The organism is Streptomyces sp. NPDC023157 (assembly GCF_055560575.1).
In genome coordinates, this window is record NZ_JBVHIL010000006.1 from 349,257 (window position 1) to 406,927 (window position 57,671).

Here is a 57,671-nt window from a genome sequence, read left to right on the forward strand (position 1 = left end):
CCAGAGTGGCGCCGTACCCGCTGCGCTTCACGCGCAGCACGCGAACGCCTCACCACAGGGGACGACATGGGAAGCAGCCGTACGATACGGCGCACGTCAATGGGCATCGCGGCGGCCCTGCCGCTGCTCGCCGGAGCACTCGCCGTCGGGATACCGGCCGCGCAGGCCACGACTCCGGTGCCCGGCGGCCGGGTGGCGCTGGAGGGGGCCCGGCCCGGCTGGGCCACCGACTCGGCGGACCGGGGCAGCACCGCGCGCTCCGCGCGGGTGGACGCCCGCGTCTACCTGGCAGGACGGGACCCGCAGGGCCTCACCGCGTACGCCGAGGCCGTCTCCGACCCGAAGTCGCCGAGCTACGGCGCCTACCTGACGCCCGACCAGGTGCGCACGCGCTTCGGCGCGACGCCGGAACAGGTCAAGGCCGTCACGCAGTGGCTCCAGGGAGCCGGTCTCACTGTGACTGCCACGAACGAGCACTACATAGCCGTCTCGGGTGATGTGGCCGCCGCCCAGAAGGCGTTCGCGACCCAGCTGCACGACTACCGCAAGGGCGCCGCCGTCTACCGCGCACCCACCACCACCCCCTCCGCGCCGGGCGCCCTCGCGCACGCGGTGCTGACGGTGACCGGCCTGGACAACGCCCCGCACCGTGCCACGCACAAGGACACGCTGCCCGGCCCCGGCGCCGGATTCCGCAACGCGGGCCCCTTCTCCACCTTCTACGGGTCGAACACCGCCACCTCCCTCCCGGACGCGTACGGTGCGAAGGTCCCGTACGCGGTGAAGGGCTACACCGGCAAGCAGCTGCGCGCCGCCTACGGCGCCGGCGGCTACACCGGCCGGGGCGTCACCGTGGCCATCACCGACGCCTACGCCAGCCCGACCATCGCGGCGGACGCGCGGAAGTACGCCGCACGCAACGGCGACAAGGCGTACCGCGCCGGCCAGCTCCGCCAGGTCACCCCGGCCGAGTACACGCACACCGAGGACTGCGACGCGTCCGGTTGGTACGGGGAGGAGACCCTCGACGTCGAGGCCGTCCACGCGGTCGCCCCGGACGCCGACGTGGTCTACGTCGCGGGAGCGTCCTGCAACGACCCCGACCTCCTGGACACCCTCAACAAGATCGTCGACAAGCGGCTCGCCGACATCGTCTCCAACTCGTGGGGCGACATCGAGGCCAACGAGACCCCGGAGATCGCGGCCGCCTACGACCGGACCTTCAAGCTCGGCGCGGTCGAGGGCATCGGCTTCTACTTCTCCTCCGGCGACAACGGCGACGAGGTCGCGAACACCGGCACGAAGCAGGTCGACACCCCGGCCAACTCGGCCTGGGTCACGGCGGTCGGCGGCACGTCGCTCGCCGTCGGCAAGAACGACCGCTACCAGTTCGAGACCGGCTGGGGCACCCTGAAGGCCCCCCTCGCCGCCGACGGCTCCGCCTGGACCGGCTTCCCCGGCGCGTACACCAGCGGAGCGGGCGGCGGCACCAGCGCGACCGTCCACCAGCCCGCCTACCAGCGCGGCGTCGTACCCGACACGCTCGCCCAGGCGAACGGCGCGCCCCGCATGCGCACGGTCCCGGACATCGCGGCCGTCGGCGACCCGAACACCGGCTTCCTCGTCGGCCAGACGCAGACCTGGCCCGACGGCTCGGTGTCGTACGACGAGTACCGCATCGGCGGCACCTCACTCGCCGCCCCGGTCGTCGCGGGCCTCCAGGCCCTGGCCCAGCAGGCCCGCCGCCTCCCGATCGGCTTCGCCAACCCCGGCATCTACGCCCGCTACGGCTCCCCGCTCCTCCACGACGTCACGGACCACCCGCTGGGCAAGGACCGCGACCTCGCCGTGGCCCGCAACGACTTCGCGAACGGCACGGATGCCTCCGAGGGCCTCGTCACCTCGGTCCGCAGCCTCGGCAAGGACAGCTCCCTGACCGCGGTACGCGGCTACGACACGGTCACGGGCGTCGGCACCCCGGCCCCCGGCTACGTGGACTCCTACCGCTTCCCGTTCCAGCACTAGCCGCCCGGCCCGGGGGCCGGTGCGCGCGATCGCGCCGAGTGCGACGTCCGTCGAGACCACGACGATCGTCGCGCTCGGCGTCAGCGATCCATCTCTCGCTGGCAGGGTGAATACGTGGAGGAATCTGAACACCCGCCTCCTCGTGTGCGTCCTGGTCATTCACCACGGTCGGCCCCTCTCGTTCCTGACGAGCGGCAGTACCCAGACCGGGAGGGCCCCTTCCGGCTGTTCAGCGCCTGGCCAGGCGGCGCTCGCCGCCGGCGCCGGGCTGGTACTCCAGGTTGTAGTGTGCGAAGACCTCGGGTTCTCGCTCCGCCGGCAGTACGCCGTCCGTGTCGATGGCCGGTGCGTCCTTCACCGAGGTCTTGGTGAACGGGACCTTCACATAGCCGGGACCGACCGTCGCTTCGCCGAGGGGTACGAAGACCAGCCGGTGCCGGGTAGGCAGACCGACGGTGACGGTCGCGAACGACGGTTCGTCGGTGGCGGTGTCCACGTAGACCGACTCGAGCGTGCCGATCTTCTTCCCGTCCGCGTCCACGACGTCGTGCTCGCGCCACTCCCGGATGTCGGCGATCTGGATCATGCATCGGCCTCCGTTCGATGTCCGGACTCCATCATGTGGCCGGATGTGACCATGCGCCCTGCGGGGCGGCCCGTAGGAACCAGCCCGCTGTCGGGTGGCACCTGGTAGGTGACCTCCGGCGCAGACCGCGCCCCCTGGCCGTTTCAGGCCGGGTCAGGGGCGCTCGTAGTGCTGGAGGATGCCGCCTGCGGAGAAGCAGAGGGCGCCGGTCAGGGTGCCCCAGTTGGCGATGTCGGTGTTGATCAGGCTGCCGGTGGCGGGGCGCGTGTAGGCGGCGAGGGCCGAGATCATGAAGAGGATCGAGCCCAGCTGGTTCACCGCGACGATCCACCAGCCGAGGTCGCGTTGCCGGACGCACGGCCTGCCGTGGCAGATCTCGACGAACGCGAGGTGACCGGAGATCAGGAAGAGGACGCAGCCGATGACGTCCGGGGCCCAGATCAGCCGGTTGGTCTGCTGGACGGTCAGGCCCTGGAGGAAGGAGTCGAGCAGGTCGACGGCGAACACCAGGGTGCCTGCGAACAGGACGAAAGCGCTCAGCCAGTCGACCCGCATCGGTTCGTAGCTCCACCAGCGCCACCCTCGGGCGACCAGCGTGCCTTCCTTTCCGGGCATGTGGCGTGGGGCGTTGACGACCTGGAGCAGGGACACGTAGCCGCCGGTGTTGAAGAACAGGCCTCCGGCGAAGTACACCGAGGCACAGGTGGTGGCGTCACCGGAGCCGAATTGGGCGATCGCGGCGCCGGCCGTGAAGAGACCTCCGCCGATGATGAAGGCGGTGGCCGCGATCGCGTTGAGTGTGCGCAGCCGGGCGAGGGCCGTGTCGTCGGCGGTGTCGTGACGGGCGCCGGTCGCCCCGGGCGGGTGGACGGTGATGCGCCCTCGGCGCCGGGCGGGCCTGGATTCCCAGGTGGCGGTCCCGCCGCCTGGCGGGTGCCAGGTGAGGCGGGTGGTGAACGGTCCCGCGCCTTCGGCGCGCTGGTCGGTCTGGTCCACAGGCAGACAGTAGGCGGCCCGCCCGTCGTCGGCCGGGTGCAACGCCGTCGGCACCGCACCGTCGGCTGGGGAGGGCCGTGCGCAGGCCCTGCCGATTCGGCGGGCCTGCGCGGGACGGTTGCTGGGGTGGGGCGGCCGGTGTTGCGCTCGCGGCGCCGATTCACCGGTGGTGTGGGGGAGCCGGCCGCCGGCCGTTGGCCCTTGCGGGCCCGAACGGGCTACTTGGGCATGAGGACGGTGTCGATGATGTAGACGTTGGCGTTGGCGGTCTTGACGTTGCCGCAGACCACCTCGGCCGTGCCGTTGACCTTGTAGGACTCGCCGGATCCGGTGGTGGTGAGCGTGCCCTTCTGGAGGGTCGTGAAGGTGCCGTTCTCGAGCTGCTTCGGGGTCAGCTTCTGGCCGACGACGTGGTAGGTCAGGATGTCAGTGAGAGCGGCCTTGTCGGCGAGGACCTTGTCGAGGTCGGCCTTCGGGATCTTCGCGAAGGCGTCGTTGGTCGGCGCGAAGACGGTGATGTCCTCGGCGTTGTTGAGGGTGTCGACGAGCCCGGCCTTCTCGACCGCGGCGACCAGCGTCGACAGGGCAGGGTTGTGGGAGGCGGCGGTGGCGACCGGGTCCTTGGCCATGCCGTCGAAGGAACCGGCACCCTCCTTGGGAACCCCGGCGCAGGCCGGGCCGAAGGGCTGGTCACCGGTCATCGCCTCTTCGGAGGGGGAACTCTCCTCCGTCTTCGCCTGGTCCCCGGCGGCCGCGGTGGCGGCGGCCTTGGTATCGCTGCCGGAGTCCGAGCAGGCGGCCAGGGAGAGGGGGAGCAGGGCTGCCGCGGCGACGGCGATCGCGGTGCGGCGGATCTTCATGCTGTTCATGATCTTTTACTCCTTGACGAGCTGTTCGTGTGAGTGATGAGGGTGTTGGTTGAGCTGCCGGGCCTGGCCTGAGGGGCCGGTCCGGTGGTCTGTGGGTTGGACGGGTGGTCTACGGGCCGGTCCGGTGGTCTACGGGACGGTGACGAAGACGCTGTGCCGGCCGCTCGCTCCGTCGGGGAGGGTGCGGGTGCGTTGTTCGGTCTGGACCTGGCCGGTGCCGTCGGTGGCGCGCACGGTGAGCGTGTGGCTGCCGGAGGTGGCGTCCCAGCGGTAGGACCATTGGCGCCACGTGTCGACGGTGTCCTGGACGGCGAGGTCGGCGTCCCGCCACGGCCCGTCGTCGATGCGGATCTCGACGCGGGTGATCCCGCGGTGCTGGGCCCAGGCGACGCCCGCGATGGTGACGGTGCCGGGGGCTGGGCGGGCGAAGGGTCTGGGGGTGTCGATACGTGCCTGCGTCTTGATCGGCGCCCGGCGGGCCCACTTTCGCTTGACCCAGTACGGGTCGTAGGCGTCGAAGGTGGTGAGCTCGATCGACTCGATCCACTTGCAGGCCGAGACGTATCCGTAGAGGCCGGGGACGAGCATGCGGACGGGAAAGCCGTGGTCGAAGGGCAGGGGTTCGCCGTTCATGCCCACGGCTAGCATCGCGTCGCGGCCGTCCATGACGTCCTCGACGGGGGAGCCGAGCGTCATGCCGTCCACCGACCGCGCCACGAGCTGATCGGCCGCGCCGCCGTGGGAGGGCGGCCGGACACCGGCTTCCCGGAGCAGGCCCGCGAGGGGGACGCCGAGCCAGCGGGCGTTGCCGACGTAGGGGCCGCCGACCTCGTTGGAGACGCAGGTGAGGGTGATGTCGCGTTCGATGAGCGGACGGGCCAGGAGCTCGTCCAGGGTGTACGTACGCGGGCGGGTGACGCTCTTGCCGTGGATCCGCAGCCGCCAGGTTCCGGCGTCGATCGTGGGCACGATCAGGGCGGTGTCGACGCGGTAGAAGTCGCGGGTGAGCGTGATGAAGGGGGAGATGCCGGGCACCTTCAGCCTCGCGCCGGGCGGTACGGGCGGGGCTGGCGAAGAGGGCTCGGGCAGCACCAGCCTCTCTCGGGAGGCGACCGCCCCCTGACCCTGCCGCCCGGACAGGAATCGCCCGAGCACGCCTGCCGACGTCGCCGTCGCGGCGGTCACTCCCGCCGCGACGAGGAAACCGCGCCGGTCCCACACGCCGGTCCCGCGCTCGCCCTCGCTGTCGGCCGGAGTCGTCACCACGGCTGCTTTCGAGGCCAGTACGTAGAGGGTGAAGCAGCCGGCCAGGCCTCCGATCAGGGAGGGGAGTGCGTCAGCGACGCCGGTGGAGTCGGGACGGCCCAGGGCCGCGACGGCTCCGACGACCCCGAACAGCAGGACGCCGGCGGCGCCGACGCGCCGATGACGCAGGCCGAGCACGCCCAGACCGATCGCGGCGAGGCCGAGCGCGGCGAGGATCCCGACCCGCAGGACGGCCTTGTCGTTCTCGCCGAACGTACGGATCGCGAAGTCCTTCACCGCGGCCGGAGTCCGGTCGATCAACGCACCGCCCACCACGGTCACCGGCCCCGCGGCCGGCCGCACCAGCCCGGCGACCAGCTCGGCCACGGCGAGCGCCGTGAAACCGGCCACGAGCCCGGCCGACGCGCCCAGCGCGACGCGGGAAAGAGTTCTGGGAAAGCTGCTCACACCCGTCATTCGGCGGCCCCCGCCCAGCGGATGGGCCCGACCCCCGAACGAGTGAACAGACCGGTCCGTGTTGCCTCCCGGCGCGTCCGTGGAACATGCGGGCAGGCAGTCAGTGCGGGTATCGCAGAGCCCCGCACAGCGTTTTCGAACCGGATGCCGGATGCCGGATGCCGGATGCCGGATGCCGGATGCCGGATGCCGCACGCCGCATCCGCCAGGCGCCCCGCGCCGAACTACCAGGTGAAGGCATCCGAACCCGCAGGCAGGACCCGATGCACGCTCATCGACGACCTGGAGGCGCTGAAGGCGATCGGCTCCCACCCATCGGCGTGAGAAACCGGCCTCCCATCCGCGCGCCCCACCGCTACGAAGTACCGCTGACACGCACGCCCACCCCTTGCGCGGTGGCCGGCCCGACCCGTGGGGCGGCCCGTCACCCCCTGAGCGACCAGTCGAGGACTGACATGCGATGGACCCCCCGCCCCCCGACCCCGCCCGACCGCCCCTCCGTCTCCTCCTCCCCACGTCCGGAGCCGCGCCGGTGAACCAACCGCTCCCCTTCACCGCCCGACCCTGCGGCGACCCCGCCCGCAGCGACCTGGCCGAGGTCATGGAGAAGGTCGCGCACGGTGACAAGCAGGCTTTCTCCGTCCTCTACGACGGCCTCGCGCCCCTGGTGTTCGGGATCGTGATCAAAGTCGTACGTGATCGGGCGCAGTCGGAGGAGGTCGCCCAGGAGGTGATGATCGACCTGTGGCGCCAGGCCGCGCGCTACCGCCCCGACGCCGGCTCGGTCACCAGCTGGGCGGCGACCATCGCCCACCGGCGGGCCGTGGACCGGGTCCGCTCCGCCCAGGCCGCGTCCGACCGCGAGCACGCCCAGGCCGCCCGCGAACACACCACCGCGTACGACGAGGTCGCCGAACAGGTCGAGACCCGGCTGGAGTCCGAGCAGGTCCGGCGCTGTGTGCGCGGCCTCACCGAACTCCAGCGGCAGGCGGTCACCCTCGCGTACTACCAGGGGCTGACCTACCGTGAAGTCGCCGAAGCCCTGCGCACGCCGCTTCCCACCATCAAGACACGCATGCGCGACGGGCTCATCCGGCTCCGCGACTGCATGGGGGTGACCGCATGAAGCACGACGTGACCGACCTCCACACCCTCGCCGCCCCCTACACCCTGAACGCGCTCGACCCCGGAGAGCGCGGCGCCTTCGAAGACCACCTGCGCACGTGCGCGGCCTGCCGGCAGGATGTGGCGGAGTTCGACGCGACCGCGGCACGCCTGGCGGCGGCCGTCTCCCTGGCACCGCCCGCCACAGCCAAGGCCCAGGTCATGGCCGCCATCGAGGGAGTGCGTCAACTCCCGCCACGTATCCCCACCCAGGCTTCCGCCCCCGCCTTCGGCAGCGCCCTGCGCCGCAAGGCCCCCGTGCTCGCCCTGGCCGCCGGCGTGGCCGCGGCCGTACTCGGCGGCGCCACGGTGTGGCAGACGCAGCACATCCAGGACCTCGAACGGCAGGCCCGCCAATCGCAGCGGCAACTCGACGCGGTCAGCGCCGTCCTCGCCGCACCCGACGCCCGTACCGCCCACGCGCGGGCCGCCAACGGAGCGCTGACCAGCGTCGTCACCTCCGACCGGCAGAACAAGGCCGTCTTCACCGCCGCCAACCTCCCCGCGCCGGGCACCGGCAAGACCTATCAGCTCTGGCTCGACCACAACGGCACGATGCTCCCCGCCGGTCTCATCGACCACGACGGCACCGTCATCCTCACCGGCAGCCCCACCGACGCGAGCGCCGTCGGCCTCACCCTCGAACCCACCGGAGGCTCCCCCCAGCCCACCACCACGCCCCTGCTTCTGATCGCCCTCCCAGCCTGACCTGCCGAAATCCGTGGGGGCGTCGTCCGTCAACGCTGGACGGCCCCCGGAAGGGTGGCGGTGCCGTTCAGGCAGTGGTCGAGGAGTGCGTGCATGGGCGGAACGGGGAGGGCCGAATTGGCCGCAGCGCCCTCGGCGGGAGTCGTCATCGTGCGCGAGCGTTTCGACGAGTTCCGCCGGCAGCCCCGGCCGGGTCGGTACGCGACTCGCTGAACGGCTCGATGAACGGGCAGGTGCAGTCTGCCGCGCAGCCACGGCTCACGCAGCCACGGCTCACGCGGAGAGTCGAACACCGTGTCAACCTGCCACCTCGCCTCCCGAACCCCGAGGTCCGGAAGCCAGCTGTGGATACTGGTGTGCGATTGTCGGTCGCCCGTGATAGTCACTATGCCACCGGGTGGGAAGATCGATGACCTGCCCGTTCGAACATGGCAAGGGGTGGGGACATGGCGTTGCTCCGTGACTGGGGGCTCACACTGGGGAGATGGGCCGGGCGGCCCGACGCGAAGCTGCAGAAGGACTCCGGCGACCCCGACGTGCCGCGTGTACGCGCGGCCGCCGAGGCCGCGGACTGGCCGACGGTACGCGCCGTACTGGAGGCCCGGCCCGAGAGCGCCGACCGGACGGAGCTCCTGTGGGCGGTCGCCGAGACCGCCGGGGTGGAGCAGTGGATCGCGCCCGTCCTCGAAGCCGAGCCGGACGCCCCGTTGCCACGCCTCGTCGCCGGCATCCGACACATCACCTGGGGCTGGGAGGCCCGGACCGACGCCCTCGCCAAGCACGTCTCGCGCGAGCAGTTCGAGGTGTTCCACGCGCGCCTGCGCCAGGCCGAACAGTGGCTGTACGAGGTCGCCGAGCGGGAGCCCGGATGGTCCTCGCCCTGGTACGGCCTGCAGATCACCGGCCGCGGCCTCCAGGTCGGCCAGGCCGTCGCGCGCCGCCGCTTCGAGGCGACCGTGCGGCGATCCCCGTACCACCTGGGCGCCCACCAGCAGCAGTTGCAGCAGGTGTGCGCGAAGTGGAGCGGATCGCACGAGGAGATGCACGCCTTCGCGCGGGCCGCGGCCTTCGGCGCACCCGGCGGCACGCTGCTCGGTCAGCTCGTCCCGTACGCGCACATCGAACACTGGGTCAGCCTCGACGAGGGGGCGGACGCCACGTACATCCGCGGGTCCGAGGTCGCGGCTTCGCTGAACGAGGCCGCCGACCACTCCTACCGGCACCCGGACTTCGCGCGCGGGCGCGGCTGGCTCCCGCTGGTCAACACCTTCGCCATGGCCTTCTCACTGGCCGGCGACAGAGCGGGAGCACGCGAGTGCTTCGAGGCCGCCGAGGGGCGGGTCACCGAGTCCCCCTGGTACTACCTCAACGGCTCCGACCCGGCCGCTGCCTACCGGAAGATGCGTTCCGCAGCCGGACGCTGACCGGTCAACGACCGGGGATCGGCGACCGTTGGCCGCTGACGCCTGACGCCTGACGCCTGACGCCTGACGCCTGACGCCTGACGCCTGACGCCTGACGCCTGACGCCTGACGCCTGACGCCTGACGCCTGACCGGCGGTCCGCAGCCGCCGGCCGTCGTCCGGCGCCGCGGCCGAGTCCCGGCCGCCCCCACCCGCCCCGACGGATCGACCAGCGGTCGCCGACAGGCCGCCCATCGGCCGCCTCCCCCCCCTCCCGCCCACAAGCCCGCCCGCCCCGCCCTCCGGCGCGGGCGCGCCCAGCGAAGGACCGACCCTTGTCCCCTTCCGGTTCCGAGACCGCGCACACCTTCCAGGTCGACCTGCGCGGCCTGGTCGACCTGCTCTCCCACCACCTCTACTCGAGCCCCCGCGTCTACCTGCGCGAGCTGCTCCAGAACGCCGTCGACGCCATCACCGCGCGCCAGGCGCTGGACCCCGCCGCGCCCGGCACCATCACCGTGCGCACCGGCGACACCCTCACCGTCACGGACACCGGCGTCGGTCTGTCCGAGGCCGACGTCCACCGCTTCCTGGCCACCATCGGGCGCAGCTCCAAGCGGACCCCGGACGGCGCTCTCGACGGGGCGGGGCTCGATGCCGCGCGCGGGGAGTTCATCGGCCAGTTCGGCATCGGTCTGCTCGCCTGCTTCGTGGTCGCCGACGAGATCACGGTGCTCACCAGGTCCGCGGCGGACCCGGCGGCGCCCGCCGTCGAATGGCGCGGCCACTCCGACGGGCGCTACACCATCCGTACGCTGCCCGCCTCGGCCGTGCCCGAGCCGGGCACGACCGTGCGGCTCGTTCCGCGGGTCGACAACGCGGAGTGGACGAGCCCCGAGCGGGTCGTCGAACTGGCCCGGCACTACGGCGGGTTGCTGCGGCACGAGGTCGCCGTCGTCGGACCGCGCGGTGAGGACCACCGCGTCAACGAGACGCCTCCGTGGGACCGTACCCACCGCTCCCCGCTGGCCCGCCGCGAGGCGTTCGCCGAGTACGGCCGTACCCTCTTCGGCTTCACCCCGCTCGACACCATCGAGCTCGACCTCCCGGCGGCCGGCCTGCGGGGCGCCGCGTACGTCCTGCCCACCCCCGTCAGCCCGGCCGAGCGCGCGGGCCACCGCGTCCACCTCAAGGGCATGCTGCTCACCGACCAGGCCCCGGAGCTGCTGCCGGACTGGGCGTTCTTCGTACGGTGCGTCGTCGACACCACGAGCCTGCGGCCGACCGCCTCCCGTGAGGCGCTGTACGAGGACGGCACGCTGTCCGCCGTACGCGACGCCCTCGGCGACCGGATCCGTGACTGGCTCACCGGGCTCGCCGCCAGCGATCCGGCCCTGTTGCACCGGTTCATCGACAGCCACCACCTCGCCGTCAAGGCGCTCGCCCGCTACGACGACGAACTGCTCCGCATCGTGCTGCCGTGGCTGCCGTTCGAGACCACCGACGGCAACGTCACCCTGGAGGAGTTCGCCCGGACCCACCCGGCCCTCCTGGTCACCCGGAGCGTCGAGGAGTTCCGGCAGGTCGCCCCGATCGCCTCGGCCGCCGGCCTCGGCGTCGTCAACGGCGGCTATACCTACGACCGCGACCTCGTGCTCCGGCTGCCGGAGATCCGGCCCGGCACGAGCGTCACCGACCTCGACCCGGCCACCGTCACCGCCCACCTCGACGCCGTCGACCCCACCGCCGAGCTGCGCGCGGCTGCCTTCCTCGCCATCGCCCGGGAGACCGTCGGCGTCCACGACTGCGACGTCGTCCTGCGCGACTTCCAGCCCGTGACCGCCCCCGCGCTGCTCCTCGACAACCGTGAGGCACGCCACGAGCGGACCCGGTCCCACCTCGCGGCCGACAGCGACGGCCTGTGGGCCGACATCCTCGGCTCCCTGCGCCACGAGACCCCCCGGGCGCAGCTCGTCCTGAACCACCTCAACCCGCTGGTCCGCCAGGCGATCACGATCGCCGAGCGCGGCCTCGCCGTCACGACCGCCGAAGCGCTCTACGGCCAGGCCCTGCTGCTCAGCCGCCGCCCCCTGAAGGCGAGCGAGAGCGCCCTGCTCAACCGGGCGTTCATCGGACTGCTCACCCACGCCATGCACCACCCCGGCACGGACGCCCCCGGCACCGAGCCCCGGAAGGAGATCTAGATGCTGGACACCCCCGAGGCCGTGCTGGAGGCGATGCGGGAGAACCACGACCGCCCGCACGGTCTCCACCGCACCGTCACCGCCGAGGAACTCGTCGAGGCGGCGGAGGCGTTCGACAAGCCCGACGTGCTCGTCACCGCCCTGCTGGAACTCATGACGGCCTATGAGTTCACCGGCGAACACCGCAAGTCGCCCGTCGTCTTCGCCCGGCTGCTCAAGCTCTGGGACACCGCGCCCGAGTCGTTCAGCCCCTGGGAGGCCCACCAGGTCTTCTGGCGCTTCAAGTGGGTCACCACGTCACTGCTCCAGGTCCCCGAGGTGCCGCTGGCCACCGTGCACGGCTGGATCGACCGGATGCGCTCTCGCTACGAGGCGGCCGAGCACGACATGCAGCCCGTCGCGGCCATGCGCTACCACGTCGCCGTCCACACGGGCGACGGCGTCGCCGACGCGTACGACCTGTGGGCGACCCGCGGGCGCACCGAGCTGAGCGACTGCGAGGCCTGCGAGACCCGCAACTTCGCCTGGCACCAGGTGCTGTCGGGCGACGACGAGGGAGCCCTCGACACCTGGGCGCCGGTCCTCGGCGGCGCGCAGGCGTGCAGCGAGGAGCCGCAGGCGAGCCAGGCCCGCGCCCTGCTGCCGATGCTGCGCACCGGACGCACGGACGAGGTCCGCTCCCACCACCTCACCGGATACCGCAAGGTCCGCGGCGGCAACGGTACGCAGCAGGAGGTCGGCCTCCACCTGGAGTTCTGCGCCCTGTCGCGCAACGAGGGCCGCGGCCTGGAGATCCTCGCCGAGAACCGCCCGCTGTTCGAGGCCGTCGGCGCCCCGCTGGCCCACCTGGAGTTCCTCACCGGCGTGGAGGTCCTGATCGCCCGCCTGGTCGAGGACGGGCACGCCGACACGCCGGTCGCCGGACCGCCCGGCCGGAACTGGACGGCCGGTGAACTCCTCGGCCACGTCCGCTCCGAGGCCGACGCGCTGGCCGCGGCCTTCGACGGGCGCAACGGCACCACCGCCGTCGGCGACCGGCGCGCCCTGCGGCTCGCCCGGCAGCCCCTGGTCGACGAGCCGCTGCCGCTGGGCCTGCGGTCGCCCGCCGCCCGCGGCCCCGTCGCGCCCGCCCCGGCCGCGAAGGCCCCGGTCGCCGCGCTCCCCGAGGACTTCGTCGCCCTCGTGGGCGAGGCACGCCGCCTCTCGCGCGAGGGGCACCCCACGGCAGAGCGCCTGTGGACCGCCGTCGACCAGCGCCTCGCCGACGGCGGCGCGGAGCACGACGCCGGACTCGGCCCGGAGGACCTGCTGCGCGCGGAGCTCGCCGAGCACCGTGCCGGCGGACTCGGATCGGCCGACCACGACGACGAGGCCGTCGTGGCGATGGAGGAAGCCGCCGATCTGTTCGAGCGGGTCGGGATGCCCTGGCACGCCCTGTCCGCCCGGGCCCGCGCCGCGTCCTGGGGGACCACCCCCGAGGAGGCCGAGGCGAACGGCGACGCCGTACGGGCCCGCCTCGACGGGTTCCTGCGCGACGCGGAGCGTCTGATGACCGAGGCCCCGCTGACGGGCGAGTCGCCCGGTGCGGGGGAGACGGCCTCCGGCGCGGACGTGGGCGGCCAGCGGGTCCGCGAGTACCTCATCGTGCTCAACGCCTGCGCCTACGCCGCCTACCGCGACGCCGAGCACCGGCTTCCGGAGCCGCCCGACGCCGCCATGGAACGGTTCGAGGAGCACGTCGGCCGCCTCGGTGCGGAGGCCGAACGCCTGTCCGTCCCCCACCAGCGCGCCAACGCCCGCCAGTACGTCGCGGACCTGCACGGGCGGCGCGGCGACCACGCCCGGGCCGAGACGGAACTGCGCGCCGCCCTGAAGGACCTGGAAGGTTCCGCGCGCCCCTGGCGAGGCTCACGCCCGCGGGCCCTGCTCGCGCAGTTCCTGATGGCCAAGGGCGAGCCGGCCGAGGCAAGGGAGCTGCTGCACCAGGCGATCGCCGACGCCGTACGGTACGACGACACCCGCTTCCCGCTGGCCCCGACCTACGCCCTGCTCGGGCACGCCCTCTCGCACCTCGGCGACCCGGCCGGCGCGGTGCGCCACCTCTCGGAGGCCGCCGCGCGCTTCGACCAGGCGGAGGAGCACACCGAGGCCACCGAGACCCGGCTCCAGCTCGCCGACGTCCTGTCCGGCAGCGGCAGGCAGGCCGACGCCGTCGCCGTACTGGAGTCCGTCCTGTCCGACCCGACGGCCGCCTCCCTCGACGAGCGCGTCCTCGCCCAGGCCCGCCTCAACCTGGCGCGCGGGCTGCGGGAGCTGGAGGAGCACCTGCCCGCGGCCACCGAGTTCCTGCGCCTGGCGGACACCGTCGCGGCATGGGAGGAGGACCGGTACATCCACACGCTGGTCGCCGCCGAGACCGCCACCACCCTGGCCCTCGCCGACCGCTGGGACCAGGCGGCCACGGCGTACCAGCGGGCCCTGGCGGCGCACGCCGAGGCCCCGAACCCGCCGCTGATCACCGAAATGATGCGCGAGTTCGCCCGCCTGACCATGGTGGCCAGGGAATCCGAGGGCGTGGACGCCGCCCTCGACCACCTGGCCCAGGCCGACGCCGTCATCGCCGCCGCCGTGGCGGACGCGGCCGAGGACTACCCGGACTGGTACGAGAGGGGCTCCGTCCACTACCGGCGCGCCCGCGTCCTCGCCGAGGCAGACCGCTTCCCCGAGGCGCTGGCCGAGGCGGAAGCCGCGATCTCCGCCCACGAACAGGGCGGCGAACGAGGCGAGGTGCCGCGCGCCGAGGCCGTCCGCATGGCCGCGCTGATCGAGGGCAACGGCCTGGACCGGCGCAACGACGCCATCACCCGCCTCACGACCGCCGCGGCCCGCTGCCGCAACGCGGGCCTCGACGAGGCGGCCCACATCCTGGACGCTCTGCGGCAGGAGTACATGGCGCGGTAGCGCGACAGCGTGGTGGCCTGGGCCGAGCGGACGGGCGGCCCAGGCCACCACGCCACGACGGGCACCCGGTCCGCCGTCGGCGAACCTCACGCCCTGCCGGGCGTGAGAGCGATCCCGCGACCCCACCCCCCTTGCAACCCGCGCGATCGGTCAGGATTCGAGAAGCGCGGGCCAGGAGGCCGCGACTAGCCTGCTGGTCATGGACATCACCATTCACACGGTTTCCCTCCCGCACGACGACCCGGACGCGTCGGTCGCCTTCTACCGAGACCTCCTCGGCTTCGAGGTCCGCAGCGATGTCGGGCAGGGCAGGACGCGCTGGATCACGGTGGGTCCGGCGGGGCAGCCGGGCACGTCGATCCTGCTGGCGCCCCCTGCCGTCGATCCCGGCATCACCGAGTCCGAACGCCGCACGATCACCGAGATGATGGCGAAGGGCACCTACGGCTGGATCCTGCTGGCCACCCCGGACCTCGACGCGTTGTTCGAGAAGGTGCAGGCCGGTGACGCGGAGGTCGTCCAGGAGCCGACCGAGCAGCCGTACGGGGTACGCGACTGTGCCTTCCGCGACCCCGCGGGCAATCTGGTCCGCTTCCAGGAGCTGCGCTGAGCCGTACGGGCTCACGCCGCGACCACCCGGGAGGCGTGCACCCAGGTGCTCGAAGACGTCCGATGGATCGGGAAGGCCCAAGGCGTAGGGGAGGGGTTCGATGTGCAGGCCTGAATGGCGCCGTGCCCGTGTCCAGGCGCAGCGTCTCGCTGACCTGGCGCGGCTGCGTCGTGTCCGTGACCGGATCGACCGGCAGTACGCGTTGCCGTTGAACGTGGAGGCGCTCGCCCGTGGGGCGAGCATGTCCGCGGGACATCTGAGTCGGCAGTTCCGGGCGGCCTACGGGCAGTCGCCGTACGCGTATCTGATGACGCGTCGTATCGAGCGGGCGGCGGCGCTGCTGCGGCGGGGCGACCTCAGCGTCACCGAGGTCTGCTTCGCGGTCGGCTGCGCGTCACTGGGGACGTTCACCACCCGCTTCACGGAGCTGGTCGGCACCTCGCCCGGGGCATTCCGGCGTCAGGCGACGGATACGGCGGCCGGCTGCCCCGATGCCGCGGGGCCGGCGGTCGCGGTGGAGGGGATGCCGGCGTGCGTGGCGAAGCAGGTCGCGAGGCCGGTCACGAATCGAGCAGCCCTGGCGGCCGCGCGGCTGCCAGCGTAAGAGCCATCCGGCTTCTGTGTTCCCTCCGTCGAACAGGGCCACAAGCCGGCGAAATCGGCTCGCCGCGCCGGCGGACCAGATGGCAAGGTGCGGCGCATGACGTCCCAGTATCAGATTCGTGCCGACTACGACGCTCGCACGATCGTGGTCTATCAGGCGTATGCGCCCGCCATCGCCGACGCGGCACTGCGGGCGGGCCGCTTCGTCGCGCCGTTCTCGTTCCACCGGATGACGTGGATCAAGCCGTCGTTCATGTGGCTGATGCACCGCAGCAACTGGGCCCGCAAGCCAGGCCAGGAACGCGTTCTCGCGGTGCGGATCACTCGGGAGGGCTGGGAGGAGGCCCTGTCCCAGGCCGTGCTGACGACCGCCGACCCGGCGGCGGTGGCCCAGGCGCCCGTGCACGTCCAGTGGGACCCGGAGCGCTCGCCGCGCGGAGCGGCCCTGAACCACTACAGCATCCAGGTCGGCATTGGCCGCCACCTGATCCGCACGTTCACCGACGACTGGATCGTCAGTCTCACCGACCTCACTCCCCAGGTGCGCAGGGCCTCGACCCTGATACAGACCGGCCATGCCACCAAGGCCCAGCGGATGTTTCCTGCGGAGCGCGCCTACCCGATGCCCCGGACACTGGAAGACACCGTTTGCCGGGCTGGATGAGGCGGACTGGTGAGCGTCCGCCGCTCGGGCAGGCCCTACGAACGGCGGGCCAGCAGATGGGCGTCGAGGAAGCCTCGCTCGGAGGCGGGGTCGTGGAGAAGCCGGGCGAAGGGATCGAGTCCGGCGGAGGCCAGGAGGTCGGCGAGCCGGTCCGCCGGCCAGCTGTAGGCAGGCGTCACCTTGTGATCGAATCGGATCGGTTCCGGTCCGTCGGTCCCGAAGAAGGAGACCAGGAGCAGGCCGCCCGGTGCCAGGACGCGTACCTGTTCGGCGAGCAGCTCCGGCAGTTCCCCCGGAGGGGTGTGGATCATCGAGTAGTGGGCCAGTACGCCGCCGAGCGCACCGTCCTCGATCGGCAGGGCCTCCATCCGCGCCTCCTGGAAGCGCAGCGCCGGATGGGCCTCGCGGGCGTGGTCGATCATGCCCGGCGAGAGGTCGAGCCCGAAGGCGTCCAGGCCCAGTTCGTTGAGCATGGCCGTCAGATGCCCGGGCCCGCACCCGAGGTCCGCTGCCCGTGGATTGCCCGTCGCGCGCACCAGTTCGGCGAAGGTGCCGATCATGGCCCGGGCGAACGGCCGTGTCTCCAACCGGTCTGCGAACAGCGACGCGTACAGCTCGACGACCCCGTCGTAGGCCACCCTGGTCTCGTCCTGATGATTCGCCACAGGCAGGACCCTATAGCCCGTCTGGGCGGTGTCCTCGTGGAGGGTTGGAGGCGAGGTGGCGGACGTGGTGTGGGGTCGGATGAACCCCTGCCCTCCCACCCGGCGCGTTCGCAACGTCGGTCGGCGGTCGGTTGTCGGCCACCCGCACTCGAGAGGCGGCGGTGCGGGCGGCCGGTCCTTCGGGCTCCCGTCCTGTCGGGGGCCGTGCTCCGACGGTACGTCGCGGTGGCACGGGCAGCACTGTGGGAAGGCGCTGTCCAGTCCGTGCGGGTGACCTGACCAGGCATCCGGCGGAACCGGTACCCGTGGGAGCCACCGAGCCCGGTGAGGGCGGAACAGAGTGAGGGCGTGGATGTCGAGATGATCGCCGACGAGCTGTACGGGCTCACGCCGAACCAGTTCACCGCGGCGCGGGACGCGTACGTCGCCGAGGCGCGCAAGGCGAAGGACCCCGCGGCGGCGAAGGCGATCGCCGCGCTGCGCCGGCCGGTGGCCGCGGCGTGGGCCGCGAACCTTCTGGCCCGTCAGCAGCCGCAGGAGACCGCGAGGTTCTTGACGCTGGGGGAGAACCTGAGGGAGGCGCACCGGACGCTCGACGCCGAGCAGCTGCGGACGGCGAGCCGACAGCAGCACCAGCTCGTCACCACCCTCGCCCGCACCGCCGCCGCCCTGGCCGGCGAGGCAGGCCAGCCGGTCAGCGACACCGTACTGCAAGCCATCGAACAGATCCTCCACGGCGTGCTCGCCCACCCGGACGTCGCCCGGCAGTGGGCGGCCGGCCGACTGGTGAGGGTGCCCGAGGCCACGGTCGACTTCACCGCCATCGCCCCGGAGACCGCGCCGCCGCGCCCCGCCCCGGCCGCGTCCCCGGCCAAGCGGACCCGGCCGAACCAACGGCAACGGCACGACGACGATGCACGGCTCCGGGATCTCGAACGGGCTCGCACTGCTGCGGCACAGGCCGACACGGAGGCCGCCCGGTGCGAGCAAGAGCTCCGTGAGGCGAGGGAGGCCGAGTCGGCTACGCGGGCCCTGGCGGAGGAGGCCGGCAAGCGGGTGCGGCGCCTGGAGCACGACCTGCGGACGGCACGACAGGAGCAGCAGCAGTCGGTGGCGGCGTCGGCACAGGCGCGTGAGGCGCTGAAGGCTGCGGAACGGGCTGCGCGTGAAGCCCGACGTGCCGCGGAGCGCTCCCACGGCGAGGCCGAGCGCCTGGGTTCCACCTTTGGCTCCGCGACCGAGTGACCACCGCGTTGCCGCCTACGCAGCGAGCGAATGACCGAGTTCCTTCACGGTGCGGGGTGGCGGGGGCGTCTGGCCCGTGGTCGGCGATGCGATCATCATGGGGGAATGGTTGAAAGCTCATCCTCCGGTGCACTGACTGTGATGCGACTTGCCCAATACACGAAGGCGGACCAGGAGGAGATCCTTGGCGCCGGCGAGGACCCCTTCGGTGTCGCCTTGACAGGTCTGACCTGGCTGCCGAAAGAAGATCACTTCGGCATCGGACGGCACGGCCGGCTCGTGGCACACACCGGCCTGCTGCGACTGCGTGTCGCGATCGGAGACACCGAGACCGAGGTGGTGGGCGTCGGCGGGGTGGCCGTAGCACCCGGAATGCAGGGTCAGGGACTGGCGCGGCTCATCGTGACAGCAGCGCTGGATCATGCCCGGACGATGGGCCCTCAACATGCGCTGCTGTTCTGCCGGCAGCCCCTCATACCGCTGTACCAGCGCCTCGGATGGCACCCGCTCGACGAAGACGTCCTCGTCGAACAGCCCGAAGGCCGCCTGGCAACCATGCCGCTGCAGACGATGGTGACACCCCTGCGCGACGACGCCCGCTGGCCCGAAGGGTCAGTGCGACTGTTCTCTCTGCCCATGTGACGGCCCCTTGAGGGGAGCGGCACGGCGCACCGGCCCGGCCCGTTTCGAGCCGAGCATCTGCTCGCCGCCCGAACGCTCGGGCGGGTGGGCCGGTTCGAAGAGCATGTCGACTCATCGGTAGCCTGCCTCCCATGATGCGCGCTTGGCTCCTGCCGGTACTGCTCGCGGTCTGCGGCTCGGCGGTCGCGACTGGAATGAGCGTCAAGGGGAACCTTGGCACAGCCTCGGGAGTCCTCTTGGCGTTCCTGGTGCTCGCCGGAGTGAACTCGCCGCTGATCTTCCCGAGGTCGATCGGTGCGCGGGAGGCGCAACGTCGTAGCGCGGTCGACGGTCGACCGGTCGTCTTCTGGCGTCCGGGCTGCGCGTACTGCATGCGCCTGCGTCTCCGGCTAGGTGGCCGTGCTCGCCGGCTGCATTGGGTCAACATCTGGACTGACCCGGTGGGAGCCGCGGTGGTGAGGGAAGCCAACGACGGCAACGAGACCGTGCCGACGGTGGTCGTGGCGGGCCGGCCACACACCAATCCCGATCCCGCATGGGTGCGCGAACTGCTGTCCCCTACCGCGTGATCAGAAACGCGCGCCCCTACCGAAGGTTGCCCGCACGCCCGAGCGGACCGCGACCGAACAACAAGCCTCGGGCTCAGCCATCCCGGCACGATAGCCCCGGGCTGAGATCACCCCGTCCACCGACGGGCGCTCCGCAGGGCCGCGAGCCCAGACAGGGGCCTGCGCACGACGAGCGGGCGCGCCGTCCGCCCGAACAGCCCGCCCGCTGTGCCCACGGGACGTCAGTCGTCGTGCAACGCCGTCCGGAGGGCATCGATGACGAGCTTGCGTGCGACGTTGGCCGCACGGGTGTCGCGCAGGCTGTCCAGGAGCAGGAAATCGTGGACCATACCCGTGACGCGGACGCACGTCACGTCGACACCCGCCTCGCGCAGCTTGTTGGCGTACTGTTCGCCCTCGTCCCGCAGGACATCGGCCTCGTCGGTGACGACCAGGGTGGTCGGCAGGCCCTTGAGCTGGTCGAGGGACGACCGCAGGGGGGAGGCGTGGTACTCGGCGCGCTGGGCGGGGTCAGTGGTGTACGCGTCCCAGAACCACTTCATGCCGTCGCGGGTCAGGTAGTAGCCCTCGGCGAACTGCAGGTAGGACGGAGTGTCGAAGTCGGCGTCGGTAACCGGGTAGAGCAGGACCTGGGCCTTGAGGTCGATTCCGCCGCGCTCCTTGTTCATCAGCGCGAAGACGGTGGACATGCACCCGCCGACCGAGTCCCCGGCGACGGCGATGCGTGAGACGTCCATGCCGTGTTCCGCCCCGTGCCGCGCGACCCACTGGCCGACGGCGTAGTTCTGCTCGACCTGGGTGGGGTACTTCGCTTCCGGTGCCCGGTCGTACACGGGGAAGACGCCTGCGGCGCCCGCTCCGACCGTCAGTTCACGGAAGAGCCGGTCATGGGTCTTGTCATCGCCGAAGACCCAGCCGGCGCCGTGGATGAAGAACACGACGGGCAGCGGACCGGTGGCCCCCTTCGGCCGGATGATCCGGGTGCGGACGGTGCCCCACTCGCCGGCGTCGACATCCACCCATTCCTCGTCGACATCGGGTCGGGGCACACCGGGCTCGGTCTGCAGGCCGAGGAGGATGCCGCGCCCCTGCTCGGGCGGGACCTCGTAGATCCGCGGGTGCGGGTCCGTCGCCTCGGCCAGTGCCTTGGCGGCGGGCTCGAGGTAGGGAGTGATCGGGGGAGGAAGGTCGGTCATGTCCGCTCCAAGTCGTATCGCGGGCACCAGCGTGCCCCCGCTCACGGCCGCACCGGCCGTGCCTGCTTCACCCCCCCGGTCAAGACTCCCCTCGTCCATCCTCAGATCCCACGCGTGATGCGCAACCTGCCACGGACCGTGATCTCCACCGGCCCCGAACGGGTCGCCCGGACCCTGCCCCGGGCTCCTCGTCGTGACGGCGGCCGACGTCTGGACGCTGAGAGACGGCACCAAGCACCCGACAGGCTTCTGAGGCGAGGAACTGGCGATTCCGCACAAGATCTTCGCGGGGGCTGGATGGGAGATGACGATCGCGCCCCCCGGCGGGAAGCCGCCGACGCTGGACAGGATCAGCATGGGCCGCACCGCAGGCCTGCCGGGCACCCTGCGCGAGGTCGCGAACCACCTCGCGTCGATCCAGGACGCGCCCAACAGCCCGGTTCCGCTGAACGAGGTAGATCCGGACGACTTCGACCTGATCTCAGGGCCAACCATCACGACTCTGTCCGCGATTGAGGTCGGGGCGGAGGTGTCACCGCACCGCAAGTGGGCCATAGGACCCGCGGTGATCTACAGCTGAACGGCGGGATCAATCGCGCTCACCACGTGACCATCCGTGGTCCTGCCCGCGCATTTCCAGACCGCGGTCTCATGGAAGTAGCCCACATGCAGACCGCGGCCGTGCTCGCCGCAGACGGGCCAGGTCACGCGATGGTGGCTCATGACGAATTCCTGCACTCCTTCTGCCACAGCACCCAGAGCCGCTGCCGAATCGGGTGTGGAGACCTCCGCCGACTTGATGTGGACCACGCCGACGGGTCCCAGGTCCGGGTCGCGAACGTACTCGATGTAGCAGAAGTCGTCGCCGGTGGCCGTTTTCCCGGTGTCCTGTTCCGCCGACTTGGTGACCGTCTCGAAGGCCGATCTCGCCATGGAGAAGGTTCGCGCGGTCCAGGATTCACAGAACTCCGATTCCGGAATTTCTCCACGCTCGCCGTACAGCTCGGCCATCCACGTCAGCACCTCCCCGGGGAGCTGCTCCCCGTGCCGCCAGACCGCTCGCAGCATCCGGTCCTGCCAGTCCGGGGAATTCGACATCATCGTTGCCTTCCGATGGCAATGAAAGCCGGGGGAGAGGTGGCTGCCCCCTTCCTCCCCGGCGGTGATTCACCCGAAGGGTCTCAGGTGAAGAGACCGTAGACGTTCGGAGTCGGGTTCCTGACGCAGACGTTCAGCCGGCACCCGGGCGGTCTGAGCTGGGAACGCCCCGCAGGAGAGCCTACGCAGCCGGTGCAGCACCGACCCACGCATCAGGGCCTCAGCAGTCCACCTACCCACCAGTCGTGCGGCTGGCCGTCGTTGGCAATTCCACGATTGCGCAGAGTCCCTTCGACGGTGAAGCCGAGTCTCTCGGCGACGGCGCGCGACCCGGTGTTCCCGGCCATGGCCCACCATTCGATGCGGTGCACGTCGAGGGTGGTCCAACCCCAATCGCACAGCGCCCGCGCCGCCTCCACCGAGAAGCCGTGACCGCGCTGCTCCTTGACCGCCCAGTAGCCGAGCTCCCAGACGCCACGGCTGATGAGGGTCAGGCAGTACGAGCCGACCAGGTCGCAGGTGTCCTTGCGGAACGCCCCGAGCGTGTAGTCCTTGAGCTCTTTCAGAGTGGCCACTGATGGAGTGACCCAGGCCGAGTCAGCATGAGGACCGCAACGCACAGGGCTCCCGCGCCGTTGAGGGAGGTGTTCGAAGTCTCAACCCATCGGCACAGGAGCCCTGTTGGTTCTCCACCCTGCCGCACTCGACCTGCCTCACGCTCTGGTCGAGTGGGTATCCATGCTCATCGTCACCCGTGAGGGTGACCGCCGCTGCAAGCTGCCGCCCCACCAGCGTGCTCTCGTGGGCCTGGTCTACCTTCGCCGGCACGACACGCTCGCGCAGATCGCCGCAGGCTTCGGCATATCCGTCGGCACCGCCCACGCTTACGTCCAGGCCGTCGTCCAGCACCTGTCCGGCCGGGCACCGGGCCTCCTGCGGGTCCTGCGCGAGGACGATCCGGACTACGTCCTGCTCGACGGGACGCTCGCCGAGTGCGACCGCGTCGGCGACAGCCGGGCGGACTTCTCCCAGAAGCACCGCCGCCATGGCGTGAATGTGCAAGTCGTGGCCGATCCGACGGGCGAGCTGCTGTGGATCTCACCCGCGCTGCCCGGCCGCACCCACGACCTGACCGCCGCCCGCACCCACCGCGTCATCCGGATCTGCGAACGCCAGGGCGTTCCGATCCTCGCCGACCGCGCCTACATCGGGGCCGGACCCTGGGTGACCACACCGATCAGACGGCTCCCGAACCGCGACCTCGGGTGTCCGTCGAGCACGGCACGGTTCCCTTGCAGTCCTCGTGGATCTTCTACGGAGCCCGCATCCAGCGCCTACCGCGCGACCGTCATCGCCAACGCCGCCTTCGCTCCGAGCGAGACAACACCGAGAACGCTCCCTTATGGGGCGGTCAGGCTCGCTGAATGCCACTGGTGTCGTAGAGGATCCCGCGAGGACCGTTCTGGATCTGGACTTCCAGGGCGTTTCCCCGCCGGGACAGAGCGAGGTACCAGACCCCGGGTTCAAGAACGGCGGGCGCACCGATGTCCACGCTGAGCCGACGTGACGTCGGCACAGCAAACCAGAAGGGGTTCGACGAACCCGAAGGCAGCTCAGGGAGCGGGCTGGTCGGTTCCGTGTCTTCAGATGCCGCAGGACGCGGCGCCGACGGCGCGGGGTACACGCGGGGCGTCATAGTGTCTTCGAGTGCCTCAGCACTTGGATACGGGTATACGTGAGGCATCGGAGATGCCGGCTGCCCGGGGTAGGCCTGACCCCCGCCGAAAATCTCAGGTGTGGCGGAGCCCCGGAGATGGACCGCCTGCGTGTGCATCAACAGGTTGAGGTCGGCTGCTGCTCTTTCGACGAGGTCAGCGAGTTCCGACGGAGACCTGTCGAGCGACTGGCCGGCTTCCTTCTGCAGGAGCACCCTCCTGATCAGGGTGCTGGTCTCCGTGAGGGAGGTACGGGCACTCGCCAGGGGCTGGGTGTCGACGAGTTCGGCTTCGGTGGCGACCATCCGGAAGAAGCCGGTGTTCACTTCAGCCAGCAGTTCGCGAAGCGTGGTGTCGAAGAGGCTGATGTCGATCGGCCGGCCGGCCTCCAGATCCTGGATGACATGTCCCAGAAAGAGTGCGCAGGACCTGGAGGCCGTGCGTGCGGCCGCCGTCGTTTCAAGGGCTTGCGTCCTGGTCTGCGCCTGCCGGTCCAGAGATTCCTTCCGCTCGGCCGATCTCCGGCTGGAGCGTTGGACGAGCGCAGTCCCGAACGCGGTGATGGCAGCGCCTCCGAGCGCGCCCACTACTCCGACGATCACCTCTAAGGCGGCCACTCGGACATCTTGAATGACATGCCCGACGGTCACAAGAGGGGCTGGTGAAAACAGCGTTGCCCCTCCAGAACGAGGACGGCTTCGGCGATGACGGTCATGCGCTGGGGGCTGATGCGGGAGCTGTGGAAGATCCGCCAGGACTTCAGCCGTGCCATCGCGCGCTCGACCGGAGCCCTGGCCCGGGTGAGGGCTCGGTTGACGGTGCTCCGGGTCGGGTGAGCTATACGCCCGGTGGCCGTCTGAGGCCGGTGGTGGCCCAAGGGCCGGCACCCTGTCTGTCGCCGACCTCACCCTCACAGCTTCCTTCACCCGATCGGTGTCACGCTGAAAGAGCTCCTTGTCCTCGGCCCACTGGGCGGGCAGCTTCTCGCCGACGAGCTGCTCCGCGTCCACACGCCGGTACGGCACTGGCACAGGCGTATAGAACTGGATGTCCTCGTCCTGGGGAAGCTCACCCATCAGCTATCGCGGACCGATTCGTCAACCGGTTCTCATACCCATGGGGGGTCACACTGCAGGATGCAGTCGCCGTGCCACCATGTGCAGCAGTCGTGGCTGCGCGTGGGGTCCCGGTCGACGTATTCCGTGATGATGCGGCCGTCTTCGATGTGGGCCACGCCTACTTGCTTCCTGAAGTCGATCTTTAGGGTGTCGAGTTCCATGGTCATGCATTTGATCGCGTATTTGTCGGCGGCTTCGGGGTACTGGTCGAACAGTTTGTTGAGCGCGTCGAAGAACTCGGGGTCGCTCTGCGGCCCGCAGGTGGGCTTGATGGTCATGGCAACGCTCCAAAGCGGTGAGTGCTCTGAGTCCCCCAGGCGAATGCGTTGCAACCCTGTTCTCTCATCGTCTCGCGGGTGCCACGCCGATGCCACTCGACCACGGCCTGCAACCAGCCGGCCCGCAGCGACCCCGGCATGGCGGCCGCCGACGGACCCAGGGCGGGCCATGACCGCAACCACCGACACCGTTACGGGAATCGGCTCCGCCGCGTCACCTTCGCCGGGCGGGCTCAGCGGCAGCGGTCGGGGGCTCCGGGCCCCAAGGGCGCGGAGCGGTGCCGACTCGGTGTTTCTCGCGCGGGATCAGGGCGTCAGCCCCGGGGCACCGCGACGTACGCCTCCCTGGGTGAGGTGGTCGGGGTGTATCGGGATGCGGCGGGAGCGGTCGGGACCAGGTCTCGGTGGATCACCTTGGCCACGGCCTGGATCGTCTGCACGCCGTAGTTCATCGTGCTGTTGCCGTCGCTGAGCACGGAGATGGTGTAGTCGTGGCCGCCGCCCCGGAACACGCCGATGCTGTGCACGCGCCAGCCGCGAGTGGCGCGCTGCAGCCAGCCGTTCTTCACGTGCTTGGACACGGAGGAGGGCGCGCCGGCCGGGGTTCCCCACTTCTGGGAGGTGATGACGTTCCCCATGAGCTTGAGGATGTAGGCGCGGGAGTTGTCGCTCAGGACGGTGTTCCTGGTGGTGAGCAGCGTGAGCAGCCGCTGCTCGTCGGTGACGTTGATCCGGGTGAGTCCCCAGTAGCCGCCGGACCCAGGCACCGTCCGCGTCATGCCGGAAGCCGCCAGGAACCCCTTCACCTTGGTGACGCCGAGCTGGTTCCACAGGGCGGTGGTGGCCGCGTTGTCGGACTTGGTGATCATGGCGGTCGCGAGCGTGGACTCGCGTGCCGTCAGGTACCGGTTGTGCTTCTTGGCGTCCCAGAGGAGCGTGGCGAGGACGGTCACCTTCACCACGCTGGCCGAGTCGTACGAGGTCGTGGCGCGCAGGGTGCAGGTGGTGTTCGTGGTGCGGTCGTGCACGCCGACGGCGACGGTCCCGGTACGCGAGGCGAGGGCGGCGGTGATGTCCCGCTGGAGCTTGGTCGCGAGCCCGGCCTTGCCCGAGGTGCAGCTGACCTGTGGCGCGGGAGCAGCGGAAGCGGGCGCCGCGCCTGCGACGACGACAGGCACGAGCATCCCGGCGGCTGCCACGACCGGAAGGACGCGGGCGCGCAGGGATATGTGGTGAGTCATGCGGTTCCCCCTTGGAACTGAAACGAACACGCCGATGGCGTACTCGCTTTACATGACTCTTGTGCGCACGGATGGTTGTGCGAATCCGACCTTCTGCCCGTAGAAGAACCCGAGCCTCTTCGGCGAGCAGGCGGACAGAGCGAGGTCGGGGCCGACGGCAGGACCATCGGTCCTGCCATCAGTCCCGGCCCTCGCGGGTCCCGGTTCGCTACATCGGCTCGGGGAAGATGTCGCTGATGCTCCAGGCGACGCTGAAGCAGGGCACGAGGGCCTGGGTGTCCTGCTCGGTGTCCAGAGTCTGGAGCGCGAGGATCTGGCTCATGGGTGATCTCCTGTTTCCTGTGGGGGTTCTAGCGGTGCGGTCGGTGACTGCGTACCTCGGCACGGAGGTGTTCGGCGCCGTGCCGAGGGGTTCATGGGAGGCGCGTCCGGTGACGTCAGGCGGCTGCCAGGAGTCGGGGACGTGCGTGGTGGGCCCCTGTCAGGAGCGGGCCGGACAGCAGGCGGTGGAGGGTCAGCAGGACACCGGCCCCGCCGCTGGACAGGTCGGCGGTGAACCGCTGCGAACCCGCTCCGAGGAAGCGGACGCCGCGCCGGTACGGGACGGCGTACTTCAGCAGGCCGGTCGCGGCGCGCACGGCGTCCCTGCGGGCGGCGTCCGTGCCGGTGCGCTCGGCGTGCTCGGTCAGGAACCAGGTCAGTCCGGCCAGGCCCCGGTACAGGCCCGCCTCCTTCGTGGCGCACGAGACCCGGATGCCGGCGACCAGCCGCGGCAGTGCCGCGGCGCAGCGCTCGTCCGGCGCGGTGGCCACGTAGCGGGTGAGCACCGTCGCGAGACCGGCCGCGCCTGTGGCCAGGTACGGCATGGCACGGGTGAGCCGTGCGTTGTCGGAGAGGGACAAGGCGCCGTCGTCCAGCGGGAACGTCCGGTCAAGCTCCTGGTGGAGCAGCAGGCGGCCGGCCTCCAGGAAGCGGGCCTCGCCGGTGTCGCGGGCCAGGCGGTGGAGGAAGAGCGCGAGCCCCGAGCGGCCGTGCAGCATGCCGCGGGCGTCGTGCTCGCCGAGGGCGGCCGGCAGGTCGGGGGTACGCAGCAGGCCTTCCCCGGCCGCGGCGGCCCGCTCCAGGTGGCTGCTCTCCCCGGTCAGCCGGTGCAGGGCGAGCCAGCTCAGGCCGACTCCGGCCCGCCCGCCGGCCAGCGTGCCGCATGAGGCGGTGAGGGGGTGACCGTCGGCGTCCCGGAGCAGGTCGGCGGCCTCGTCCAGGCGGCCGAGGCCGGCCAGCACCTGGGCGATGCCGGCCGAGCCGACGAGTAGTCCGGGGGGCAGTGCGTCGCGCAGCGCCAGCGTGTCGCGGCGCAGCCGTTCGAGGATCTCCTCCGGCACCGCAGCACCGGCGCGGTGCAGGGCGTGCACCACTCCGGCCGTGCCGTAGGCCAGGCACACGTTGTTGGTCCGGAACGCCTCGGGCGAGGGCGGGAAGGCCCAGTCAGGCCGGTCGGGGTCAGCCATCTCGAGGAGACCGGCGGTCACTTCCTCGGCCAGCCGGGTGAGGCAGCCGCGCGGATCGGTGTCCAGCTCGGCGGGGGAGGGCGGGCGGTCGGGACCGCACCGGTCCTGCGCCCGGCCATCCGTCATGCCATCCGACGGACCCTGCGCCCGGCTATCCGTCGGGTCCTCCGCCCGGCTATCCGTCAGGTACTCCGCCCGGCCATCCGCGCGGCCCTCCCTCAGGCGGCCCCCCTCGCGTCCCTCCGTCAGGTGGAATGCGGTCGCCCGCCGCCACAGGTCCTGCGGTGGAGCCACGTCCGCCAGATCGCGGCGCAGGAGTCCGAGGTTGGCGGGCGCGTGCTCGGCGATCTCGTTGAACGGTGCCAGGAAGGCGAGCGCGACTGCCGACGTGCCGTACCGGTCCTGCAGCAGCGGATCGGGGTCGGCGTGGCGTAGGCCGGGTGGCGGCGTGAACCCCGGAGTTCCCATCCCGGACGGGGGTGCGGACAGTGCCGACGCCGCTTCGAAGTCCACCAGCCGGACTCCGCCCGACGGCGTGACCAGGATGTTGCCCAGGCTGAGGTCGCCGAACCGGTAGCCGGCGGCGTGGAGCCGTTCGAGCGAGGCGTCGAGCGCGGCCAGCAGCCGTCGGCACGCCTCGTAGTACACGGTGACGGACTCGGCCGTACGGTCGGCGCGGGCCAGCGGGGAGGAGCGGCTCAGCCAGCCCACCAGCGGCTGCCCCGCGACGTACTCGGTGACGAGGAAGTCGTGCTCCCACTCCGTGAAGTGGTCCAGCGGCTCCGGGCCCACCCCCGGGGCCGCCGCGTGCAGCTCGCGCAGCACCTCATATTCGTGCCGCAGCCGCCGCTGCGCGTCGGTCCCGTCGAAGACCAGGCCGTTGTGGGCACGGGCCTCCTTGAGGAAGACGGTGCGGCCGGTCCGCCGGTCGCGGGCCTGGTAGGCGCCGCCGGCGTTGCTCAGGCGCACCGCGCGGATCACCTCGTAGTCGCGGATCAGGATCGGGCCCGCGTGCGGCTGCTCCTCCTGCGCGACGAAGGGGTCCGTGATCCCCGCGGGCAGGTGGAAGGCGGGCAGTCGCGAGTCCACGACCTCGCGGCCTGAACCGTCGAGGACGATGCCCTCCCGGGTGCCGTCGGCCCGGAGTCGGCTGCGGGCGGCGTCGAAGGAGCCGTAGCGGTAGTGGACCGTCCGCGAGTCGCGATAGCGCCGGTCGGTGAGGACGTACGGCCCCTCCTCCCCGTCGAGCGCGTCGCGCAGGCGTTCCAGCAGCCGGCGGGCGGTCGCCGTGTCCGGTGGGTAGACGGCGCAGAATTTGCCCGCCTGGGGCCGGGGCGCGTGCTTGTGATGGAGGAACAGGAAGAAGAGCCGGGCGCTCAGGTGCTTGAACGGCACGCCTTCGGAGAAGCAGATCCCGGCGACCGTGTCGAGCACGTGCTGCGCCCGGTCGAGGCGCGCCGACACGTGGATCTTCCAGCCCTGCTCGGCGAGTCCGGTCCGCGGACTGCCCCAGACCGTCCAGATGCCCTGGACGGAGCCGCACACGCCCGGCGGCACCTCGCCGGGAGCGAAGCGCGGCCCGGGGTCGGCCATGCCGGCCAGCGGCAGGTAGTACTCCCGGTCCGCGAGCGCCTCGCCGAAGCCTTCGAGCACGGGATCTCCTCACAGGGGACGGTGGGTGGGCCGCAACAACGTTCTCGCGTGCAGGACGCCAGGACCGGCAGGTACGGAGGCGGTTCGGGCGGCGGCGTACGACCGGCATCAGGCGAGAGCACCTCCGGGGCACCCGGCAGGCCCCCCGAACGGGCGGTTCGGTGTGCGGATCGCTTGACCGGTCCTCGTGCCGGTGACGAGGGTGAGAGCAATTGGTCTACACCAGTTGGTTTACGGCGGTAGGCGCCGCAGCTCCGCGGCGCTTCTCTCGTTCCACTCGGACCCTGGCACCGGGCGCGACGATCGAGGACGCGGTCCGCGAGGGCTACCGCATCAACCTCCCGCCGCGCGAACGGACCGTCGCCGCCGAGGTGACCCCGCTGCTGACCGTCGACGACGACGCGGTCGTACCGCCCTGAAACTGGCCGACGACGGCAGCGGCGACGTCGTCGTGCGCTTCCACGAAGCCCAAGGCGGCCGCGTGAACACCACCCTGACGCCGGCCTTCGACGCACTCGACGTGGTGGAGACGGACCTCCTGGAACGCCCGCTGGAGGCCGCGACCCTGCGGCCGGAGGCGTACCCGTGAAGCTCCGCCCGTTCGAACTCCGCACGCTGCGATTCCGGCGCTTCTGACGGCACATGCGGCAGGGGCCGCCCCGACGCAGACGAGCGTCGGGGCGGCCCTCGCCGCGCCGCGGTATGACCGTGGAGATGCGCGCCCGCACCTGGAAGAGCGGCCGGGGCCGGACGACCGCCGCGTCCGCACGGCCTCACCAAGCCCGCGCGCGAGCGACACAGAAGCCCGACCGGGGGACACAGCGCTCGGTTCACGCCGCGTGGTACGGCGCGCGCCGCGCCGGCTCCGGCTGAATCGTGTTCAGCGGCACCTCGGGGCTGGACAGGGGGTCGGCGGCATCGCCGCTGCTGACCCACGTAGCGGTTCGAACGCGGTCGGACGCGACCGGTGGGCATCCGGTGCCCGACCGGCGAACGACCTGTTCCAGCGGCCTTCTCAGACGACGCGAAGCGCTCTGACAACGGGGAATCAGCCGCTACTAGCGTCCACGGCATGACAACGAAGAAGCCCCTTGCGGGCAAGATCGCGGCCGTCGCCATCGGTGTCGCCGCCGCCACTCTCGCCGTCACCACGTCGGCATCCGCATCGACCCTCGGCTACGCCGAGGTCTGGCACGGCGACGACTTCGCCCGTGCCAGCAACAACTACATCTACGTCTTCGACGGCGAGTCCGACGGCAACGGGGTCTACGCCGACTTCTGGACGGCGGACGGCAAGCACCTGTCCCAGTGGGACGGCAGTGGCCACGACGCGTACGGCTCCGAGAACTGGTACCCGGCCAACGTGACGTCGATCCGCGTCTGCGAGGACAACAAGGGCTGCTCGGGCTGGAAGACCCTCTGACCGAAGCCTCCGTCGGTCCCGTCCTCTTCCTGGGGCGGGGCCGACGGAGGCCCGCATCGCCGCGGACTGCCGTCCCGGTTCACGCGTGGGCCTGACCGCCGCCCACAACGCCGAGCCCGAGTCGGCTCGCGCCGTCCCCCTGCGGCGTTGCTCCCGACCTGGCCGATCGCGGTCCACATGAGCGTCCGATCGCAGTGCCGGGCGCGCGGTGGGGATTCCCCGGCTCCGTGGTGCTGCTTCGCCCGGCTGTCGGCCGACGGCCAACGGCCGACGCCGGCCGACATCGGGCGACCACCGTCCGGATCCATGCGCCCCCCGACCCGAGCCGGCTTCAGCACGCCCTCGTGCACCTCGCACACCGACGCATCCCCATATCCGGGAGGATCCCCGTGCACAGACGAAGAGCCGTTCTCATAGCCCTCGTGGCGACGTTCCTGGCGCTCTCCCCAGCCGTCGCGCAGGCCCAGGAGGCGCCCGCTTCCCAGCCGAACCCCGCACCGCAGACGGTGCTGACGGCCCCGTCCCCGGCCCTGACCGCCACGCCGCCGCCCACGCCGGGACCCCCTCTCCAGCCGTCGTCCGTGCCCGGACCCGCCGCCACCGACGGCTGTCGACCGTCCGACACGCAGCTGAGGAAGGCGCGGTCGCTAGGGCAGGGAGTCGTCGTGTGCCACACCTCCGGGCCTCGGCCGGATGGAAGGAGCAAGGCTGCCTTGCGTCGCACGATGGCAGCCCTACGGACCGCGAAGGAAACCGCCGCGCCGACGGCACAGCTCACCCCTCAGCCCTTGCCGACGTGGTGCGCCGAGCCGGAACACATGGACGGCCAGTGGTGGTTCATGCGCCGAGACGCCTGCCTGGTCGACATCGGGAAGATGAACATCTTCGACACCCGCGGAACGTGGCGGGGCAGCATGGAGTACCACGACGTCAGGTACGTCTACAACCGGGGCGGGATCGACTCCGTGTACCAACTCTCCATCACTCCCTGGAAGTTCGAGGGAACAGGCTTTGCCGGGATGAACCTTCGGTTCACCCCCTCCTGCGGCAACTGCACGACGGTGGCCACCAGCACAGTCGATCCCGTGGTCAAGGACGTCATCATCACCAAGGAGATGGGACTGAGATCCACCCTCATCAACCGAGGCGACCGCGGCGACGCCACAGGGAACTTCCGCCTCGACTTCTCCGCTCCCGGCGAGGTCGCCGACATCGACGCCGAAGCAGGGTCGCTCCCGCTGCGTTGCGATCACGCGCTGCCCGGCAACAACACCACACCCGGCTGCGTCTTCGAGGGCTTCGACCCATGGCTGTCCCTGCACTACAACGACCCTGAGATCGGTTGGAACGCCCTCAACGTCGGTTGGGCCATCTACACCGGCCTGCCGAGTTTCCTGCAGCGGCTCCGCGACCCTTCGCAGTCCAAGGCCAACGGCGACCGCGCGTGCCCGTCAGGCACCTCCTACCCCAGGCCCACCGACTACGAGTGCGACGAGTACCCGTTCCGTTCCACCCAGCAGGGCGCCTCGACCAGCGGCACACCCTTCGCCCCGCGCACCTTCCCGCCGAACAACTGCCCGCTGACGGATACCTGGCCCAACACGCCCGTCATCACCACGTACATCGGCTCCGACGGCTGGGCGCGCTGCAACATCCCCAGGAGCCACAACCAGAAGGGAGGGGAACGCCTCGCCACCTTCTACCGGGACGAGCGCGTCCTGCCCGGCGACTGGTACCACGTCTCCACCGGCAATTGATGCTCCCACCACAACCGACATCGCGAAGGACGCACATGAATCCGGCCCGACGCCTGTACGCCCTGTTCGGCGCGACGGCTCTCACCCTCCCGGCACTGACGGCGACGGCCGGCCCGGTGGAAGCCGCGCGAACGAACGTCAGCCGCCCCTCCGCCCCGTGGTACGCCGGAGACATCGACTGCGGGAGGACCCGGTAGACAGCAGGGGGTACGCGGCTAGGCCGTGTATCGAAAGTGGATCTTGAGCTGTGAATGATCACGGTTCATGGGTCGGGGAGATCTCACGGGTGAGCAGTGGGCGGTGTTGGAGCCGCTGTTGCCGAAGGGTGCCAGGTCGGGGCGGCCACCCGTCTGGCCCCGGCGGCAGCTGATCGACGGCATACGGTTCAGAGTCCGGACTGGAGTTCTGTGGCGGGACATCCCCGCCGAATACGGACCTTGGAACCGGGTCTACGACCTGTTTCGCAGATGGCAACGGAATGGCACCTGGCACCGGATCCTCACCCGGCTCCAGTCCCTGGCCGACGCGAAGGGCGCGATCGTCTGGACCTGAGCGTCGACTCCACGGTGTGCCGCGCCCATCAGCACGCGGGCGGGGCTCGCAAGCAGGGCGACCAGCAGAAGGAGCCGCCGGGCGGCATCTTCACCGAGCCCCATGATCATGGGCTGGGACGGTCGCGCGGCGGGTTCACCACCAAACTGCATCTGGCCGTCGAGCAAGGCCAGAAGCCCATGTCGTTCGTGATCACGGCCGGGCAGCGCGGGGACTCACTGCAGTTCGAACCCGTACTTGCAAAGGTCCGCGTGCCTCGCATCGGACCAGGCCGACCACGTGTCCGCCCCAACCGGGTCCGCGCGGATAAGGCGTACGCCTCCCGCGCGAACCGTGCCTATCTGCGCCGCCGCGGGATCCGCTGCACCATCCCCGACAAGAACGACCAGGCGCGCAACCGCCAGAAGCTCGGCTCCCGCGGCGGCCGGCCTCCGTACTGCGACCCGGCCGACTACCGCGAGCGCCACGCGGTCGAGTGCGGGATCAACCGCCTCAAGAGGCACCGGGCTGTCGCCACGCGATATGACAAGCTCGCGGTCCGCTCCGAGGCAACCGTCCTCATCGCAGTCATCAACGAATGGCTGTGACCAGGGCCTTCAAGACTCATAAGGGCCGCCCCGGAAGTACATACTCCTGCGCGCTCGGGGACGGTCACCGCGCCCGTGCGCGGTATCGGAGCGGTCAGCCGGTGCCGTTCGTTTCGCCAGCCCCCGCAGCGTCTCCAGACCGGCCAGCACCTCCGCGCGATTGTCCGACACCTTCATCCACGCCGGCATCCGGGCGAACATCGACATCGTCGGCCGCACGCCGCCACGCTCTCGCAATCGCGCCCCGACGTAGGCGGACAGCTCGTCGACGTGTTCCTCGTTGTAGGCCCACAAGACGTGACCGGCGCAACGGGTCTGCAGCCACAGAGGCCGCTGGAAGAACGGGTCCTCACTACCGCCCAGCACCGCGCCGACCAGCCCAGCTCCCTGCACTTCAGGTTCCCAGTCGGCGACCGCACCGCATCCTTCACAAGCCAGACGACGCGGCTGGAACAGGAGCTCGCTGAAGTATCTGGGATCAGAAAGGCCAGGCCGGGGGATCACGAGAGCACGGCCCCCGCATCGCGGACAGACCACAAGCATCCGACCCGCAAACCGAGCCAACCAACCTCCTGGGTCAAAGTGGCGAGCAAGATCAGTACGCGGCTCGGAATCCATGACAGACACCATCGCAGGTCCGCGATACGAGCAGCTACCGGGTTCTCGAGCATGCCCCACAGGTCGCCACCAGCCACTTTCGATACACGGCCTAGGCGATGCCGGGCCCCGGGACCCGCCCGCAGTCAACGGCGGGCCGGGGGCTCCGGGTCCACGAGGACGCAGCGGGTGCCGGTGTAGATCGTCGGCATGCAACGGTTGCAGTGGACGCACAGGGACGTGCTGCTCGTTCCCGTCCGGTAGCGGTTGATCAGGTCGGGCTCGCGGAGCAGGGCGCGGCCCATGGCCACGAAGTCGAAGCCCTCGGCCATGGCGCGCTGCGCGGTGGCGAGGTCGGCGATCCCGCCGAGCAGGATCAGCGGGAGGTCCAGCGCGGCGCGGAACTGGCGGGCCGAGTCGAGCAGGTACGCCTCCTGGTACGGGTACTCGATCAGGAAGCGTCCGCCCAGCGCCAGGACGCCGAGGCGCTGGGGCTGGGGGAAGGTGGCCGCGAAGTCCCGGAGGGGTGCTCCGCCGCGGAAGAGGTACATCGGGTTGAGCAGGGAGCTGCCGGCGGTCAGCTCCAGGGCGTCGACCGTGCCGTCGTCCTGGAGCCAGCGGGCGAGCCGCAGGCTCTCGTCGAGCCAGATGCCGCCGGGGACGCCGTCGTCCATGTTCAGCTTCGCGGTGACGGCGACGCGGTCGCCGACGGCGTCGCGCACGGCGCGGGCGGCTTCCCGCGCGACCGTGGCGCGGTTGGCGAGGCTGCCGCCGTACCGGTCCCGGCGCCGGTTCAGCCGGGGGCTGAGGAACGCGCTCGCGAAGTAGTTGTGCCCCAGATGGATCTCCACGGCGTCGAAGCCGGAGGCGAGCGCGAGTCGGGCGGCCTCGCCGTGCGCCCGGACGATCCGCGCGATGTCGGCCTCGGTGGCGGCCCGGGTGGTCCGCATGCCGAGCGGGCTGAACCGGCGCGTCGGGGCGAGCGCCGGGAGCCGGTTGGAAGCGGCGTTCGCGACCGGCCCGGCGTGGCCGATCTGTGCCGACACCGCGGCCCCCTCGGAGTGCACGGCGTCCGTCAGCCGCCGCAGTCCCGGAACCGCTGCGGGCCGCATCCAGATCTGACGCCGCTCGGTGCGCCCCTCCGGGGCCACCGCCAGGTAGGCGACGGTCGTCATGCCCACCCCTCCGGCAGCGGGCCGGCGGTGGTAGTCGATCAACCGGTCGGTGACCAGTCCGTCCGGAGTGGCACCTTCGAACGTGGCCGCCTTGACGATCCGGTTACGCAAGGTCAGCGGGCCGAGTTTCGCCGGCGCGAGGACATCGGGGACGTCGCGAGGCACTGGAGTGACCATCGGTCAGGGATCCTTCCTGCGCGGACGGTGTGGCGACGGCACGTCGGTTCGAGTCCGCAGGAGAGCACAGTCTCCGTGCACTTTCAATCACGAGTGACCGATGGGTACGCGCACATCAGCCCCCTCATCGCCGTGCTCCGCCGCAGCGGCCGACCGCGGGTCGCTCGCGGTCTCCCGAGCCGTCCCCCTCGGCCGTCCGCGGTCGCTACCCTCGGGCCATGACCGCGACTTTCGACGCAGCCGTCAGCGCCCGGCTCACCGCCCCCAACATCTGGTACGTCGGCACGGTGTGCGCCGACGGCGCACCGCAGGTCAGCCCGATGTGGGTGGACCTGGAGGGCGACGCGGAGCTGACGTTCATCACGTCGGTGGGCCGGGTGAAGGAGGAGAACCTCCGCAACGACCCCCGGGTCTACCTCTCCCACGCGGACGCAGCCGATCCTTACGACCGGGTGCAGATCAGCGGCGTGGTGGCCCGCTTCATCGAGGGCGAGGAGGCACACGACCGGATGGACCGGATGGCCCACAAGTACCTGGGCGTCGACCGCTACCCGTGGATCATGCCGGGGGAGCAGCGGGTCGCCGTGATCGTACGGCCGCTCAAGGTGCGCCACATCGTCGGGGTGGAACGCTTCCGCCCCGGCGGACCCGTCCCCGCTCCCTGACACCTCCTCGCAGCCTGATGACCCGGAACCGGCGAGGGCCAGGACGAACGACCTCGCGGTCGGTCTCAGGCCGTCCGGGCGCAGGTGTTCCCGCGAGCAACCGCTCATCCAGGCCGGAGAACTCCTCCCGAACCTCACCGCGGACGCGCGACAGGCCAGCGTCGACCCCAGGGACGTGGCCGCCGTGGCCGTAGCCGCCCTGACCGACGCCGCCCACGACGACCGACGCATGACCTGACTGGCCGGCATCCACTGGGCCCGTGGCGGCGGCGCGGCCTACGTCTCCGACCACGTGAGCCGCGTACTCGGAAGGCAGGCGGGCACTTTCGAGCGGTGGGCGTACGAGCACCGGGAGGCGTTCCTGGAACCGTCGACCGTGCGGCCGTGACCCATCCCTCGTCGGCCGCTTCCGGCCTGGGCAGCCAGAACTCCTAGCCGGGACCGGACCGCGGGCGCGGGGAAGCGTGCCGGCCATCGCATCGCGGGCGGCGGCCGATGTGCGCCGCCGAACTGGCGAAGGCTTTACCCGTGGCGGAATCCATGCGAGCCGAACCACGGATACCGGCATCCGCTGGTATCGCGCACGCCAAGTGGGGCCGAAATGCATCGGGTTGGGGGACTCCGGGCTCCGACGGGAGTGTTGACCGTCGATCGGGGGGCGGCGCACACTCCGCATGCATGGCAGCTACAACTTGTTTGTGCGGGGGCCGCCCACCACGTACGCGAGACCGATCGGTCGGCGGCCCGGGCGCACCCGGAGCAGGAGGCACCCTATGTGCGGCATCACCGGCTGGATCTCCTTCGACCGCGACCTGGGCACCCAGTCCGCCGCGTTGGACGCGATGACGGAGACGATGGCGTGCCGGGGCCCCGACGCCCACGACACCTGGATCCAGGGCCCCGCGGCCCTCGGTCACCGCAGGCTGGCCATCATCGACCTCCCCGGCGGCCGTCAGCCGATGACCGTCGACACCCCGCAGGGCAGCGTCTGCCTCGTCTACTCGGGGGAGGCGTACAACTTCACCGAACTCCGCAGCGAACTGAGCGGCCGGGGGCACCGCTTCACGACCCGGTCCGACACCGAGGTGGTCCTGCGTGGCTACCTCGAATGGGGCGAACGGATCGCCGAACGGCTCAACGGGATGTACGCGTTCGCCGTCTGGGACGCGCGGCAGGACCGGCTGCTGATGATCCGGGACCGTATGGGAGTCAAGCCCCTCTACTACTACCCGACGTCCGACGGAGTCCTGTTCGGCTCCGAGCCCAAGGCGATCCTCGCCAACCCGCAGGCCACCGCCCGTGTCACCGCGGACGGCCTGCGCGAGCTCTTCACCATGGTCAAGACGCCCGGCCACGCGGTCTGGGACGGCATGGCGGAAGTCGAACCCGGCACCGTCGTCACCGTCGACCGGACGGGCGTACACCGGCAGGTCTACTGGGAGCTGGAGACCCGCCCGCACACCGATGACCGCGACACCACGATCGCCACCGTGCGCTCCCTCCTCGATGACATCGTGCGCCGGCAGCTCGTCGCCGACGTGCCCCGCTGCACGCTCCTCTCCGGCGGCCTCGACTCCTCCGCCATGACCGCACTTGCGGCCCGCCAACTCGGCGCGCACGGGGAGAAGGTCCGGAGCTTCGCCGTCGACTTCGTCGGTCGAACGGACAACTTCGTCGCCGACGAGCTGCGCGGCACACCCGACACCCCGTTCGTGCACGACGTGGCGCGCGCCGCGCACACGGAACACCAGGACATCGTGCTCGACCCCCAGGCCCTGGCCGACCCCGCGGTCCGCGCGAACATGATCCGGGCGCGCGACCTGCCCACCGGGTTCGGCGACATGGACGCCTCGCTGTACCTGCTCTTCCGCGCCATCCGGGAGCAGTCGACGGTCGCCCTGTCCGGGGAGTCCGCCGACGAGGTCTTCGGCGGCTACCAGCAGTTCTTCGACGAAGAGGCACGCCGCGGCGCGACCTTCCCCTGGCTGGTGCGCTTCGGACGCCACTTCGGCGACGACTCGGAGGTCCTGCGCCCCGAACTCCTCGGCACCCTCGACCTGGGCGGCTACGTCGCCGACAACTACCGCACCGCGACCGCCGGCATCAGCCGTCTCGACGGCGAGAGCGACCTCGAGTACCGGATGCGCCGCATCTCCCACCTCCACCTCACCCGCTTCGTCCGCGCCCTCCTCGACCGCAAGGACCGCGCGAGCATGGCCGTCGGCCTGGAGGTCCGCGTCCCGTTCTGCGACCACCGGCTCGTCGAGTACGTCTACAACACCCCCTGGGCGCTGAAGTCGTTCGACGGCAGGGAGAAGAGCCTGCTGCGCGAGGCGACCGCCGACCTGCTGCCCAGGTCCGTCTACGACAGGGTCAAGAGCCCCTACCCCTCCACCCAGGACCCCCGGTACGCCGCCGCCCTCCAGGACCAGGTCAAGGACCTCCTGACGCACCCCGCGCACCCGGTCTTCGCACTCGTCGACCCCGACCGCCTGCGCCGGCTGCTCCACCGCGACTCCCCGGTCAGCACACAGGCGGAGCGCCGTGGCCTGGAGCGCACGCTGGACCTGGCCCTGTGGATGGACCTGTACCGCCCGGAGATCCGGCCGAACTGATCCGCGGTCGCCGCGGGAGGAGCGGTCGCACGCCGGGCACCGACGTCGGTCCCGACGCTCTCCGCGCCCTCGGGGCCCTCGTCCGACGCGATCGAGTCGACGCGGCCGAAGGCCCGGTCGCGCACGGCCGGCCAGCCCACACCCCGCAGGGCCAGGTCGACGCCGAGGGACGCGCCGTGTTCGGGGCGCGGGCGATGTCGGCGGAATCGGCCCGGCCCCGGCCCCGTCAGGCGTCCGCGAGCGAAGCGCGCAGCGCCTCCGCGAACTCCGCCGGGGCGCCATGCTGTCCGTACTCGCCGCCGAGGAAGCCGCCGTGGTTGCTGGGGTAGACGGCGAGCGGGGTGCCGATGCCCTCGGCGACGGCCACGGCCGCCCGCGCGCAGAAGGTGCCCTCGGACTCCTTGCCCGCGGCGATGACGATCCGGGTCGACGCGGCCCGCAGGGCGGCGAAGTCGGGGACGTACGACGTGCAGCCGCGCATGTTCTGGCCGAGCAGGGGGTCGTCGCGGGTGCCGTCGTCCTCGGTGGGCAGGCCGAAGGCGTCGGGGGAGGGTGCGGGCTCCTCGGCCCAGGTTGCCGGGATCGGTCCCGTACGGCTGACCAGCGCGATGAACTTCGCCATCGCCACGCCCAAGCCCTCCCGCAGGTAGGTGCTGTGAATGTCCGCGCAGAGCGCCAGGGCGGCCTCGTGGTCCGGGAGGACAGGGGCGCTCGGCGGCTCGTGCGCGACGAGGGTGTGAACCAGGTCGGGGTGGGCGGCGACGAGCGCCAGGGCGTTGACGGCGCCGCCGCTGCTGGCGAAGACGTCGACGGGGCCGGCGTCGAGCACCTCGATGAGCCGGGCCAGGTCGTCGGCGTGCTCCTCAGGGAGGTTCTCGGGGGCGCCGTCGGTCCGCTCGCTGCGGCCGGCGCCGCGCGGGTCGTACGTCACGACGGTGCGGTCGGCGAAGTGTGAGGCGAGGGTGGTGAAGCCGGTGGCGTCCATGGGGGAGCCGATCAGCAGCAGGGGACGCGGGTCCGGTCCGGTGCCGGGGCGGACGTCGTAGTGGAGGGTCGCGCCGACGGTCTGCAGAGTGCGGGTGTCGGTCTCGGCCATGGTGTTCTCCTCGGTGGTGTGCCAGTCATAGGGGTAGACGTCCGGTCCGGTCTCCACTCATCGGTCCCGAGCGGATTGATTTCTCCGTCGTTCGACGACTCTCGAACGGATCACGGGGAGCCCGGGAGCCCAGGGAGGTCGGCCTCCATCTCGTCCCCTTACGCAGAGCTGTCGGCAAGATCGGGGTGAGGAGGAGCCCTGGCCGCTGGACGCCCCGCCCCACACGTCCTGGGCCCACGCCTCCTCCCCGTACTCCTTTCGGCCGCCACACTTCACGCCCCTCAGTGAGCGCGCTCCCTGAGCGGCCCAACCCCGAACCGCACGGATGGTGGTCCCGGACGCGCCGACCAAGACTCCGGACATGAGACTTCACACCGTGCGGCGCTCTTCGCGCCCGCCGAGGAGGGCCCTGTCGGCCGGACTCTCCTGCGCCGTCACCCTCGCCGCTGTCCCCGCGCTCCTCCTGGGCCCGGGCAGCCAGGCCGCGGTCGCCGCGCCCCTTCCCGGCGGGCTCGGCCCGTGCGTCCCCGGCAGCTGCCCCGATCCGTTCCCCGAGGTCGGCAACGGGGCCCTCGCGGGCCGTGACGCGGGCATCAACATCTTCGTGGGGAACGACTACCTCGTACGCGGCCGAGCGGCCGAGGCGGAGGGCCGTGTCGTCGTCCTCGACGACTTCGACCAGAACAAGGAGGCGACCGCCGGCGGCCTGTACAACCTGGGCATCGTCGGTGTCGGCTCCCGGGTCGTCCCGCCCAAGGACGCGGACTTCCTCACCACCGGCGGTGACATCACCATCGCCTCGGGCCAGCGTCTGGAGACGACAGGCGGCCTGCTCACCGAGACGGGGACCGTACGTCACGCGGGCACGGTCACCGGGAACGTCACCGGAACCCTCGTCCAGGACGCGAACGCCGCCGCGCCGTACACGGGCCTCCGCGACCAGCTCACCACGGCGAGCCGTTGCTACGCCCGGGTCGACGGGAAGCCGCGGCCGGCCACCGGCACGGCCGTCAACCAGAACTTCCAGACCCTCTTCACGGGCGACGGCGCCTCCGCGCTCCAGGTCTTCAACGTGGACTTCGACCTGACCTCCTCCAACGGCGGCCAGCAGGGCGTCGTCTTCGCCGGCATTCCCGCCGGAGCCACGATCCTGGTCAACCTCCTCGGCGCGAACCGCACCATCAACACGTACAGCGGCGCACTCGTCGACGCCACCGACCCGCTCAACGCCTACCGCGAGCGACTGCTGTGGAACTTCCCCGACGCCGGCACCGTCGGCCTGAACGGCACCGGACAGTTCCAGGGCAGCTTCCTCATGGGCGAGCAGTCCTCGATGACGACCGTGACCCTGCCCGGCATCAACGGCCGCTTCTTCACCACCGGATCGGTCACCCACACCAGCTCCGCCACGGGCGGCGGCGGCCAGGAGTTCCACGCCTACCCCTTCGACGGCGACCTGCCCGACTGCGGCACCACCCCGCCGCCGGTGAAGGGTGTCGTGAAGGTGGTGAAGACGGACGCGGCGACGGGTGCGGTGCTGCCCGGGGCGACGTTCCGACTCTGGGAGGAGACGAACGGTGTCGCCGGTCTGCAGACGACCGGCGCCGACCCCGACACGGCGGTGGGGGCGGAGTGCGTGACGGACGCGGTGGGCGTGTGTGCGCGCACGGTGGAGACGGGCACGTACTACTGGCAGGAGACGGACGCGCCCGACGGCTACGACCTGCCGTCGCCCGCGGTCTTCGGTCCGCTCGTCCTCACGAAGGAGAACGCGAGCGCCGGCGTCTCCGTCACGGCGACCAACAAGAAGTCCGTCATCCCGCAGGACAAGGGGAGCCTCACGCTCCTCAAGACCGACGCCGACACGAAGGCGCCGCTGCGCGGGGCCACGTTCGAGCTGTGGCGGGAGACCAACGGCCGCGACGGCCTCCAGGCCACCGGCACCGACCCGGACACCCGCGTCGGCACGGCCTGCACCACGAACGCGGGCGGTCGGTGCTCCTTCGGCCACCTGGAGCTGGGCACGTACTACCTCCGCGAGACCGGCGTCCCGAACGGGTACGTGCTTCCTGCCGACCCGGTCTCGGGCCCCTACGTCGTCAGCGCCGACCACACGGCTGTGATCGCGCGCCTGGACAACAGCCGGGAGAACACGCCCTGTGAGCCCACCGGTTACGGGGACGAGGGCTACGGCGACCAGGGTTACGGGGACCAGGGTTACGGGGACCAAGGCCACGCCGACCAGGGCTACGGCGCCTGCGCCTCACGCGCCCGTAAGGCCTGACCCGACGGAGCCGGGTCCGCCACGCCGCGGACGAACACCGGGGCGGGGGGGGGGGGCGCGGGGGGCGGGCGCCGCCCCCCCCCCCCCGGGGGGCGGGGGGGGGGGCCCCCCCCCGGGGGGGGCCCGCCCCCCCCCCCCGCCCCCCGCGGGGGGGGGGGGGGGGGGGGGGGCGGCCGGCCCCGCGCCCCCCCCCCCCCCCCCCCCCCCCCCCCCCCCCCCCCCCCCCCCCCCCCCCCCCCCCCCCCCCCCCCCCCCCCCCCCCCCCCCCCCCGCACCACAGACCACCGCACCACACCCACAGACCGCGGGGCTCCTGACGCTGCCCCGCGCCCGATCCGGGGCCCTCCCGTGGGGGGCAGGGCCCCGGATCGTTTTTTCCTCCCTGCATGCCATGTCCATGACACGGCACACCACCCGAAGGGACCCACATGCGCATCCGCACCGCCCTCACCGCCGCAGCCGCCACCCTCCTCACCGCCGGCGCCACCGCCTACGCCGCGACCCCCGCCACCCCCGCCGCCGCCGAGCACCGCCCCCTCGCCGGCCTCCGCGTCCTGATCTCCAACGACGACTCCATGCAGGCCGCCAAGGCGAGCAACTCCGACGGCCTCGGCCTCTACGAGCTGCGCCGCGCGATGTGCGCCGCCGGCGCGGACGTCGTCGTGATGGCCCCCTGGCAGGTCCAGTCGGGCAAGGGCACCGCCGTCACCAACGGCGGCATGGTCACCGCCCAGCGCCGCGCCGCCCTGCCGGCCGGCTACGAGGGCGACTGCGCGTCCGCCCCCTCCCGGGGCGCGGTCTTCGGCGTGTGTCTCGCCGCGGGCCCCTGCGGCAAGGACACCCCGAGCGCCACCCCGGCCGACACGGTGAAGCTGGCCCTGCGCGGCGGGCTGAGAGCGAAGGTGGGCTGGAAGGAGGCCCCGGACGTCGTCCTCACCGGCATCAACTCGGGCCCGAACGTCTCGGCCAGCGTCAACGACTCGGGTACGGTCGGCGCCGCCGTCGCCGCGATCGACCAGGGCGTGCCGGCCGTCGCGTTCTCCTCGTCCGGCGACGAGAGCAACCTGTTCTTCCCGCGCGAGAACTACCGCGCCCACGCGGAGTTCGGCGCCCGCCTCGTGGCCGGCCTCAGGGCGCGCGCCCTGCTGACCCCGGAGTTCGCGCTCAAGGTCGACTACCCGGACGTGAGCACCGGGCAGCGCGCGAAGCCCCCGGTGTGGACGCGGGTCGGCGACGGCGCGGTGGTCTACCACGCCTTCGAGCAGCAGGGCACGAGCGACTCCTTCGACATCGCGCTCGGCCTGTGCCCGGTGGACGGCACGGGCGAGGGCGAGTGCGCGGAGGGCCGCGAGGACGCGGACTCGATCTGGCTGCTCGACAAGGGCCACATCACGGTCGCCCCGGTCACCTGGGACCGCACGTACGGCACGCCGGTCGAGGCGCGGCGCACGCTGAACCGTATCGAACAGTACGTCAAGCACGACGCGCCCCGCTTCTGAGCACGTCGCACGGCAAACCCCGCACTCCGTAACGTGTTTGCCCCGGCCACCCACCCTCGGGAGGATGGCCGGTGCGAGCACCGCCGACGAGAACGGAGCGAGCCACCGATGAGCACCCCCGTCACCCCCAGCACCCCCGTCACTCCCGCCACTCCCGCCACTCCCGTAGTCATCGACCGCCGCGAGGGCCCGTACGGAGAAGTGGTCCTGCGCAGGAACGCCGACCGCTACGAGATCATCGCCAACGGCACCTTCCTGATGGACACGTCCGACGGGCGCTCGGAGCGCCTGCTGGTCGACGCGGCGATGGCGGCCCTCCCGGAGGAGGTGCGTGCGTCGGGCCCGGCCGTCCTCATCGGCGGCCTGGGGGTCGGTTTCTCGCTGGCCCACGCCGCCGCCGACCCCCGCTGGCGCAGGATCGCCGTGGCGGAGCGTGAGGAGGCGGTCATCGACTGGCACCGGGAGGGGCCCCTCGCGGCGATCTCCGGCCGGGCGCTGGCCGACGAACGGACCGTGATCCTGCACACGGACCTCCTGGCCTACCTCCGCACCTCCCCCGACACGTATGACGCCCTCTGCCTGGACATCGACAACGGACCGGACTGGACGGTCACCGAGGACAACGAATCCCTGTACTCCGCCCAGGGATTGGCGGCCTGCGCGGAGCGGCTCAGGCCCGGAGGAATCCTCGCCGTATGGTCCGCCCGGCCGTCCGTCGATTTCGAAGGGTCGTTGCGGAATGCCGGATTCAGCGGGGTACGCACCGAAGAGGTCCCCGTTGCCCGGGGCGTCCCCGACGCGGTCCACCTCGCCGTCCGGCCTGCGTAGCCGTGAGACCGCCGGTACCTCTAGGCTGCTGCACCGACATCAGCGACGCGAGGCGGGGCAATGGAGCAGACACACACCACTCACCACGGTGCGGCGGCCACTCCGGGGGCCCAGCGGCGCGTCCTTGTCGTCGAGGACGACTCGACGATCGTGGAGGCGATCGCCGCGCGGCTGCGGGCGGAGGGCTTCCTCGTGCAGACGGCGACGGACGGCCCCGCGGCCGTCGACGCGGCGGAGGCCTGGCAGCCGGACCTGATGGTCCTCGACGTGATGCTGCCCGGCTTCGACGGCCTGGAGGTCTGCCGCCGGGTCCAGGCCCAGCGTCCGGTCCCGGTCCTCATGCTCACGGCCCGTGACGACGAGACGGACATGCTGGTCGGTCTGGGCGTCGGCGCCGACGACTACATGACGAAGCCGTTCTCGATGCGCGAGCTCGCCGCCCGGGTGCACGTCCTGCTGCGCCGGGTGGAGCGCGCCGCGCTGGCGGCGGTCACCCCGCGCAGCGGCATCCTGCGGCTGGGCGAGCTGGAGATCGACCACGCGCAGCGCCGGGTCCGGGTCAGGACCGACGACGTGCACCTGACGCCGACCGAGTTCGACCTGCTGGTCTGCCTGGCGAACACGCCGCGCGCGGTGCTCTCCCGGGAGCAGCTCCTCGCGGAGGTGTGGGACTGGGCGGACGCCTCCGGCACCCGGACCGTGGACAGCCACATCAAGGCGCTGCGCCGGAAGATCGGAGCCGAGCGCATCCGTACGGTCCACGGGGTCGGCTACGCGCTGGAGACCCCGGCGCCGTGAACCGGCCGCGGCGGGACGCCGACGGCCGCCCCCGGCGGGAGCGGCACCGGATAGTGATCTCGATCAAGACCAAGCTGGGTGCGCTGGTGGTCGGGGCCGTCCTGCTGACCTCGTGCCTGGCGCTGGTGGCGATCCGCACCTCGACCGAGTTCCGCTACATCACGATCTTCGCGATGATCGCGACGCTGTTGATCACCCAGTTCGTGGCGCAGTCGCTGACGGCGCCGCTGGACGAGATGAACACGGTGGCCGGTTCGATCTCGCGGGGTGACTTCAGCCGCCGGGTGCGGGGCGCGGACCGCCGTGACGAGCTGGGCGACCTGGCGTCGACGATCAACCGCATGGCGGACGATCTGGAGGCGGTGGACCGGCACCGCAAGGAGCTGGTGGCGAACGTCTCGCACGAGCTGCGCACCCCGATCGCGGCGCTCCGCGCGGTGCTGGAGAACGTGGTGGACGGGGTCTCGGAGGCCGATCCGGAGACGATGCGGACGGCCCTGAAGCAGACCGAGCGGCTCGGCCGGCTGGTGGAGACGCTGCTCGACCTGTCGCGGCTCGACAACGGTGTCGTGGCGCTCAGGACGCGCCGTTTCGAGGTCTGGCCTTATCTCTCCGGGGTGCTGCGGGAGGCGAACCTGGCGGCCTCCCAGCGCGGTCTGACCACCAGCTCGGGGCTGCACAACCGGACGGACGTGCATCTGCACCTGGACGTGTCGCCGCCGGAGCTGACCGCGCTGGCGGACGCCGAGCGGCTGCACCAGGTGATGGCGAACCTGATCGACAACGCGGTGAAGCACTCGCCGCCGCACGGGCGCGTCACGGTACGGGCCCGGCGCGGGCCGTTCCCGGACTCCCTGGAGCTGGAGGTCGAGGACGAGGGCCCGGGCATTCCGGAGGCGGAGCGGCACAAGGTCTTCGAGCGTTTCAACCGGGGCACGGTCCCGGCCCAGCAGGGCCCGGGCAGCGACGGCGGCACGGGTCTCGGCCTCGCGATCGCGCGTTGGGCGGTGGATCTGCACGGCGGCCACATCGGTGTGGCCGAATCGTCACGTGGATGCCGCATCAGGCTCACCCTTCCGGGCAGCCTTCGCTCGCGGGATTGACGTAGGGTTCGAACCGGAAGCAGACGTTCTGCGTGTACGTGTACGAGCACTCGTACGAGAGACCCGCGTGACGTGGTCAGGAACAGGACAGGGATGCGCCCACAGGGGGCGGCACCCGCACTTTCCCCTACCCGTACGAGGGCAGAACCACGCTTGTTTCCCGCCATTCATGGCACCGAAACACCCCGTCAAGTGTGACTTGCGCGACGTTGGAGTGCCCGGCCTGCACCTCCCGGCCAGGGAGGCGTAGCCTTTATTTCCGCTGTCCATCACCTTGTGAAGCGGAAGAGGGCGGTTACCGCCGTGTCGTCTCAGTCCCCCAGTACCCCGAGCTCCCCGACCGACCAAGACGGGCAGGGAAAGTCCCCTGCCGCCGCCTTCGGTGCCAATGAGTGGCTCGTCGACGAGATCTACCAGCAGTACCTCCAGGACCCGAATTCGGTCGATCGTGCCTGGTGGGACTTCTTCGCCGACTACAAGCCCGGCGCCGCGGAGACCCCCGCTGCCCCGGCCGCCACCACGCCGAGCGCCCCCACCGCGCCCGTGGCGACGCAGACGGGCCCCGCACAGGCCGCGCCTGCCGTCACTCCGGCCGCCACGGTGCCCGCCCCGGCCCCGGCTCCCGTGAAGCCCGCTCCGGCGGCGCCCGCGCCGGCCGCGAAGCCCGCCGCCGCGGCTCCGGCCCCGGTCAAGGCCAAGGAGGCCACCGAGGCCCCCGCCGGCCCCGAGCTGGTCACCCTGCGTGGCCCCGCCGCCGCGGTCGCGAAGAACATGAACGCCTCGCTGGAGATGCCGACGGCCACGTCCGTCCGCGCCGTTCCGGTGAAGCTGCTGTTCGACAACCGCATCGTCATCAACAACCACCTGAAGCGCGCCCGGGGCGGGAAGATCTCCTTCACCCACCTCATCGGCTACGCCATGGTGCAGGCCATCAAGGCCATGCCGACGATGAACCACTCCTTCGCGGAGAAGGACGGCAAGCCGACCCTGGTCAAGCCGGAGCACGTGAACTTCGGCCTCGCGATCGACCTGGTGAAGCCCAACGGCGACCGCCAGCTCGTCGTCGCCGGCATCAAGAAGGCCGAGACCCTGAACTTCTTCGAGTTCTGGCAGGCCTACGAGGACATCGTCAAGCGCGCCCGCGTCGGCAAGCTGACGATGGACGACTTCACCGGCGTCACGGTCTCCCTGACCAACCCCGGCGGCCTCGGCACCGTCCACTCCGTGCCGCGTCTGATGCCCGGACAGTCGGTCATCATGGGCGTCGGCTCGATGGACTACCCGGCCGAGTTCCAGGGCACCTCCCAGGACACCCTGAACAAGCTGGGCATCTCGAAGGTCATGACCCTGACCTCGACCTACGACCACCGGGTCATCCAGGGTGCCGCCTCCGGCGAGTTCCTGCGGATCGTCGCCAACCTCCTCCTCGGCGAGGACGGCTTCTACGACGACGTCTTCAAGTCGCTGCGCATCCCCTACGAGCCGGTCCGCTGGTTCCGGGACATCGACGCCTCGCACGACGACGACGTCACCAAGGCCGCGCGCGTCTTCGAGCTGATCCACTCCTACCGGGTCCGCGGCCACGTCATGGCCGACACCGACCCGCTGGAGTACAAGCAGCGCAAGCACCCCGACCTGGACATCACCGAGCACGGCCTCACCCTGTGGGACCTGGAGCGCGAGTTCGCGGTCGGCGGCTTCGCCGGCAAGTCGATGATGAAGCTCCGCGACATCCTCGGCGTGCTCCGCGACTCGTACTGCCGCACCACCGGCGTCGAGTTCATGCACATCCAGGACCCGAAGCAGCGCAAGTGGATCCAGGACCGCGTGGAGCGCCCGCACGCCCGTGTGGAGCGCGAGGAGCAGCTGCGGATCCTGCGCCGGCTGAACGCGGCGGAGGCCTTCGAGACCTTCCTGCAGACCAAGTACGTCGGCCAGAAGCGCTTCTCCCTGGAGGGCGGCGAGTCCGTCATCCCGCTGCTCGACGCGGTCATCGACTCGGCGGCGGAGTCCCGCCTCGACGAGGTCGTCATCGGCATGGCCCACCGCGGCCGCCTGAACGTCCTGGCGAACATCGTCGGCAAGTCGTACGCGCAGATCTTCCGCGAGTTCGAGGGCAACCTCGACCCGAAGTCGATGCACGGCTCCGGCGACGTGAAGTACCACCTGGGCGCCCAGGGCACCTTCACCGGTCTCGACGGCGAGCAGATCACGGTCTCCCTGGCCGCCAACCCCTCGCACCTGGAGGCGGTCGACCCGGTCCTGGAAGGCATCGTCCGCGCCAAGCAGGACGTCATCAACAAGGGCGGCACGGACTTCACCGTCCTGCCGGTCGCCCTGCACGGTGACGCGGCCTTCGCGGGCCAGGGCGTCGTGGCCGAGACGCTGAACATGTCGCAGCTGCGCGGCTACCGCACCGGCGGCACGGTCCACATCGTCATCAACAACCAGGTCGGCTTCACCGCCGCCCCGGAGTCCTCGCGTTCCTCGATGTACGCGACCGACGTGGCCCGCATGATCGAGGCGCCGATCTTCCACGTGAACGGCGACGACCCGGAGGCCGTGGTCCGCGTCGCGCGGCTCGCCTTCGAGTTCCGCCAGACGTTCAACAAGGACGTCGTGATCGACCTCATCTGCTACCGCCGCCGCGGTCACAACGAGGGCGACAACCCGCAGTTCACCAACCCGCAGATGTACACCCTGATCGACAAGAAGCGCTCGGTGCGCAAGCTGTACACCGAGTCCCTGATCGGTCGCGGCGACATCACCCTGGAAGAGGCGGAGCAGGCGCTCCAGGACTTCCAGGGCCAGCTGGAGAAGGTCTTCGCGGAGGTCCGCGAGGCCACCTCGGCCCCGGCGGCCCCGCAGGTCCCGGACGCCAAGCCCGAGTTCCCGGTCGCCGTGACCACCGCGGTCTCCGCGGAGGTCGTGAAGCGGATCGCCGAGTCGCAGGTGAGCATCCCGGAGCGGGTCACGGTCCACCCGCGCCTGATGCCGCAGATGCAGCGCCGTGCCGCCTCCATCGACGACGGCACCATCGACTGGGGCTTCGGCGAGACCCTCGCCATCGGCTCCCTGCTGATGGAGGGCACCCCGGTCCGCCTGTCGGGCCAGGACTCCCGCCGCGGCACCTTCGGCCAGCGCCACGCGGTCCTGGTGGACCAGGAGACCGGCGAGGACTACACCCCGCTGCTCTACCTGGCCGAGGACCAGGCCCACTACAACGTCTACGACTCGCTGCTCAGCGAGTACGCGGCGATGGGCTTCGAGTACGGCTACTCGCTGGCCCGCCCGGACTCCCTGGTCGTCTGGGAGGCCCAGTTCGGTGACTTCGTCAACGGCGCGCAGACCGTCGTCGACGAGTTCATCTCCTCGGCCGAGCAGAAGTGGGGCCAGACCTCCGGCGTCACCCTGCTCCTGCCGCACGGCTACGAGGGCCAGGGCCCGGACCACTCGTCCGCGCGCCCGGAGCGCTTCCTCCAGATGTGCGCCCAGGACAACATGACGGTCGCCATGCCGACGCTGCCGTCGAACTACTTCCACCTCCTGCGCTGGCAGGTGCACAACCCGCACCACAAGCCGCTCATCGTCTTCACCCCGAAGTCGATGCTGCGTCTGAAGGCCGCGGCGTCCAAGGTGGAGGAGTTCACCACCGGCGGCTTCCGCCCGGTGATCGGCGACAGCACGGTCAACCCGGCCGACGTCCGCAAGGTCGTCTTCTGCGCGGGCAAGGTCTACTACGACCTGGAGGCCGAGCGTCAGAAGCGCGGCGACACGGAGACCGCGATCATCCGTCTGGAGCGCCTGTACCCGCTGCCGGGTGCCGAGCTCCAGGCCGAGATCGCCAAGTACCCGAACGCGGCGAAGTACATCTGGGCCCAGGAGGAGCCGGCGAACCAGGGTGCCTGGCCGTTCATCGCGCTCAACCTGATCGACCACCTCGACCTGGCGGTCGGCGCGGACATCCCGGCGGGCGAGCGCCTGCGCCGGATCTCCCGCCCGCACTCCTCGTCCCCGGCGGTCGGCTCGGCCAAGCGCCACCAGGCCGAGCAGGCGCAGCTGGTCGCGGAGGTCTTCGACGCCTGAGTCGAGTCCCCGGCACCACGGAGGCCCGGCACCCCACTCGGGGTGCCGGGCCTCCGGCGTTTCCGCGTACGGTACGGGGCTCAGCCCAGGTTGGCCTCGAAGTCCCAGTACGGCCGGTTGCGCTGACGCGCCGACAGCGTGTGCGGGTGCTGGGCGCCCAGCGTCCGGGTGAGCGTGAGCAGCGCGTCCTCCTCCAGCTTCCCCGCCTCCTCGGTCTCCCGCAGCCCCCGCAGATCGGTCGCGAGCGCCACCTGGCAGGACAGCGTGAGCGGGTGCTCGTTGCCGAGGACGTGGCGGGCCCTGCGCAGGGTCTCCCGGCTGAGCTCGGCGGCGTCGCTCACCCGCCCGTTGAAGTTGCGGGCGGCGGTGGTGTTGAGGGCGCACCCGATGACCCACGGGTGGTCCGCCCCCAGGGAGGCGGTGAGTCCGGCGAGCGCCCCTTCCAGGATCGCCAGGGCGTCGGCGCGCTCGCCGGCGGCCTGGAGGACGAGCGCGGTGTTGGCGAAGACGCCGGTGGCGACGGGGTGGGCGGGTCCGAGCAGGGCGCGATAGCCGGCCTCGGCCTCGTGGATGAGCTCCCTCGCGTGGTCCAGGTCGCCGTGCTCGCGGAGGTAGTTGGCGTAGTTGTTGATGGAGGACAGGGTCGTGTAGTGCCCTCGGCCGTGCACCTGCTCCATCTGTTCGAGCAGGCTGGCCATGGTCGCCCCGAGGTCCTGCTGGAAGCCGCCCTCCCGGCGGCGGCACAGGGCGAGCTGGGCGCGCGCGTACAGGGTGTTCAGGTGCTGGGGGCCGAGGACCTGGACGTGGAAGCGGACGTTGGCCTCCTGCCGGGCCAGCGCCTCGCGGTAGTTGCCGAGCAGGCGCAGGTCCTGGGCGACGGCGTTGCTGGTGTTGAGGGTGTGGGAGTGCCGGGTGCCGAGGACGCTCTCGCTGCGGGCGAAGGAGGCGACGTCCTGCTCGTACGCCTCCTTGAAGCGTCCGAGCATGCGCAGGACGACGCCCATGTTGTGCCCGGCGACCAGGGTGAGGAACTCGTTCTCGCCGAGCAGCCGCTGGGCCTCCGCGAAGCACTCGCGCTGGATGCGTTCCGACTCCTGGTACTGGCCGAGGAAGCGCAGGTCGCTGGCGATGGAGATGGCGGACCTGAGGGAGCCGAGCTCGTCCGGCGGCGTGGCCTCTTCGAGGCGGTCACGGACGGCGAGGTCGAGGTCGTACGCCTCGCGGAAGCGTCCGAAGGCACGCAGGATGTAGCTCTCCTGCGTGGTGAGTTCCAGCATTTCCGGGCTGACCGGGTCCATGAAGGTGGACCAGCTCTCCCTGATCTTCTCGGAGAGCCGGATGCCGGCCCGGAACTCGGCGCTGCGGAAGCAGTAGCGCAGGCAGTTGAGGACTGCGGTCTGGACGCGCGGGTTGCGGCTGGCGAGGGCGCCGGAGGGCTCCAGGTGGGGCAGGAGTTCGGCGTACCGGGGCCAGTGGCGGCTGTCCATGGGGTTGCCGGGGTCGGCCTCGGCGAGCAGCGTGCGGACGGCCTTGCGGTGCGCCTCGCGGTGTTCGCCGTCGGTGAGCCGGGCGACGATGTCGTGGACGAGCCGGTGCATGTGCACGGACTCCTGGTGCGGCCCCATGTCGACGTTGCCCACCGGGCCGCGTGCCTCGCGGCTCAGCACCGAGTAGTTGACCAGGGTGTCCAGGGCGCGGTTCCAGGCGGGCAGGTCGGTGACCATCCAGCGCAGGTCCTCGGGGAGTTCCGCCTGGGGGTAGGCCCGGACGATGCCGAGGGGGATGCGCCCGGGGGCGAAGGACGCGCAGAGGCTGAGCACGTCGATGGCCTGCGGCTGGGCGCGTCGGAGCCGGTTGATCAGTATCGACCAGGAGGTGAGGGACGCGTTGGGGAAGCCGTCGCCGGCGGTCGGTTCGTCCACGGTGGACAGCCGCCCGTCGCGGACCATCCGCAGGTACTCGGGCACCTCCATGCCGGACTCGCCGAGCCAGGCGGCGGCCTGGACGAGCGGCAGGGGGACGTCGCCGAACTCGGCGGCCACGTCGTCGGCCTCGGGCGCGGTGATGTGCGGGGCGCGCCGCATCAGGTAGCCGGTGGACTCGGCGCGGTCGAAGCTGGGGACTTCGAGGATGTCGGTGTGGTCGCCCCAGCCGCGGTTGCGGGAGGTGATGAGGACGTGGCCGGGGCCCTGCGGCAGCAGCACGCCGGCGCCGTCGGTGTCGTCCCAGCCGTCGAAGACGACGAGCCACCGGGTGTGCGGGTCGCCCCGGCGCAGGGCCTCGCGGACGGCGCGGATGCGTTCGCCGGGCTCGTTGCCGGTGGCGAGGCCGAGTTCGGTGGCGAGCTCGCCGAAGCGGTCGCGCTGCACGTTGCGGTCGTCGGAGTTGACCCACCACACGACGTCGTAGTCGGGGCTGAAGCGGTGGGCGTACTCGGCGGCGATCTGGGTCTTGCCGATGCCGGACATGCCGAGCAGGGTGCAGGCGGCCTTGCCGCGCTCGGCGTCCATGAGCCGTTCCTGGAGCTCGGTGAGGAGGTCGTCGCGGCCGGTGAAGCGGGGGTTGCGGCGCGGGATCTCGCCCCAGATCTCGGGCGGGGTCTCCGGGTAGCGCACCAGGGCGGAGGTCGGGATGCGGCGGCCCGTCGACCGGCGGGGTTCGATGCCGAGCCTGCTGAGCAGCCGCGCCTCGGCCTCCTCCTCGCCGACGCCCCAGAGGCTGACGGGTTCGAGGACGGCGGTGGCCGGGAGGAGGGTGCGGTTGGTGAGGTTGACGGCGGCGAACCGCTCGGCCCGTTCCATGACGAAGCCGCGCAGGACCTCGTTCCACTCGCCGGCGGGGCGGGGGCCGAGCTGGAAGAACCAGTCGTCGAGGACGAGTAGCACCGTCCCCCTGGCCAGCAGCAGATCGCTGAGGGAGTCGACCAGCGAGGTCTCGCGCGGCGGGTCCCACCGCTGGAGGGTCGCGCGCACCCCGTGGGCTTCGAGCCGCTGGTTGATCCAGGTCGCCCAGGGCCGGTTGTAGCCGGGGAAGACCACGAGGACGTGTCCCGGCGCCGCTCTTCCTCCGTGCTCCGCCGCCGCGTCGCCACCCGACCGCTGTTCCGCCATCTGTACGTCTCCCGTCCCGCTCCCGCGCAACGCAGTGTCATGTGCCGTGGGCACAGTGTTACCCAGCCGCCCTCGGGGTCGCTCCCAGGCTCGCGTGGTGCCACCGCATCTGATGGGCGAACTTCCGTCCCTCAGTGGTCAGTTCATCTGATTCAAGCAGGATCGCCAAGGCTTCACCCACCTGATCGTGGATACGGTCGAACTGCTGACCGGCACTGGCCCGCCAGGGTGCGGAGACACCGTCGGCGGTGGCGGCACGCCGCCACAGGTCCGTCAGGGCCAGATGCGCGTACGCGCCGTGGAGCACCCCGGCGATGGGCCTCGGGTCGGACCGCCAGCCCACCTGGTGCACGGCCACCCGCCCCGGCCGGTAGAGCGGCACCAGCTCGTGCAGCGTGGCCAGCTTGCTGTGGTGGAGCTCGTGGACGAGGGTCTCGGCCATGTCCTGGGCACCGGACGGCAGCGAGGTCAGCACGGCCCCGGGGGCGGCACTGAGCGTGGCTCCGGAGGAGCCCGGGCCGCGGGCCGCGAGCGGCACGAGTGCGCGCACCCCACGGCGCACCTCGGCGGCGCGGGACGGGTCGGTGCGGTCCAGGAGGCGGAGTCCGGAGCGCCAACAGGCCGACCAGGCGGCCGTGTCGGTGACGGCGTGGTCCGTCGCGGGGCGCGGCGGGCTGCCGATGCCGCCGCCCGGTACCCGGTAGGGGTCCATGTCGTCGAGGCGGGCGGTGGAGCCGGTCAGCACGTGCAGGCCGGTCCAGCCGGGGCCGCGGCCGACGAGCGCCCCGGTCCCGCGATCGGTGAGCAACAGGACGGCGGGGGCACGCGGGTCCCCCTCGGGACGCATCCGTACGGTGCGGGACCGGCCCCGGATCCGCACCCGGCCGGAGTCCGCGCGCATGCGCCCGACCCCGGGCAGCGAGAGGACGCCGTCCGGGGCGTCGACGGTGAGGTCGACCGGGTACCCGGACCGCAGGGCGGCCGTGACGGCCAGGGCGTCGAAGCGGGAGAGGTGCCGGTCGAGTCCCGGGCCGACGGGCTCCGCGAGCGCGGCGGCCAGCCACGCGCCGGTCGTCGGATAGTCGAGCAGGTCGCGGACCGCGCCGGGGTGGTGCCGTTCGGCCTGTTCGAGCAGGTGCCAGGCGTCGTCGAACCGGCGGAAGACGGCGCCGTCCACGGCCTCACGGTGCCGGTGCACCCGTACGAGCAGGGTCTTGAGGAGCAGCAGACGCCGCCCGTGCAGGGCCGAGCGGAGCAGCGAGGCGCCGCCGGTGGCGGACCGGGTGCGGGCCAGTTCCCTCAGGGCCGCGGCCGGCGGCCGGGCGGCCGTCATACCCGCCTCCCGGTGCGGGCCGTGGGCGGACGTCCACCTGTGACCGGAAACAGACGGTGCGTTCGGGCCGCCGCGTCAGCGGCCGCCGCAGGCTCCGTCATCGTCGGCCAGGGCGCCTTCCTGCCAGGTGTCACCGAGCTCCCCCGGCCGCGACAGCACGCGCTCGACGGCCGCCACGAGCTCCGGATCGTCCATGAAGCGCAAGGTCCGCAGGTCGACGGCCGCGAGATCGGGCAGGTGCGGTGGGTATGTGTCGGCCCGGTCCACCCCGGCCACCCACTCCATGTGCTCCAACACTCTCGGCTCCTCCTCACCGGCGCCTGTCCCCCACGGTCGTAGCGGCGCAGCGGTTCTTCCCGACGCCAAGAACTCAGAAACCCGTTCGACTCAACTGCGCCCATTCACGCCCCCGTTATCAAGCCGTTCCGCTTCCGCCTCTTCCGCGCGCTCCCCGGCTACGCCTCCACCCCGCTCCACGCCCACCACGGTGGCGCGATCCGGCGCCGGTCCTCCCGGGTGAACCGGTCGGGCCGTCGCCCCGGGTTCCCCTCGACCTCGGCGAGGAGGGTCCGGGTGCGCTCCACGTCCGCCCAGTCCACGGGGGTGAGGGCCGCGTCGAGGCGGCGCCACTGTCCGGCGGCGGACCGCAGGACCGTGGTGGCCCGCCCCACGCGCCCCATCAGGTACAGCACCGCGCCCTGGGCGTGCAGCGCCCGGGCCGCGGTGACCGTGCCGGGGACCTCGCCGCGGGCGGTGCGGGCGTCCTCGGCGGCGCGCTGGTAGGCGGTGAGCGCGTCGGCGAGCTGCCCGTCGCGGGAGGCCTCGCTCAGCTGGAGGCGCACCCAGCCCAGTTGCAGCCACACCTCCGCGCGGGGTCCGGGTTCGCGCGCGGAGCGGACGGCCTGGTCGAGGAGGTGGCGGCTCTCGTACAGGTCGGGCAGGAAGCCGGCCCGGTCGAAGCGCAGGGCGAGGACGCTGCCGATGAGGATCCGGGCCCGGAAGCGGGCGGCGGCGTCGGCGGGCAGGCAGGTGAGGGCCTCCCGCAGCACGGATTCGGCGCGGTCGACGGGCGCGGTGCCGGTCCCGGCGGCGGCCCGGCGCATCAGGGACTCGCCCCAGGTCATCAGGAGCCGGCCGCGCTGTTCGCCCTCGGTGGGGGTGAGCAGGGTGGCCTGTTCGTACGCCTGGTCGGCGGCGGGGCCGTCGCCGGTGGTCTCGTGGAAGCGGGCCTTCGCGGTGGTCCAGCGCAGCCGGAGCGCGGTGGAGTCGCCGAGCAGCGGCTCGGCCTGTTCGAGCGCGGCGGCGACCGTCTCCGGGGCGGCGCCGACGAGGTGGCGGGCGTCGACCAGGTCGAGCAGGACGGGGCCGCTCTCGCCGAGGTCCAGCGCGGCGGTGAACGCGGCCGCGGCGGGCGTCCCGTCGCCCCGGGCGAGCAGCAGGCGTCCGCGGCGGACGAGGAGGGCGGGGTGGTGGCTCTCGGGCCAGCCCGTCACGTCCGAGGCGTCGCCCCCGGGGTTCGTGGCGAGCGCGGCGAGGGCCGCGTCGAGGCGGGCGGTGTCACCCGTGTGGCGCCACAGGGCGTGGTGGGCGGCGGCCTGTTCGAGGCGGGCCTCGGCCCAGGCGGCGGTGCCGGGCGCGGCCAGCTCCCCGGCCCGTACGAGCTCGGCGAGGGCCCGGGTGAGGAGTTCCTGGCGCTGCCCGGCGTCCCGTACGGCGAGGGTGCCGGCCTGCGCGTACAGCACCTGGCCGAGGACGAGGAGGGCGCCCGCGGTGTCCTCGGGCGGCCCGGCGGGGCCCTCGCCGGCCAGGGCGGTCTCGGCCAGCTCGCGGGCGGCGGTGAGCAGGGCGGGGTCGGACTGGGCGCGCCACTGGTCGAGGAGCCGGCGGGCGCGGGCGAGCGGGTCGGGCGTGACGAGGTCGGGCTGGTAGAAGCGCAGCACGCGCGCGGGGATACGGGCGAAGAGCTCCGTCTCGGCGTCGGCCGGCTCCAGGGGCTCCTCCTCGGGCCCGGTGGCGGCGGCCGGCTCGTCCTCGGTGCCGTGTCCGGCGAGCCGGGCGGCGGCGAGGGCCGGGAAGTTGCGCATGCCCTGGCCGAAGTTGCGTACGACGAATTCGGAGACGTGCTTCAGGACGAGCGCGGCGGCCCCCCGGTCGAGCGAGCCGAGCAGATGTTCCTGGACGCTGGGGGGGTAGCTGAAGCGGGGGTACGGGGTGGCCCCGGGCTGACGTCTCAGCAGTCCGCTGAGCAGGACCTCCGCCAGCTCCATGGGGCCGGTGTCGGGGAGCATGGCGCGCTGCACCAGCTGCATCACGGGCAGGGTGAGCGGGGCGGCGGCGAGATGCACGGCGAGCCGCAGTGCGCCGGGGGAGGCTCCGGCGCGGAAGGCGCGCAGCAGCTCGTCGTCGCCGCGGCGCACTCTCCGGGGCGCGGCGGTGTCCGTGGGGCGCGCGGTGCTCGCGGGGCGTACGGGTTCCGGGCCGATGCGGGCGGCCCAGCCGCGGACCGCTCCCCCGCCGTGTCCGGTGAGCAGCCGCGCCCAGGA

The 57,671-nt window shown here is 71.7% G+C and carries 42 protein-coding genes and 4 pseudogenes (1 of these 46 only partly in view); 26 read left to right on the plus strand and 20 right to left on the minus strand.

Annotated elements, in window-relative coordinates:
* Positions 1–66: 66 nt before the first annotated feature.
* Positions 67–2,025 (plus strand): S53 family peptidase, encoded by a 1,959-nt coding sequence (locus ACZ3ZE_RS23370; protein WP_467260518.1) that lies wholly within the window; start codon positions 67–69, stop codon positions 2,023–2,025.
* A gap of 229 nt (positions 2,026–2,254) precedes the next feature.
* Here ACZ3ZE_RS23370 and ACZ3ZE_RS23375 read toward each other — a convergent pair whose 3' ends face one another.
* The 4 genes from ACZ3ZE_RS23375 to ACZ3ZE_RS23390 all read right to left on the minus strand — a co-directional run bounded on the left by ACZ3ZE_RS23375 (position 2,255) and on the right by ACZ3ZE_RS23390 (position 6,198).
* On the minus strand, positions 2,255–2,611 hold the full coding sequence (locus ACZ3ZE_RS23375; RefSeq protein ID WP_361176487.1) for a PRC-barrel domain-containing protein: 357 nt from the start codon (positions 2,609–2,611) through the stop codon (positions 2,255–2,257).
* Between the two features lie 153 nt (positions 2,612–2,764).
* Positions 2,765–3,607: a hypothetical protein gene (locus tag ACZ3ZE_RS23380; protein ID WP_361629441.1), complete on the minus strand. Its 843-nt coding sequence runs from the start codon at positions 3,605–3,607 to the stop codon at positions 2,765–2,767.
* A 218-nt stretch (positions 3,608–3,825) separates the two neighbouring features.
* Positions 3,826–4,476 (minus strand): fasciclin domain-containing protein, encoded by a 651-nt coding sequence (locus ACZ3ZE_RS23385; RefSeq protein WP_361176483.1) that lies wholly within the window; start codon positions 4,474–4,476, stop codon positions 3,826–3,828.
* 129 nt (positions 4,477–4,605) lie between these two features.
* Positions 4,606–6,198: a molybdopterin-dependent oxidoreductase gene (locus ACZ3ZE_RS23390; RefSeq protein WP_467260521.1), complete on the minus strand. Its 1,593-nt coding sequence runs from the start codon at positions 6,196–6,198 to the stop codon at positions 4,606–4,608.
* Positions 6,199–6,730: 532 nt separating this feature from the next.
* On the opposite strand from ACZ3ZE_RS23390, the gene sigK reads away from it, so the two are divergent.
* The 8 genes from sigK (at position 6,731) to ACZ3ZE_RS23430 (ending at position 16,515) form a co-directional block, all read left to right on the plus strand.
* The gene (sigK, locus tag ACZ3ZE_RS23395) at positions 6,731–7,324 is read left to right on the plus strand and encodes an ECF RNA polymerase sigma factor SigK (RefSeq protein WP_361176479.1); all 594 of its coding nucleotides are present in this window, start codon (positions 6,731–6,733) and stop codon (positions 7,322–7,324) included.
* Complete coding sequence (locus ACZ3ZE_RS23400) at positions 7,321–8,070, plus strand: anti-sigma factor (RefSeq protein WP_361629432.1); 750 nt, start codon at positions 7,321–7,323, stop codon at positions 8,068–8,070. Before sigK ends, ACZ3ZE_RS23400 begins: the two co-directional genes overlap by 4 nt.
* 446 nt (positions 8,071–8,516) lie before the next feature.
* Complete coding sequence (locus ACZ3ZE_RS23405) at positions 8,517–9,494, plus strand: hypothetical protein (RefSeq protein ID WP_467260524.1); 978 nt, start codon at positions 8,517–8,519, stop codon at positions 9,492–9,494.
* A gap of 314 nt (positions 9,495–9,808) precedes the next feature.
* Entirely contained in the window at positions 9,809–11,677 is a 1,869-nt protein-coding gene (locus tag ACZ3ZE_RS23410) for an HSP90 family protein (RefSeq protein WP_467260526.1), read from the plus strand.
* Complete coding sequence (locus ACZ3ZE_RS23415) at positions 11,678–14,638, plus strand: tetratricopeptide repeat protein (RefSeq protein ID WP_467260528.1); 2,961 nt, start codon at positions 11,678–11,680, stop codon at positions 14,636–14,638. It abuts the gene before it with no gap.
* 199 nt (positions 14,639–14,837) lie between these two features.
* Entirely contained in the window at positions 14,838–15,248 is a 411-nt protein-coding gene (locus tag ACZ3ZE_RS23420) for a VOC family protein (RefSeq protein ID WP_361176469.1), read from the plus strand.
* Between the two features lie 100 nt (positions 15,249–15,348).
* On the plus strand, positions 15,349–15,852 hold the full coding sequence (locus ACZ3ZE_RS23425) for a helix-turn-helix transcriptional regulator (protein ID WP_467260531.1): 504 nt from the start codon (positions 15,349–15,351) through the stop codon (positions 15,850–15,852).
* A 96-nt stretch (positions 15,853–15,948) separates the two neighbouring features.
* Positions 15,949–16,515 (plus strand): DUF4291 domain-containing protein, encoded by a 567-nt coding sequence (locus tag ACZ3ZE_RS23430; protein WP_361176465.1) that lies wholly within the window; start codon positions 15,949–15,951, stop codon positions 16,513–16,515.
* Positions 16,516–16,550: 35 nt separating this feature from the next.
* Here ACZ3ZE_RS23430 and ACZ3ZE_RS23435 read toward each other — a convergent pair whose 3' ends face one another.
* Positions 16,551–17,180, minus strand: coding sequence for a class I SAM-dependent methyltransferase (locus ACZ3ZE_RS23435; protein WP_467260533.1), 630 nt, complete (start codon positions 17,178–17,180; stop codon positions 16,551–16,553).
* 348 nt (positions 17,181–17,528) lie between these two features.
* Between ACZ3ZE_RS23435 and ACZ3ZE_RS23440 the strand changes: the two genes are divergently transcribed.
* From ACZ3ZE_RS23440 to ACZ3ZE_RS23450, 3 genes are all read left to right on the plus strand, one after another.
* Positions 17,529–18,425, plus strand: a complete 897-nt coding sequence (locus ACZ3ZE_RS23440) for a hypothetical protein (protein ID WP_467260536.1) — start codon at positions 17,529–17,531, stop codon at positions 18,423–18,425.
* A gap of 141 nt (positions 18,426–18,566) precedes the next feature.
* Positions 18,567–19,067 carry a GNAT family N-acetyltransferase gene (locus ACZ3ZE_RS23445; protein ID WP_467260539.1) on the plus strand — a complete coding sequence of 167 codons (501 nt, stop codon included), beginning with the start codon at positions 18,567–18,569 and terminating at the stop codon, positions 19,065–19,067.
* Between the two features lie 131 nt (positions 19,068–19,198).
* On the plus strand, positions 19,199–19,636 hold the full coding sequence (locus tag ACZ3ZE_RS23450; RefSeq protein ID WP_361176457.1) for a glutaredoxin domain-containing protein: 438 nt from the start codon (positions 19,199–19,201) through the stop codon (positions 19,634–19,636).
* A gap of 221 nt (positions 19,637–19,857) precedes the next feature.
* On the opposite strand, the gene ACZ3ZE_RS23455 is transcribed toward ACZ3ZE_RS23450, so the two are convergent.
* Positions 19,858–20,832, minus strand: coding sequence for an alpha/beta hydrolase (locus ACZ3ZE_RS23455; protein WP_467260541.1), 975 nt, complete (start codon positions 20,830–20,832; stop codon positions 19,858–19,860).
* A 262-nt stretch (positions 20,833–21,094) separates the two neighbouring features.
* Between ACZ3ZE_RS23455 and ACZ3ZE_RS23460 the strand changes: the two are divergent.
* A pseudogene (locus tag ACZ3ZE_RS23460) lies at positions 21,095–21,322 on the plus strand (type 1 glutamine amidotransferase domain-containing protein); the annotation flags it as partial.
* A gap of 80 nt (positions 21,323–21,402) precedes the next feature.
* Here ACZ3ZE_RS23460 and ACZ3ZE_RS23465 read toward each other — a convergent pair.
* Together ACZ3ZE_RS23465 and ACZ3ZE_RS23470 are read right to left on the minus strand one after the other, a co-directional pair.
* On the minus strand, positions 21,403–21,843 hold the full coding sequence (locus ACZ3ZE_RS23465) for a hypothetical protein (RefSeq protein ID WP_467260544.1): 441 nt from the start codon (positions 21,841–21,843) through the stop codon (positions 21,403–21,405).
* A gap of 299 nt (positions 21,844–22,142) precedes the next feature.
* Complete coding sequence (locus ACZ3ZE_RS23470; RefSeq protein ID WP_361630383.1) at positions 22,143–22,550, minus strand: GNAT family N-acetyltransferase; 408 nt, start codon at positions 22,548–22,550, stop codon at positions 22,143–22,145.
* 61 nt (positions 22,551–22,611) lie between these two features.
* On the opposite strand from ACZ3ZE_RS23470, the pseudogene ACZ3ZE_RS23475 reads away from it, so the two are divergent.
* Positions 22,612–23,193: pseudogene (locus ACZ3ZE_RS23475) on the plus strand (transposase); the annotation flags it as partial.
* A gap of 148 nt (positions 23,194–23,341) precedes the next feature.
* Here the strand turns inward: ACZ3ZE_RS23475 and ACZ3ZE_RS23480 are convergent.
* The 5 genes and pseudogenes from ACZ3ZE_RS23480 to lanKC all read right to left on the minus strand — a co-directional run bounded on the left by ACZ3ZE_RS23480 (position 23,342) and on the right by lanKC (position 29,443).
* The gene (locus ACZ3ZE_RS23480) at positions 23,342–24,262 is read right to left on the minus strand and encodes a hypothetical protein (RefSeq protein ID WP_467260733.1); all 921 of its coding nucleotides are present in this window, start codon (positions 24,260–24,262) and stop codon (positions 23,342–23,344) included.
* Between the two features lie 29 nt (positions 24,263–24,291).
* Positions 24,292–24,536: pseudogene (locus ACZ3ZE_RS23485) on the minus strand (transposase family protein); the annotation flags it as partial.
* A 217-nt stretch (positions 24,537–24,753) separates the two neighbouring features.
* The gene (locus ACZ3ZE_RS23490) at positions 24,754–25,041 is read right to left on the minus strand and encodes a hypothetical protein (protein ID WP_361176447.1); all 288 of its coding nucleotides are present in this window, start codon (positions 25,039–25,041) and stop codon (positions 24,754–24,756) included.
* 314 nt (positions 25,042–25,355) lie between these two features.
* The gene (locus tag ACZ3ZE_RS23495; protein WP_361176445.1) at positions 25,356–26,282 is read right to left on the minus strand and encodes a serine hydrolase; all 927 of its coding nucleotides are present in this window, start codon (positions 26,280–26,282) and stop codon (positions 25,356–25,358) included.
* 437 nt (positions 26,283–26,719) lie between these two features.
* Complete coding sequence (gene lanKC / locus ACZ3ZE_RS23500; protein ID WP_467260546.1) at positions 26,720–29,443, minus strand: class III lanthionine synthetase LanKC; 2,724 nt, start codon at positions 29,441–29,443, stop codon at positions 26,720–26,722.
* Positions 29,444–29,712: 269 nt separating this feature from the next.
* On the opposite strand from lanKC, the pseudogene ACZ3ZE_RS23505 reads away from it, so the two are divergent.
* The 4 genes and pseudogenes from ACZ3ZE_RS23505 to ACZ3ZE_RS23520 all read left to right on the plus strand — a co-directional run.
* Positions 29,713–30,079: pseudogene (locus ACZ3ZE_RS23505) on the plus strand (glycosyl hydrolase-related protein); the annotation flags it as partial.
* A gap of 436 nt (positions 30,080–30,515) precedes the next feature.
* Positions 30,516–30,866 (plus strand): hypothetical protein, encoded by a 351-nt coding sequence (locus tag ACZ3ZE_RS23510; RefSeq protein ID WP_361176441.1) that lies wholly within the window; start codon positions 30,516–30,518, stop codon positions 30,864–30,866.
* A gap of 725 nt (positions 30,867–31,591) precedes the next feature.
* A complete protein-coding gene (locus ACZ3ZE_RS23515; protein WP_361176439.1) occupies positions 31,592–32,623 on the plus strand; it encodes a NucA/NucB deoxyribonuclease domain-containing protein in 1,032 nt (343 codons plus the stop codon).
* A 264-nt stretch (positions 32,624–32,887) separates the two neighbouring features.
* Positions 32,888–33,762 (plus strand): IS5 family transposase gene (locus ACZ3ZE_RS23520; protein WP_363290596.1). Its coding sequence is split into 2 segments (ribosomal slippage): positions 32,888–33,173 and positions 33,173–33,762, totalling 876 coding nucleotides; the frame shifts between segments, so codons are not numbered across the junction.
* Between the two features lie 9 nt (positions 33,763–33,771).
* On the opposite strand, the gene ACZ3ZE_RS23525 is transcribed toward ACZ3ZE_RS23520, so the two are convergent.
* Both ACZ3ZE_RS23525 and ACZ3ZE_RS23530 read right to left on the minus strand, forming a co-directional pair.
* Positions 33,772–34,155, minus strand: a complete 384-nt coding sequence (locus tag ACZ3ZE_RS23525; protein WP_363290595.1) for a hypothetical protein — start codon at positions 34,153–34,155, stop codon at positions 33,772–33,774.
* A 350-nt stretch (positions 34,156–34,505) separates the two neighbouring features.
* A complete protein-coding gene (locus tag ACZ3ZE_RS23530; protein WP_361176437.1) occupies positions 34,506–35,711 on the minus strand; it encodes an NADH:flavin oxidoreductase in 1,206 nt (401 codons plus the stop codon).
* Between the two features lie 218 nt (positions 35,712–35,929).
* Between ACZ3ZE_RS23530 and ACZ3ZE_RS23535 the strand changes: the two genes are divergently transcribed.
* A complete protein-coding gene (locus tag ACZ3ZE_RS23535; RefSeq protein ID WP_361630399.1) occupies positions 35,930–36,376 on the plus strand; it encodes a TIGR03618 family F420-dependent PPOX class oxidoreductase in 447 nt (148 codons plus the stop codon).
* 773 nt (positions 36,377–37,149) lie between these two features.
* Positions 37,150–38,991 (plus strand): asparagine synthase (glutamine-hydrolyzing), encoded by a 1,842-nt coding sequence (gene asnB, locus ACZ3ZE_RS23540; protein ID WP_467260549.1) that lies wholly within the window; start codon positions 37,150–37,152, stop codon positions 38,989–38,991.
* Between the two features lie 226 nt (positions 38,992–39,217).
* Here the strand turns inward: asnB and ACZ3ZE_RS23545 are convergent, their stop codons facing one another.
* Positions 39,218–40,087: an alpha/beta fold hydrolase gene (locus ACZ3ZE_RS23545; RefSeq protein WP_361176557.1), complete on the minus strand. Its 870-nt coding sequence runs from the start codon at positions 40,085–40,087 to the stop codon at positions 39,218–39,220.
* A gap of 361 nt (positions 40,088–40,448) precedes the next feature.
* On the opposite strand from ACZ3ZE_RS23545, the gene ACZ3ZE_RS23550 reads away from it, so the two are divergent.
* The 6 genes from ACZ3ZE_RS23550 to ACZ3ZE_RS23575 all read left to right on the plus strand — a co-directional run bounded on the left by ACZ3ZE_RS23550 (position 40,449) and on the right by ACZ3ZE_RS23575 (position 50,685).
* Positions 40,449–42,371, plus strand: a complete 1,923-nt coding sequence (locus tag ACZ3ZE_RS23550; protein WP_361630405.1) for a choice-of-anchor A family protein — start codon at positions 40,449–40,451, stop codon at positions 42,369–42,371.
* A gap of 428 nt (positions 42,372–42,799) precedes the next feature.
* Entirely contained in the window at positions 42,800–43,870 is a 1,071-nt protein-coding gene (gene surE / locus ACZ3ZE_RS23555; RefSeq protein ID WP_467260552.1) for a 5'/3'-nucleotidase SurE, read from the plus strand.
* A 108-nt stretch (positions 43,871–43,978) separates the two neighbouring features.
* On the plus strand, positions 43,979–44,698 hold the full coding sequence (locus ACZ3ZE_RS23560) for a spermidine synthase family protein (RefSeq protein ID WP_467260555.1): 720 nt from the start codon (positions 43,979–43,981) through the stop codon (positions 44,696–44,698).
* 60 nt (positions 44,699–44,758) lie between these two features.
* Positions 44,759–45,496, plus strand: a complete 738-nt coding sequence (locus ACZ3ZE_RS23565) for a response regulator transcription factor (RefSeq protein ID WP_361167008.1) — start codon at positions 44,759–44,761, stop codon at positions 45,494–45,496.
* A gap of 50 nt (positions 45,497–45,546) precedes the next feature.
* Complete coding sequence (locus tag ACZ3ZE_RS23570) at positions 45,547–46,599, plus strand: HAMP domain-containing sensor histidine kinase (RefSeq protein ID WP_361167708.1); 1,053 nt, start codon at positions 45,547–45,549, stop codon at positions 46,597–46,599.
* A gap of 303 nt (positions 46,600–46,902) precedes the next feature.
* On the plus strand, positions 46,903–50,685 hold the full coding sequence (locus ACZ3ZE_RS23575) for a multifunctional oxoglutarate decarboxylase/oxoglutarate dehydrogenase thiamine pyrophosphate-binding subunit/dihydrolipoyllysine-residue succinyltransferase subunit (protein ID WP_467260558.1): 3,783 nt from the start codon (positions 46,903–46,905) through the stop codon (positions 50,683–50,685).
* A gap of 80 nt (positions 50,686–50,765) precedes the next feature.
* Here ACZ3ZE_RS23575 and fxsT read toward each other — a convergent pair whose 3' ends face one another.
* The 4 genes from fxsT to ACZ3ZE_RS23595 all read right to left on the minus strand — a co-directional run.
* Positions 50,766–53,795, minus strand: a complete 3,030-nt coding sequence (gene fxsT, locus ACZ3ZE_RS23580) for an FxSxx-COOH system tetratricopeptide repeat protein (protein WP_361628207.1) — start codon at positions 53,793–53,795, stop codon at positions 50,766–50,768.
* A gap of 58 nt (positions 53,796–53,853) precedes the next feature.
* Positions 53,854–55,128, minus strand: coding sequence for an HEXXH motif domain-containing protein (locus tag ACZ3ZE_RS23585; protein ID WP_361628204.1), 1,275 nt, complete (start codon positions 55,126–55,128; stop codon positions 53,854–53,856).
* Between the two features lie 75 nt (positions 55,129–55,203).
* A complete protein-coding gene (locus ACZ3ZE_RS23590) occupies positions 55,204–55,425 on the minus strand; it encodes a hypothetical protein (protein WP_361166996.1) in 222 nt (73 codons plus the stop codon).
* 158 nt (positions 55,426–55,583) lie between these two features.
* On the minus strand, positions 55,584–57,671 hold the 3' portion of the coding sequence (locus ACZ3ZE_RS23595; protein ID WP_467260560.1) for an SAV_2336 N-terminal domain-related protein. The gene runs 1,059 nt beyond the window's last position; the window shows 2,088 of its 3,147 coding nt (coding positions 1,060–3,147); the start codon falls outside the window, past its right edge; it ends in the stop codon at positions 55,584–55,586.

Bases quoted from the DNA above. Each gene is read 5' to 3' on its own strand.
- ACZ3ZE_RS23370 (WP_467260518.1), top strand. From the start codon at position 67: ATGGGAAGCAGCCGTACGATACGGCGCACGTCAATGGGCATCGCGGCG.
- ACZ3ZE_RS23375 (WP_361176487.1), bottom strand. From the start codon at position 2,611: ATGATCCAGATCGCCGACATCCGGGAGTGGCGCGAGCACGACGTCGTG.
- ACZ3ZE_RS23385 (WP_361176483.1), bottom strand. From the start codon at position 4,476: ATGAACAGCATGAAGATCCGCCGCACCGCGATCGCCGTCGCCGCGGCA.
- ACZ3ZE_RS23390 (WP_467260521.1), bottom strand. From the start codon at position 6,198: ATGACGGGTGTGAGCAGCTTTCCCAGAACTCTTTCCCGCGTCGCGCTG.
- ACZ3ZE_RS23400 (WP_361629432.1), top strand. From the start codon at position 7,321: ATGAAGCACGACGTGACCGACCTCCACACCCTCGCCGCCCCCTACACC.
- ACZ3ZE_RS23405 (WP_467260524.1), top strand. From the start codon at position 8,517: ATGGCGTTGCTCCGTGACTGGGGGCTCACACTGGGGAGATGGGCCGGG.
- ACZ3ZE_RS23415 (WP_467260528.1), top strand. From the start codon at position 11,678: ATGCTGGACACCCCCGAGGCCGTGCTGGAGGCGATGCGGGAGAACCAC.
- ACZ3ZE_RS23420 (WP_361176469.1), top strand. From the start codon at position 14,838: ATGGACATCACCATTCACACGGTTTCCCTCCCGCACGACGACCCGGAC.
- ACZ3ZE_RS23425 (WP_467260531.1), top strand. From the start codon at position 15,349: ATGTGCAGGCCTGAATGGCGCCGTGCCCGTGTCCAGGCGCAGCGTCTC.
- ACZ3ZE_RS23430 (WP_361176465.1), top strand. From the start codon at position 15,949: ATGACGTCCCAGTATCAGATTCGTGCCGACTACGACGCTCGCACGATC.
- ACZ3ZE_RS23445 (WP_467260539.1), top strand. From the start codon at position 18,567: ATGCGACTTGCCCAATACACGAAGGCGGACCAGGAGGAGATCCTTGGC.
- ACZ3ZE_RS23450 (WP_361176457.1), top strand. From the start codon at position 19,199: ATGATGCGCGCTTGGCTCCTGCCGGTACTGCTCGCGGTCTGCGGCTCG.
- ACZ3ZE_RS23455 (WP_467260541.1), bottom strand. From the start codon at position 20,832: ATGACCGACCTTCCTCCCCCGATCACTCCCTACCTCGAGCCCGCCGCC.
- ACZ3ZE_RS23465 (WP_467260544.1), bottom strand. From the start codon at position 21,843: ATGGCCGAGCTGTACGGCGAGCGTGGAGAAATTCCGGAATCGGAGTTC.
- ACZ3ZE_RS23490 (WP_361176447.1), bottom strand. From the start codon at position 25,041: ATGACCATCAAGCCCACCTGCGGGCCGCAGAGCGACCCCGAGTTCTTC.
- ACZ3ZE_RS23495 (WP_361176445.1), bottom strand. From the start codon at position 26,282: ATGACTCACCACATATCCCTGCGCGCCCGCGTCCTTCCGGTCGTGGCA.
- ACZ3ZE_RS23510 (WP_361176441.1), top strand. From the start codon at position 30,516: ATGACAACGAAGAAGCCCCTTGCGGGCAAGATCGCGGCCGTCGCCATC.
- ACZ3ZE_RS23515 (WP_361176439.1), top strand. From the start codon at position 31,592: ATGGCAGCCCTACGGACCGCGAAGGAAACCGCCGCGCCGACGGCACAG.
- ACZ3ZE_RS23530 (WP_361176437.1), bottom strand. From the start codon at position 35,711: ATGGTCACTCCAGTGCCTCGCGACGTCCCCGATGTCCTCGCGCCGGCG.
- ACZ3ZE_RS23535 (WP_361630399.1), top strand. From the start codon at position 35,930: ATGACCGCGACTTTCGACGCAGCCGTCAGCGCCCGGCTCACCGCCCCC.
- asnB (WP_467260549.1), top strand. From the start codon at position 37,150: ATGTGCGGCATCACCGGCTGGATCTCCTTCGACCGCGACCTGGGCACC.
- ACZ3ZE_RS23545 (WP_361176557.1), bottom strand. From the start codon at position 40,087: ATGGCCGAGACCGACACCCGCACTCTGCAGACCGTCGGCGCGACCCTC.
- ACZ3ZE_RS23550 (WP_361630405.1), top strand. From the start codon at position 40,449: ATGAGACTTCACACCGTGCGGCGCTCTTCGCGCCCGCCGAGGAGGGCC.
- surE (WP_467260552.1), top strand. From the start codon at position 42,800: ATGCGCATCCGCACCGCCCTCACCGCCGCAGCCGCCACCCTCCTCACC.
- ACZ3ZE_RS23560 (WP_467260555.1), top strand. From the start codon at position 43,979: ATGAGCACCCCCGTCACCCCCAGCACCCCCGTCACTCCCGCCACTCCC.
- ACZ3ZE_RS23565 (WP_361167008.1), top strand. From the start codon at position 44,759: ATGGAGCAGACACACACCACTCACCACGGTGCGGCGGCCACTCCGGGG.
- fxsT (WP_361628207.1), bottom strand. From the start codon at position 53,795: ATGGCGGAACAGCGGTCGGGTGGCGACGCGGCGGCGGAGCACGGAGGA.
- ACZ3ZE_RS23585 (WP_361628204.1), bottom strand. From the start codon at position 55,128: ATGACGGCCGCCCGGCCGCCGGCCGCGGCCCTGAGGGAACTGGCCCGC.